Origin of the sequence: Ruegeria haliotis, from assembly GCF_013377785.1 — a bacterium.
GTDB lineage: Bacteria > Pseudomonadota > Alphaproteobacteria > Rhodobacterales > Rhodobacteraceae > Ruegeria > Ruegeria haliotis.
The window spans coordinates 55,036-108,149 of record NZ_JABXWT010000012.1; the positions used below are offsets into that span (position 1 = coordinate 55,036).

The 53,114-nt window shown below is 57.5% G+C and carries 69 protein-coding genes (2 of these 69 only partly in view); 37 read left to right on the forward strand and 32 right to left on the reverse strand.

What is annotated here, in order from left to right; genetic code table 11:
* A protein-coding gene (locus HW561_RS17035) for an aminotransferase-like domain-containing protein (protein ID WP_176866573.1) crosses the window boundary here: on the reverse strand, positions 1-202 show its beginning. The gene continues 998 nt to the left of window position 1, outside the view; the window shows 202 of its 1,200 coding nt (coding positions 1-202); the start codon lies at positions 200-202; its stop codon lies off the left edge, out of view.
* Positions 203-353: 151 nt separating this feature from the next.
* Between HW561_RS17035 and HW561_RS17040 the strand changes: the two genes are divergently transcribed.
* Positions 354-1,121: an FCD domain-containing protein gene (locus HW561_RS17040; RefSeq protein ID WP_176866574.1), complete on the forward strand. Its 768-nt coding sequence runs from the start codon at positions 354-356 to the stop codon at positions 1,119-1,121.
* Between the two features lie 7 nt (positions 1,122-1,128).
* Here HW561_RS17040 and HW561_RS17045 read toward each other — a convergent pair whose 3' ends face one another.
* The 7 genes from HW561_RS17045 to HW561_RS17075 form a co-directional block, all read right to left on the reverse strand.
* Positions 1,129-2,280: a glycosyltransferase gene (locus HW561_RS17045; protein WP_328803300.1), complete on the reverse strand. Its 1,152-nt coding sequence runs from the start codon at positions 2,278-2,280 to the stop codon at positions 1,129-1,131.
* Between the two features lie 196 nt (positions 2,281-2,476).
* Positions 2,477-3,412, reverse strand: coding sequence for a glycosyltransferase family protein (locus tag HW561_RS17050; protein ID WP_176866576.1), 936 nt, complete (start codon positions 3,410-3,412; stop codon positions 2,477-2,479).
* Between the two features lie 128 nt (positions 3,413-3,540).
* Positions 3,541-4,101, reverse strand: a complete 561-nt coding sequence (locus tag HW561_RS17055) for a F0F1 ATP synthase subunit B (RefSeq protein WP_176866577.1) — start codon at positions 4,099-4,101, stop codon at positions 3,541-3,543.
* 5 nt (positions 4,102-4,106) lie between these two features.
* Positions 4,107-4,658 carry a F0F1 ATP synthase subunit B' gene (locus HW561_RS17060; RefSeq protein WP_176866578.1) on the reverse strand — a complete coding sequence of 184 codons (552 nt, stop codon included), beginning with the start codon at positions 4,656-4,658 and terminating at the stop codon, positions 4,107-4,109.
* A gap of 86 nt (positions 4,659-4,744) precedes the next feature.
* Positions 4,745-4,969, reverse strand: coding sequence for a F0F1 ATP synthase subunit C (locus HW561_RS17065; RefSeq protein ID WP_005981269.1), 225 nt, complete (start codon positions 4,967-4,969; stop codon positions 4,745-4,747).
* A gap of 48 nt (positions 4,970-5,017) precedes the next feature.
* Positions 5,018-5,803 carry a F0F1 ATP synthase subunit A gene (locus HW561_RS17070; protein ID WP_176866579.1) on the reverse strand — a complete coding sequence of 262 codons (786 nt, stop codon included), beginning with the start codon at positions 5,801-5,803 and terminating at the stop codon, positions 5,018-5,020.
* A 2-nt stretch (positions 5,804-5,805) separates the two neighbouring features.
* Positions 5,806-6,138: an AtpZ/AtpI family protein gene (locus HW561_RS17075; RefSeq protein WP_176866580.1), complete on the reverse strand. Its 333-nt coding sequence runs from the start codon at positions 6,136-6,138 to the stop codon at positions 5,806-5,808.
* A gap of 231 nt (positions 6,139-6,369) precedes the next feature.
* Here HW561_RS17075 and HW561_RS17080 point away from each other — a divergent pair, with 231 nt between their 5' ends.
* Positions 6,370-6,705, forward strand: coding sequence for an ArsR/SmtB family transcription factor (locus HW561_RS17080; protein WP_176866647.1), 336 nt, complete (start codon positions 6,370-6,372; stop codon positions 6,703-6,705).
* A 6-nt stretch (positions 6,706-6,711) separates the two neighbouring features.
* Here the strand turns inward: HW561_RS17080 and HW561_RS17085 are convergent, their stop codons facing one another.
* The 4 genes from HW561_RS17085 to HW561_RS17100 all read right to left on the reverse strand — a co-directional run bounded on the left by HW561_RS17085 (position 6,712) and on the right by HW561_RS17100 (position 9,395).
* Complete coding sequence (locus HW561_RS17085) at positions 6,712-7,125, reverse strand: universal stress protein (RefSeq protein ID WP_176866581.1); 414 nt, start codon at positions 7,123-7,125, stop codon at positions 6,712-6,714.
* 116 nt (positions 7,126-7,241) lie between these two features.
* Positions 7,242-7,523 carry a hypothetical protein gene (locus tag HW561_RS17090; protein ID WP_176866582.1) on the reverse strand — a complete coding sequence of 94 codons (282 nt, stop codon included), beginning with the start codon at positions 7,521-7,523 and terminating at the stop codon, positions 7,242-7,244.
* An 82-nt stretch (positions 7,524-7,605) separates the two neighbouring features.
* A complete protein-coding gene (locus tag HW561_RS17095; RefSeq protein WP_176866583.1) occupies positions 7,606-8,520 on the reverse strand; it encodes a DMT family transporter in 915 nt (304 codons plus the stop codon).
* Entirely contained in the window at positions 8,517-9,395 is an 879-nt protein-coding gene (locus HW561_RS17100; RefSeq protein ID WP_176866584.1) for a LysR family transcriptional regulator, read from the reverse strand. The genes HW561_RS17095 and HW561_RS17100 overlap by 4 nt, the downstream gene beginning before the upstream one ends.
* A gap of 120 nt (positions 9,396-9,515) precedes the next feature.
* On the opposite strand from HW561_RS17100, the gene HW561_RS17105 reads away from it, so the two are divergent.
* A complete protein-coding gene (locus tag HW561_RS17105) occupies positions 9,516-10,097 on the forward strand; it encodes an FMN-dependent NADH-azoreductase (RefSeq protein WP_176866585.1) in 582 nt (193 codons plus the stop codon).
* Between the two features lie 73 nt (positions 10,098-10,170).
* The gene (locus HW561_RS17110) at positions 10,171-10,908 is read left to right on the forward strand and encodes an aspartate/glutamate racemase family protein (protein WP_176866586.1); all 738 of its coding nucleotides are present in this window, start codon (positions 10,171-10,173) and stop codon (positions 10,906-10,908) included.
* Positions 10,909-10,925: 17 nt separating this feature from the next.
* Here HW561_RS17110 and HW561_RS17115 read toward each other — a convergent pair whose 3' ends face one another.
* Positions 10,926-11,456, reverse strand: a complete 531-nt coding sequence (locus HW561_RS17115) for a prolyl-tRNA synthetase associated domain-containing protein (protein ID WP_176866587.1) — start codon at positions 11,454-11,456, stop codon at positions 10,926-10,928.
* Between the two features lie 88 nt (positions 11,457-11,544).
* Here HW561_RS17115 and HW561_RS17120 point away from each other — a divergent pair, with 88 nt between their 5' ends.
* From HW561_RS17120 to HW561_RS17180, 13 genes are all read left to right on the forward strand, one after another.
* Positions 11,545-12,063: a hypothetical protein gene (locus HW561_RS17120; protein ID WP_176866588.1), complete on the forward strand. Its 519-nt coding sequence runs from the start codon at positions 11,545-11,547 to the stop codon at positions 12,061-12,063.
* Between the two features lie 162 nt (positions 12,064-12,225).
* A complete protein-coding gene (ffh, locus tag HW561_RS17125) occupies positions 12,226-13,734 on the forward strand; it encodes a signal recognition particle protein (protein ID WP_176866589.1) in 1,509 nt (502 codons plus the stop codon).
* On the forward strand, positions 13,731-14,288 hold the full coding sequence (locus HW561_RS17130; RefSeq protein ID WP_176866590.1) for a GNAT family N-acetyltransferase: 558 nt from the start codon (positions 13,731-13,733) through the stop codon (positions 14,286-14,288). Before ffh ends, HW561_RS17130 begins: the two co-directional genes overlap by 4 nt.
* Complete coding sequence (locus HW561_RS17135) at positions 14,285-14,836, forward strand: GNAT family N-acetyltransferase (RefSeq protein ID WP_176866591.1); 552 nt, start codon at positions 14,285-14,287, stop codon at positions 14,834-14,836. The genes HW561_RS17130 and HW561_RS17135 overlap by 4 nt, the downstream gene beginning before the upstream one ends.
* Positions 14,833-15,387, forward strand: a complete 555-nt coding sequence (locus HW561_RS17140) for a GNAT family N-acetyltransferase (protein WP_176866592.1) — start codon at positions 14,833-14,835, stop codon at positions 15,385-15,387. The genes HW561_RS17135 and HW561_RS17140 overlap by 4 nt, the downstream gene beginning before the upstream one ends.
* Entirely contained in the window at positions 15,384-15,680 is a 297-nt protein-coding gene (locus HW561_RS17145) for a chorismate mutase (protein ID WP_176866593.1), read from the forward strand. The genes HW561_RS17140 and HW561_RS17145 overlap by 4 nt, the downstream gene beginning before the upstream one ends.
* A gap of 68 nt (positions 15,681-15,748) precedes the next feature.
* Positions 15,749-16,138 carry a 30S ribosomal protein S16 gene (gene rpsP, locus HW561_RS17150; protein WP_176866594.1) on the forward strand — a complete coding sequence of 130 codons (390 nt, stop codon included), beginning with the start codon at positions 15,749-15,751 and terminating at the stop codon, positions 16,136-16,138.
* Between the two features lie 12 nt (positions 16,139-16,150).
* Positions 16,151-16,786 (forward strand): 5,6-dimethylbenzimidazole synthase, encoded by a 636-nt coding sequence (gene bluB, locus HW561_RS17155; RefSeq protein ID WP_176866595.1) that lies wholly within the window; start codon positions 16,151-16,153, stop codon positions 16,784-16,786.
* Between the two features lie 6 nt (positions 16,787-16,792).
* The gene (locus tag HW561_RS17160) at positions 16,793-16,942 is read left to right on the forward strand and encodes a hypothetical protein (protein WP_176866596.1); all 150 of its coding nucleotides are present in this window, start codon (positions 16,793-16,795) and stop codon (positions 16,940-16,942) included.
* Entirely contained in the window at positions 16,935-17,438 is a 504-nt protein-coding gene (gene rimM, locus HW561_RS17165; protein WP_176866597.1) for a ribosome maturation factor RimM, read from the forward strand. The genes HW561_RS17160 and rimM overlap by 8 nt, the downstream gene beginning before the upstream one ends.
* Complete coding sequence (locus HW561_RS17170; RefSeq protein WP_176866598.1) at positions 17,438-18,247, forward strand: hypothetical protein; 810 nt, start codon at positions 17,438-17,440, stop codon at positions 18,245-18,247. The genes rimM and HW561_RS17170 overlap by 1 nt, the downstream gene beginning before the upstream one ends.
* Positions 18,248-18,249: 2 nt before the next feature.
* The gene (gene trmD, locus HW561_RS17175) at positions 18,250-19,059 is read left to right on the forward strand and encodes a tRNA (guanosine(37)-N1)-methyltransferase TrmD (RefSeq protein WP_176866599.1); all 810 of its coding nucleotides are present in this window, start codon (positions 18,250-18,252) and stop codon (positions 19,057-19,059) included.
* A gap of 120 nt (positions 19,060-19,179) precedes the next feature.
* Complete coding sequence (locus tag HW561_RS17180; RefSeq protein WP_176866600.1) at positions 19,180-19,620, forward strand: hypothetical protein; 441 nt, start codon at positions 19,180-19,182, stop codon at positions 19,618-19,620.
* Here HW561_RS17180 and HW561_RS17185 read toward each other — a convergent pair.
* Complete coding sequence (locus HW561_RS17185) at positions 19,617-20,423, reverse strand: glycoside hydrolase family 25 protein (protein WP_408015396.1); 807 nt, start codon at positions 20,421-20,423, stop codon at positions 19,617-19,619. The genes HW561_RS17180 and HW561_RS17185 overlap by 4 nt on opposite strands.
* A 39-nt stretch (positions 20,424-20,462) precedes the next feature.
* On the opposite strand from HW561_RS17185, the gene HW561_RS17190 reads away from it, so the two are divergent.
* The 4 genes from HW561_RS17190 to rpmE are packed head-to-tail and all read left to right on the forward strand — an operon-like array spanning position 20,463 to position 21,416.
* Positions 20,463-20,636 carry a hypothetical protein gene (locus HW561_RS17190; protein WP_176866602.1) on the forward strand — a complete coding sequence of 58 codons (174 nt, stop codon included), beginning with the start codon at positions 20,463-20,465 and terminating at the stop codon, positions 20,634-20,636.
* A gap of 29 nt (positions 20,637-20,665) precedes the next feature.
* Complete coding sequence (locus HW561_RS17195) at positions 20,666-20,809, forward strand: hypothetical protein (RefSeq protein WP_176866603.1); 144 nt, start codon at positions 20,666-20,668, stop codon at positions 20,807-20,809.
* Positions 20,800-21,183, forward strand: a complete 384-nt coding sequence (gene rplS / locus HW561_RS17200; RefSeq protein ID WP_176866604.1) for a 50S ribosomal protein L19 — start codon at positions 20,800-20,802, stop codon at positions 21,181-21,183. The genes HW561_RS17195 and rplS overlap by 10 nt, the downstream gene beginning before the upstream one ends.
* A gap of 11 nt (positions 21,184-21,194) precedes the next feature.
* Positions 21,195-21,416, forward strand: coding sequence for a 50S ribosomal protein L31 (gene rpmE, locus HW561_RS17205; RefSeq protein ID WP_050605278.1), 222 nt, complete (start codon positions 21,195-21,197; stop codon positions 21,414-21,416).
* An 83-nt stretch (positions 21,417-21,499) separates the two neighbouring features.
* Here the strand turns inward: rpmE and HW561_RS17210 are convergent, their stop codons facing one another.
* Positions 21,500-23,095 (reverse strand): MFS transporter, encoded by a 1,596-nt coding sequence (locus tag HW561_RS17210; RefSeq protein ID WP_176866605.1) that lies wholly within the window; start codon positions 23,093-23,095, stop codon positions 21,500-21,502.
* Positions 23,096-23,273: 178 nt separating this feature from the next.
* On the reverse strand, positions 23,274-24,161 hold the full coding sequence (locus tag HW561_RS17215; protein ID WP_176866606.1) for an AEC family transporter: 888 nt from the start codon (positions 24,159-24,161) through the stop codon (positions 23,274-23,276).
* Positions 24,162-24,379: 218 nt separating this feature from the next.
* On the opposite strand from HW561_RS17215, the gene HW561_RS17220 reads away from it, so the two are divergent.
* Positions 24,380-25,189 carry a division plane positioning ATPase MipZ gene (locus HW561_RS17220; RefSeq protein ID WP_176866607.1) on the forward strand — a complete coding sequence of 270 codons (810 nt, stop codon included), beginning with the start codon at positions 24,380-24,382 and terminating at the stop codon, positions 25,187-25,189.
* On the opposite strand, the gene HW561_RS17225 is transcribed toward HW561_RS17220, so the two are convergent.
* Both HW561_RS17225 and HW561_RS17230 read right to left on the reverse strand, forming a co-directional pair.
* Entirely contained in the window at positions 25,186-26,421 is a 1,236-nt protein-coding gene (locus tag HW561_RS17225; protein WP_176866608.1) for an adenylate/guanylate cyclase domain-containing protein, read from the reverse strand. The genes HW561_RS17220 and HW561_RS17225 overlap by 4 nt on opposite strands.
* Before the next feature lie 60 nt (positions 26,422-26,481).
* Positions 26,482-26,934 carry a MarR family winged helix-turn-helix transcriptional regulator gene (locus HW561_RS17230; RefSeq protein WP_176866609.1) on the reverse strand — a complete coding sequence of 151 codons (453 nt, stop codon included), beginning with the start codon at positions 26,932-26,934 and terminating at the stop codon, positions 26,482-26,484.
* Positions 26,935-26,991: 57 nt separating this feature from the next.
* On the opposite strand from HW561_RS17230, the gene hmgA reads away from it, so the two are divergent.
* The 7 genes from hmgA (at position 26,992) to HW561_RS17265 (ending at position 33,709) form a co-directional block, all read left to right on the forward strand.
* Complete coding sequence (hmgA, locus tag HW561_RS17235; protein WP_176866610.1) at positions 26,992-28,347, forward strand: homogentisate 1,2-dioxygenase; 1,356 nt, start codon at positions 26,992-26,994, stop codon at positions 28,345-28,347.
* 64 nt (positions 28,348-28,411) lie between these two features.
* Positions 28,412-29,668, forward strand: a complete 1,257-nt coding sequence (gene fahA / locus HW561_RS17240; protein ID WP_176866611.1) for a fumarylacetoacetase — start codon at positions 28,412-28,414, stop codon at positions 29,666-29,668.
* Between the two features lie 87 nt (positions 29,669-29,755).
* The gene (locus HW561_RS17245) at positions 29,756-30,706 is read left to right on the forward strand and encodes an MBL fold metallo-hydrolase (RefSeq protein ID WP_176866612.1); all 951 of its coding nucleotides are present in this window, start codon (positions 29,756-29,758) and stop codon (positions 30,704-30,706) included.
* A gap of 111 nt (positions 30,707-30,817) precedes the next feature.
* On the forward strand, positions 30,818-32,428 hold the full coding sequence (locus tag HW561_RS17250; RefSeq protein ID WP_176866613.1) for an FAD-dependent oxidoreductase: 1,611 nt from the start codon (positions 30,818-30,820) through the stop codon (positions 32,426-32,428).
* Between the two features lie 5 nt (positions 32,429-32,433).
* Entirely contained in the window at positions 32,434-32,631 is a 198-nt protein-coding gene (locus HW561_RS17255) for a DUF2783 domain-containing protein (RefSeq protein WP_176866614.1), read from the forward strand.
* Between the two features lie 23 nt (positions 32,632-32,654).
* A complete protein-coding gene (gene maiA, locus HW561_RS17260) occupies positions 32,655-33,293 on the forward strand; it encodes a maleylacetoacetate isomerase (protein ID WP_176866615.1) in 639 nt (212 codons plus the stop codon).
* 86 nt (positions 33,294-33,379) lie between these two features.
* The gene (locus HW561_RS17265; protein ID WP_176866616.1) at positions 33,380-33,709 is read left to right on the forward strand and encodes a DOPA 4,5-dioxygenase family protein; all 330 of its coding nucleotides are present in this window, start codon (positions 33,380-33,382) and stop codon (positions 33,707-33,709) included.
* An 88-nt stretch (positions 33,710-33,797) separates the two neighbouring features.
* On the opposite strand, the gene HW561_RS17270 is transcribed toward HW561_RS17265, so the two are convergent.
* On the reverse strand, positions 33,798-34,562 hold the full coding sequence (locus tag HW561_RS17270) for a class I SAM-dependent methyltransferase (RefSeq protein WP_176866617.1): 765 nt from the start codon (positions 34,560-34,562) through the stop codon (positions 33,798-33,800).
* Positions 34,563-34,677: 115 nt separating this feature from the next.
* Positions 34,678-36,309, reverse strand: a complete 1,632-nt coding sequence (locus HW561_RS17275; RefSeq protein WP_176866618.1) for an acyl-CoA synthetase — start codon at positions 36,307-36,309, stop codon at positions 34,678-34,680.
* 221 nt (positions 36,310-36,530) lie between these two features.
* Here HW561_RS17275 and HW561_RS17280 point away from each other — a divergent pair, with 221 nt between their 5' ends.
* Positions 36,531-37,928 (forward strand): aminotransferase family protein, encoded by a 1,398-nt coding sequence (locus HW561_RS17280; RefSeq protein WP_176866619.1) that lies wholly within the window; start codon positions 36,531-36,533, stop codon positions 37,926-37,928.
* Positions 37,929-38,061: 133 nt separating this feature from the next.
* On the forward strand, positions 38,062-38,523 hold the full coding sequence (locus tag HW561_RS17285) for a hypothetical protein (protein ID WP_176866620.1): 462 nt from the start codon (positions 38,062-38,064) through the stop codon (positions 38,521-38,523).
* 283 nt (positions 38,524-38,806) lie between these two features.
* Here HW561_RS17285 and HW561_RS17290 read toward each other — a convergent pair whose 3' ends face one another.
* The 6 genes from HW561_RS17290 to pyk all read right to left on the reverse strand — a co-directional run bounded on the left by HW561_RS17290 (position 38,807) and on the right by pyk (position 44,133).
* Complete coding sequence (locus tag HW561_RS17290) at positions 38,807-39,367, reverse strand: CHAP domain-containing protein (protein ID WP_235962958.1); 561 nt, start codon at positions 39,365-39,367, stop codon at positions 38,807-38,809.
* 286 nt (positions 39,368-39,653) lie between these two features.
* On the reverse strand, positions 39,654-40,019 hold the full coding sequence (gene rplT, locus HW561_RS17295; protein ID WP_176866621.1) for a 50S ribosomal protein L20: 366 nt from the start codon (positions 40,017-40,019) through the stop codon (positions 39,654-39,656).
* Positions 40,020-40,033: 14 nt separating this feature from the next.
* On the reverse strand, positions 40,034-40,234 hold the full coding sequence (rpmI, locus tag HW561_RS17300; RefSeq protein WP_010443552.1) for a 50S ribosomal protein L35: 201 nt from the start codon (positions 40,232-40,234) through the stop codon (positions 40,034-40,036).
* Between the two features lie 182 nt (positions 40,235-40,416).
* Positions 40,417-41,970 (reverse strand): alanine/glycine:cation symporter family protein, encoded by a 1,554-nt coding sequence (locus HW561_RS17305; protein ID WP_176866622.1) that lies wholly within the window; start codon positions 41,968-41,970, stop codon positions 40,417-40,419.
* Between the two features lie 14 nt (positions 41,971-41,984).
* Positions 41,985-42,422: a universal stress protein gene (locus HW561_RS17310; protein WP_176866623.1), complete on the reverse strand. Its 438-nt coding sequence runs from the start codon at positions 42,420-42,422 to the stop codon at positions 41,985-41,987.
* 265 nt (positions 42,423-42,687) lie between these two features.
* Positions 42,688-44,133 (reverse strand): pyruvate kinase, encoded by a 1,446-nt coding sequence (gene pyk / locus HW561_RS17315; RefSeq protein WP_176866624.1) that lies wholly within the window; start codon positions 44,131-44,133, stop codon positions 42,688-42,690.
* Between the two features lie 118 nt (positions 44,134-44,251).
* On the opposite strand from pyk, the gene HW561_RS17320 reads away from it, so the two are divergent.
* From HW561_RS17320 to HW561_RS17330, 3 genes are all read left to right on the forward strand, one after another.
* Complete coding sequence (locus HW561_RS17320; protein ID WP_176866625.1) at positions 44,252-44,989, forward strand: N-formylglutamate amidohydrolase; 738 nt, start codon at positions 44,252-44,254, stop codon at positions 44,987-44,989.
* 86 nt (positions 44,990-45,075) lie between these two features.
* A complete protein-coding gene (locus HW561_RS17325) occupies positions 45,076-45,315 on the forward strand; it encodes a DUF6868 family protein (RefSeq protein WP_176866626.1) in 240 nt (79 codons plus the stop codon).
* Positions 45,316-45,424: 109 nt separating this feature from the next.
* The gene (locus HW561_RS17330) at positions 45,425-45,739 is read left to right on the forward strand and encodes a DUF1244 domain-containing protein (RefSeq protein WP_176866627.1); all 315 of its coding nucleotides are present in this window, start codon (positions 45,425-45,427) and stop codon (positions 45,737-45,739) included.
* A gap of 59 nt (positions 45,740-45,798) precedes the next feature.
* On the opposite strand, the gene HW561_RS17335 is transcribed toward HW561_RS17330, so the two are convergent.
* The 3 genes from HW561_RS17335 to dgcN all read right to left on the reverse strand — a co-directional run bounded on the left by HW561_RS17335 (position 45,799) and on the right by dgcN (position 48,707).
* Positions 45,799-46,659, reverse strand: coding sequence for a D-amino-acid transaminase (locus HW561_RS17335; protein WP_176866628.1), 861 nt, complete (start codon positions 46,657-46,659; stop codon positions 45,799-45,801).
* A gap of 10 nt (positions 46,660-46,669) precedes the next feature.
* A complete protein-coding gene (gene dgcA, locus HW561_RS17340) occupies positions 46,670-47,635 on the reverse strand; it encodes an N-acetyl-D-Glu racemase DgcA (RefSeq protein ID WP_176866629.1) in 966 nt (321 codons plus the stop codon).
* A 70-nt stretch (positions 47,636-47,705) separates the two neighbouring features.
* The gene (dgcN, locus tag HW561_RS17345) at positions 47,706-48,707 is read right to left on the reverse strand and encodes an N-acetyltransferase DgcN (RefSeq protein ID WP_176866630.1); all 1,002 of its coding nucleotides are present in this window, start codon (positions 48,705-48,707) and stop codon (positions 47,706-47,708) included.
* Positions 48,708-49,003: 296 nt separating this feature from the next.
* Between dgcN and HW561_RS17350 the strand changes: the two genes are divergently transcribed.
* Entirely contained in the window at positions 49,004-49,966 is a 963-nt protein-coding gene (locus HW561_RS17350) for an L-malyl-CoA/beta-methylmalyl-CoA lyase (protein ID WP_176866631.1), read from the forward strand.
* A 77-nt stretch (positions 49,967-50,043) separates the two neighbouring features.
* Here HW561_RS17350 and HW561_RS17355 read toward each other — a convergent pair whose 3' ends face one another.
* Positions 50,044-50,619: a PA14 domain-containing protein gene (locus HW561_RS17355; RefSeq protein WP_176866632.1), complete on the reverse strand. Its 576-nt coding sequence runs from the start codon at positions 50,617-50,619 to the stop codon at positions 50,044-50,046.
* A 121-nt stretch (positions 50,620-50,740) separates the two neighbouring features.
* Complete coding sequence (locus HW561_RS17360) at positions 50,741-51,193, reverse strand: Lrp/AsnC family transcriptional regulator (protein WP_176866633.1); 453 nt, start codon at positions 51,191-51,193, stop codon at positions 50,741-50,743.
* A 73-nt stretch (positions 51,194-51,266) separates the two neighbouring features.
* Here HW561_RS17360 and HW561_RS17365 point away from each other — a divergent pair, with 73 nt between their 5' ends.
* A complete protein-coding gene (locus tag HW561_RS17365) occupies positions 51,267-51,863 on the forward strand; it encodes a LysE family translocator (protein ID WP_176866634.1) in 597 nt (198 codons plus the stop codon).
* Between the two features lie 255 nt (positions 51,864-52,118).
* Complete coding sequence (locus tag HW561_RS17370) at positions 52,119-53,081, forward strand: acetyl-CoA carboxylase carboxyltransferase subunit alpha (RefSeq protein ID WP_176866635.1); 963 nt, start codon at positions 52,119-52,121, stop codon at positions 53,079-53,081.
* A 4-nt stretch (positions 53,082-53,085) separates the two neighbouring features.
* Here the strand turns inward: HW561_RS17370 and HW561_RS17375 are convergent, their stop codons facing one another.
* Positions 53,086-53,114: the 3' end of a lytic murein transglycosylase gene (locus HW561_RS17375; protein WP_176866636.1), read on the reverse strand. 1,111 nt of this gene lie beyond the right edge of the window; only the last 29 of its 1,140 coding nucleotides appear in the window; the start codon falls outside the window, past its right edge; it ends in the stop codon at positions 53,086-53,088.

The following is a 53,114-nucleotide window of genomic DNA, read 5'->3' on the forward strand; positions in this document are numbered from 1 at the left end:
ATTGCAGCGCCTGTGCCTGGCTGTCCGGTCCAAGCGCCGCTTGAAAGGCTTGCGAAAACGCCTGCGCCGGGAACAGGGCCGGATCGGGGATTCCCCCAGCAAAGGAAATAATACCGGGCTGATCGAGCAGTTTCAGCAATTCGCGGATTTCAGATGCCTTCATCCGGGAGGTCCGGGTGGCAAACAAAGGGTGCATGGACATGAGGCTCCTCCGATCTCAGTTCCGTGCAGATTAGGTAGCTGTGCATTAAAGTCAATATTACTGACCTAATGTTTCATCCACCGTGACCCCTGTATTCTTGAACAAGTCCCAAATACATGGTCATATGTTTTGACCAATTTCGGACGCCATCATGCCCTTTCAAAAAGTTCAGACTGAAAAGCTCTCGGTTGCGGTTGTTCAGCAGATCGAGCTGTTGATCCTGCGCGGCATTCTGCGCCCGGGCGAGCGCTTGCCACCCGAGCGTGAGCTGGCCGAGCGGATGGGTGTGTCCCGCCCGTCCCTGCGCGATGCAATTTCCGAGTTGCAGCAACAAGGCCTCCTGACCGCCAAAGCAGGATCCGGGATCTATGTGGCCGAGGTTCTGGGTTCGGCCTTTTCACCGGCGCTGATCCGGTTGTTCGGCAGCCACGACGAGGCAGTGTTCGACTATTTGTCTTTCCGTCGGGATATGGAGGGGCTGACCGCCGAGCGTGCAGCGCGGCTGGGTTCAAACAGCGACCTGAAGGTCATCCAGACGATCTTTGACAAGATGGAGGCCGCACACGACCGGAACGCCGCAGAAGACGAGGCGCAACTGGACGCGCAGTTTCACATGGCGATCATTGAGGCCAGCCACAACGTGGTGATGCTGCACATGATGCGGTCAATGTTCGATCTGCTGCGACAGGGCGTGTTCTATAACCGCCAGATCATGTTCCAGCAGCAAACGACGCGCGAGGCCATCCTAGACCAGCACCGCGCCATCAACACGGCGCTTCAGGCACGCGATCCGGCTGCGGCCCGCGCCGCCGTCGAAGCGCATTTAAACTATGTCGAGCAATGCCTTTGGGACCGGAAGAAGGCCGAACGCAATGAGGCCATCGCCCGGCAAAAATTGATGCACGAGGCCAAAGATTAGTCCAACGTCAACACGCTAATGTAGCGCCAGAACCCACCTCAGTTTTTCCCGCGATCTTTTCATAGAGTGCTTGATATTGGTCTGCGACCGCAGCTTCTGCATAGCTGCCCACCGCATGTTGCCGGGCGGCGCCCGACATAGCTTTCCCGGCATCACTATCGCGGTTCTGCAGGATCGAGATAATGCCTTGCGCGAGGTCCTCTGCCTCGAAGGGCCGCGCCAGATACCCCAGGCGTTGATTAGGAACCAGATCCGACAGCCCACTAGTGTTGAAGCCCACGACCGGAACGCCACAACACATGGCCTCAACACCCGTATATCCCAGCACCTCGCGCCGGGATGGCAATACAAAGACATCTGCAGCCGAGTAAATGCGCTTCAGCAAGCGGTTGTCGCTGACCCGCCCCATGAAATGCAGCGGATAGGGAAACTCGGCGTCGATCTTGTCACTGCCAAATACAACCGCCTGCACATCAGGAACGTCGCAATGCACCCGTCGCATAGCCTCGACGAGATGGGCAAAGCCCTTGTTGGGATCCTTGGTCGCTTGGACCGCGCCAAACAGTACCAACGGTGTGTCCTGGGGCAGCGATAGTTCGGCGCGTGCCTGGACTTTATCGACAGATTCCCAGAAATCAGTGTCGATCGCGTTAGGGATAACGGTGACAGGCCAGTCCCGCATCAATGCGCTTTGCCCTACGCAGTCAGCCAACCAGTTGCTGGGGCAAACGATCTGAAATGGCTGCTTCCAATGGGCGGCTTTGCTCTTCCAGACCCAGCGGTTCAAGTCGAACCCATCGTGTTTGGATGACGCGTAGCCGTCACGCCATCTGTCCAGTTCGCTAACATGCTCGGCCCCGGAGAACGGCCACATGTCATGAAACGTCCAGATCACGGGATGTTTCAGCGCTCCGATCTCGGCAATCGAAATCATATCGGAATTCACCCAATGCAAGTTCAATATTTGCGAGGGTTGGCTGTTCAAATACGCGCCCAGGCCGGACCTTGCAAGGCCAAGCGAAGCCAAGCCATCAACCTGCTTTCTTGCATATGTCTTTCGCAAGTACCTCGCGAATTCGCGCTGACAGAACCGCGTCAGCGTTCTTTTTGGGGTAAATTTTGTGATCCGGTCTTCGTCGGGGCCATCGACGACGGTCATGCACGAGTCCGTCCCGATGGACAGTAAAGCATGATGCAACCGACGGGCAGCGATTGCGGCTCCCCCACCAGAATAGCTGCGGCTAACGTGGTTTATGCGCATAGGAACGAATTTCGTGCGAATGTCCGATGTTCGAACGTCGGAGCCTTTGGATTTTCGTCACCAAGTGACATCCCCCGTTTTCAAATGACGCCAATCACCCAAGAACCTTTTTCTTCAGCCTTCTAATCTTGCGTCTTAAACGGGTCAAACGGTCCGGTCTATAGCTGAAATGCGCCCGCAATGCCTCGAGCGCGACGTTGTCCTCGGCGACATCATTGGGAAATGGCAGGTCATAGTCATAGCAGAGATCTTTTGGCCTCACCTCGTCCACTGGCCCGCAATGGGTTCCTGACCCGTCCAGACCGATATTGTCCGCAAAGGACCTGCAAGGGGACAGGCAAAGGCCATCGCGCATGAAAATTGTCGCGTACCAGAACACCGCCCACGTCCGAATGTCACCGCGTAAATTGCCTAGCACCTGACCCCACAAATCCTCGGTCCCGTTCAGGTTGAAGCGATGAATGTCATCGTCAGAAAACTGCTGAACCAGCTTCTTCGGGTCGCGTTCGAAATGCTGCCAACGGTCGGCCCAGCTGGCCCATCCCCAGCAGCTCATGAAGCGCCAGAAGATCGCGCCACGCCGGTCCAACAAAGCCGGAAGATCTTCGTTGAATCCAGCTATATGCCAGACGCGAGGGTCATCTTGGTATCGGTCCAGCGCGCGGTTCATATAGGTGAGAAACGCAGGCGAGGTTACGATGTCATCTTCGACCACAATAGCCTTGCCGTAAGCCTGCATCGTAGCGGTGACACCGTCCTGAATCGACCGGGCCAACCCGGCATTTGCATCACGCGCGTGCAATTTTACCGAGGCAAAGCCGGTCTGCGCTTCAATCACCTTGCGGGTTTCCGCGACCAAGAGCACTTCCTCTTCCGAGCGCGGCCCATCGAGATAGGCTATCAACTCGGTTTGCGCCGCGAGAGGTGACGCAGCAAGCGCCCGTAAGGTCCGTGCGGTATGATCGGGCCGGTTGAAAGCGAACAGACAGACCGGTGCTGGATCGGCGATCGCGGGTGCAGTGTCAGCCATAGCAACTCTCCGTCAGGTTTCCCGCAGGATATTTCGCAACCGAAGCATCGCCAAGAGCAGTCACAAAAAAGAAACCCGAAAGCGATCAGCCTTCGGGTTACTCTTTGTCGGAACAGCGTTAGAAGCTATCAATGCAGCTTGGTATCCACATCGGTGATCGAAGCATCGATCAGAGAATTCGCCTGTGCTGCGGTCATCTGCTTGGCCAGAATGGCGCTTGCAGCGGAAACCGCAACTGTGACGGCATGATCGCGAACTTCTTTCACAGCCGAAGCTTCGGCCGAAGCAATCTGGTCCTGTGCAGCAGCCAGACGGCGGGCAATCGAGCTTTCAAGGTCAGCTTTGGCCTGATCGGCTGCCAGAACTGCATCTTCCTTCGCAGCAGCGACAATCGCATCGGCCTGACCCTGAACTTCGCGTTGCTTACGCTCGTACGAGGCCAGCAGGCTGCGGGCTTCTTCGTGCAGGGCGCGGGCTTCGTCCAGTTCGGACTTGATGCCTTCGGCACGGTTGTCCAGCGCACCGCCGATCATTCCGGGGACCTTGAAATAGAACAGGACCGCAATGAAGACGATAAAGCCCAGCAACACAACAAAGTCGGTGTTGCCCAGCGAAAAGAACGGGCCGCTTGCAGCCAGCGCAGGGCTGGCGGCACCAACGGTCAGGATAAGGGCAAGAGTGTTCCGCATGTCACTTATCCTTTCGTCTGCGCGTCTACGGCACCGTTGATGGCATCGGCATCCGCCTTGCCGCCCAGTGCAGTAACCAGTTCAGCTGCCGTATCCTTGGCAACCACTTGAATGCTTTCCAGCGCACCGGCACGGATGTCGGCAATCGCCTTTTCCGATTCAGCCGCCTTTGCAGCGATTTCCGCGTCCGCCTTGGCAATCGCTTCATCCAGACCAACCTGGATTTCGGCGCGGGCTTCGGCAGCGATACGCTGTGCCTCAGAACGGGCATCGGCCAGCGCCTTGTTATAGGCCTCTTCAGCCTCGACCGCTTTGGCCTTCAGATCTTCTGCCGCAGCTAGGTCATTTGTAATGGTCCCCTGACGTTCCGCCAGGATTGCCGCGATGCGAGGCAAGGCCACGCGGGACAAGACCAGAAAGATGACGACCAGCGTAATGACCAGCCAGAAAATCTGGTTGGGGAACCAATCGAAGCAGAGCTGCGGCATCCCGATGGCAGAGCCACCGGCATCGACGCACGAGCCAGCTACTTCTTCTGTAAAGGGTTCAGTCGCCATGATGTCCTCCGTCGGAACGTTGTCTTTACAACAGGTGGGCCGCTATGGCTTGGACCCACCTGCGCGTAAGGATCAGGTTCCGCAGATTAGACGGCGAACATCAGCAGCAGCGAGACCAGGAATGCGAAGATCCCCAGGGCTTCTGCAAATGCGATACCGATGAACAGGGTTGCGGTCTGCGAAGCAGCCGCCGAAGGATTGCGCAGGGCGCCGGCCAGGAAGTTGCCTGCTACGTTGCCCACCCCGATTGCGGCTGCGCCGGAACCGATTGCTGCCAGGCCTGCGCCGATGTGTGCGAGATCGCCTTCCATGATGTTTCTCCTTACGAATTGGAAGTTTCGATGTTTGGGTATCGGACCTTAGTGCGAAGGATGCAGCGCATCTTTCAGGTAAACACAGGTCAGAATGGTGAATACGTAGGCCTGGATGAAGGCCACCAGGACCTCGAGGCCGTACATTGCGGTGATCGCCAGAACGGACACGGGTGAGATCACGGCAATCGCGGCAAAGCCTGCGAACACCTTGATAACCGCGTGGCCTGCCATGACGTTACCGGCAAGACGAATGGAGTGGCTGACCGGGCGCACGAAGTACGAGATCAGCTCGATGATTGCCAGGATCGGGCGCAGCGCCAGTGGCGCGCTGGACACCCAGAACAACCCCAAAAATGCGGCACCGTTCTTGACGAAACCCAGGATGGTCACGGTCAGGAACACGGCCAACGCCAGCGGGATGGTCACGGCGAAATGTGATGTGGTGGTGAACGAGGTCGGGATCAGGCCCAGGAAGTTCGCGGTCACGATGAACATGAACAGGGTCATGACATAGGGGAAGTACTTGATGCCTTCCTTGCCGCAGATGTCTTCGAGCATCTTGTAGATAAAGCCATAGGCCAGTTCCGCGATCGACTGCATGCGGGTCGGAACGATGGCGCGCTTGGAGGTGCTGAGGACCAGCAGGCCGATGACAGCGACAATCGACAGGAACAACCACAAGGTCACATTGGTCGGCGTGTACCATGCAATCTCACCACCAAAGAGCGGTTCGACAATGAACTGATCCATCGGGTGAAACACCAAGCTGCTGCTTTCTGCTGCGTGTTCCGCGCCCTCGGCGCCGTGTGCTGCGGTGGTCTCGCTTGCCACGTTCAGTCCCTCTCGTCCTTGTCGGCTGCCTTAGCCGCCGTTTGTTTCTCTTGAGCCTGTTGTGCGCTGCGGAGCATAACCTTTACCCCGGCGACCAGACCCAGCAATGTGAACAGCACCAGAAAGATCGGGAGTGTCCCGAGCAGGCTGTCCAGCCCGTATCCGATGCCAAATCCGATCCCAAGACCGGAAACCATTTCGATAACCATCCGCCAGGCAAGCTCGCCCCCCGAATAGTTGGCGTCTGCGCGGGTCTCGGGCTTTTGAGCCTTTTTCGTCGCCGCGATCTTCGCCTCCAGCTGCGCCATACGCTGCTTTTGGTCATCATCGGTCACGGACGTTTTCCTCGCACAGTCTTGGGCATGGTGCTAAGGGGCCGAGGGCGCAGAGTCAACGGCGTTGATCGCTCCAATCGACGCACCTCAAATCACTGTTTTCATTTAATTTTATTGCCATGGATCGATCTGATGATATGCCGCGCGGCGCCACCCCTGACCCGATCACACTGAATTCGCATATTCAACCAAATGGTTGACCAAACCAGAGCGCTGTGGTTCAGCGGGTTCATGTCCAACGATCTCGACACTGTATTTGCCGCCCTTGCCGACCCCACCCGCCGCGCCATTCTGGCGATGCTGCTGGAGGACGACATGGCAGTGACCGATGTCGCCGAACCATTCGACATGTCGCTGGCGGCGATCTCAAAGCACTTGGTCATCCTGACAAGGGCCGGGCTGATATCTCAGGAAAAGCGCGGGCGCGTGAAATGGTGCAAGCTGGAACCGGACGCAATGCGGTCGGCATCGGTCTGGATGCAAGGATTCGGCCAGTTCGAACCGGTGAACCTGGATGCGTTCGAACGGTTTCTGGAAGTTGAATTGCCCGCGACCAAAGACTCGTAAGACGATTTATCGGACGACAAACACCGACATCTTCGCGTGTTTTGCCAGATATCCTGCGTGGCTTGAGAAAATATAATCCGTTATCCGGGGGGCATGAGTCCCCACCACAATAAGATCTGCACCGATTTCTTCGGCCGCACGCGTGAGATCTCCGTCCACTTCGGCGGCGACATCGACCGAATGGATGTTTCGAAAGGTGACCTGCGCGCCACTAGCGTCGGCCAACTGGTCGGCAAGCGCGCTTATTTCAGTGTTGATCCCGCTGTCGGACTGCGTTGGGTCGCCGGGCTGCGATCCTGTGACACTGACAATTGTGATCTGAGCCCCTTGCCATTTAGCTATCTGTGCAGCGGCATCAGCCGCTTTGCGGATCTCTGGCGGTAGATGCAGATCGACGGGCAACATTATATGCTTGAACATGACGTCCTCCTCTTCCGGTTCCGAAGATACCTAAACGAAAGGTTGGACGCCTTGATCTGCCTCAACGGGACTGATCCACAAGGAATGCTGTTGCATCGCGCATTCAAAAGAAAAGGTTACCCTTCCTGACCTTCTTCCACTCCGGTAATCACGCCGCTGGCGTCGGCACGGCACAGCCATGGAGCGGCGGCACCGGTAACTGAAACCGAAATGACAGAGCCGGTTGGCTCTGTCTGAGTAGAAATCGTGCTGACATCCGCCGGTCGGGCACCAGTTTCCGCGCCAACCAGTGCTTCGCAGCTGGCTTGCAAATCCTCTTTGGCAGATTGACCTTGGCTGACGCCTCCGGTGCAGGCGGTCAGGGCGATCAGCGCCGTCAGCAAGCAAACTGTTTTCATTGTTGCTCAATCTCTTTTCTAGCTAAATCAAAAATCAGATTTCAGGGGACAACGCTGCCACATTCAAATCAGAAGTCAAAGATCAATCAGAGAGCGGGCGGGTTGCCTTCGGCGCGATGTCTTCGCCTTTCAGCAAGAGGAGCAGAGCGACCACAGTCAACACCAGACCAAAGTACACAAGATGCCCCGGGGCCGGTTGACCCAAAGCGATTTGCCACACAATCACCCAACTGGGCGTCAGGTACGTATAGGCCATGACCTTGGCAGACGGCAGGTAGAGCGTCGCATATTGCAACAGAACAAATGTCGCCGCGCTGGCGAAAATCGCCACGTAGAGCAGGCCGATCCAGACGATAGGCGGCAGGTTTGCCCAATCGGTGGCCCAAATGTCAGACCACCCAAAGGCCACCAACAAAACGCACCCGGCCACCAAAGTGCCGAATGTGAACACGACCGGGGGCTCTCCGCGGTTCAGCTTGCGAACCATCGGAGTGTAGATCGCATGTGCGACACATCCCCAGAAAAAGATGGCCTCACCCTGCCCGATTTCAAAAGCCTTGAACGCGACCCAGTCCGCACGAAAGACCACCCACAGCGCCCCGACTGCCCCGATCGTCAAAGCCAATGCCATATGCGGTGTCGTGACCTGCCTCAGCAGAAACCAACCCGCGATGGCCGACATAATCGGTGTCAGCGTAAACACCGCCGCTGCACTGACCGGAGGCGCGGTCTTCAGCCCGTAGAACATCAGAACGAAATAGATCGCGAACACCCCGCCCAGAACCAGATAGCGCCACGGTGCCTGTGCCGCGCTGCGTGGTAAGCCGGTGGTCGCCAGCGCCACCACTCCGATGACGACGCCCGCGATTGCAAAACGCGCCGCGTTGAGCGCGGCTGGCGCAATCTCGTTGGCGATCATCGAGCCGAACGAAAAGCTGCCCGCAACCAGCGCCGAAAAGGTCAGCATGGCCAGATGGCCACGCGCCTGTGGACTCATGGCAGCCAGCCTTTGGATTGTTCCTTAAGGAAAGACAAGAACGCCTGCACTTTGGTCGTGCGATGCAGATCAACATGGGTCACGAGCCACAATTTGCCGGACCATTCAGGTAATGGATCCATTACCTCTACCAGCTCGGGGTGACGCGCGGCCTCCCACCGGACCATGAAGCCGATGCCGGCCCCCGCCAACACTGCTTCACTGCCGGTATATATATTTGAGCAGCGGAAGGTGATGGAGTCAGCCGGGGCATTGGCACGCAGCCAGCGCGAAAACGGTGCGCGGCTGTTTTCATCGTCATTGCCAACAAAGGCGTGATTGGCAAAATCGTCTATGCCCGACGGCTTACCGCGTCGTGCAATGTAATCCTTACTGGCATACAGCCCCATATCCTGCGCCACAAATGGCTGCACGACATTGTCCGGCTGATCTGGCGCCGCCCCGGCCCGGATCGCCACATGCGCTTCGCCATATTCCAGCCGAAACAGGCGGTCACCGGTCAGGTAACGCACGATCAATCCGGGATGGCTTATTTGGAACTCGCTGAGCGTCGGCACAACCAAAGGGGCCAATGAGGCCAACGATGTTACGACAAGCTCACCCGAGACATCATCGCCGCGCCCTTTCATCCGTCCAACCAACTGGTTGAACTGGTCCTCGGTCGCCTGAGCAACGCGCAACAGATCCTCCCCGGCTTCGGTCGGGGTGTAACCGCGTGCGTGGCGCTGGAACAGCTTGATACTCAACCGTGCCTCGATCGCGTCGATATGGCGGATCACCGTCGCATGGTGAACGCCCAGAACTTCGGCCGCGCCGCTTACCGTTCCCATCCGGGCCACTTGATAAGCGGTCCTCACTTCATCCCAATTATCCATGGCAATGCCACCACTGTTCAAATTTCCACAATACCTGTTGATATATCCGAGTTTTGTTCACTAATGCAACGCTCATATTGGAACCAGACCAAGATTTCCCTGATCAAAGGACCGTAAAACATGACCAAAACTATCCTGCATATCGACGCCTCCGCCCGCCGCACCGGATCGGCCACCCGCGACCTGTCCGACCGGATCGTCAGGCATCTGGGTGCCGGACGTATCATCCGCCGCGATCTGGCCACCCCTTTGCCGCTGCTGACCGAAGACTGGATCGCCGCCAACTTCACCCCGGCGGATCAGAGGGACGCAGTTCAGCGTGATCAGTTGACCCTGTCGGATGAACTGGTGCAAGAAATCCAGCATGCCGATACACTTGTCATTGGCCTGCCGATCTACAATTTCTCGGTGCCGGCTGCGTTCAAGGCGTGGATCGATCTGGTCGCCAGGGTGGGTGTGACCTTCGCTTACACCGAAGACGGTCTCAAGGGCCTGCTGGACGGCAAACGCGCGGTGCTGGCGGTGGCGTCCGGCGGCACTGCCGTCGGGTCCGAGGCAGACTTTGCCACCAATTACGCCAAACACGTTCTGAGTTTTATCGGCATCCACGACGTAGATGTGATTGCAGCGGATCAAATGGCAATAGACGCCGAAGAGTCCGTCAAGAACGCCCACAGAGCGGTATCAGAGCTGGCAGCCTGAACAGGCGCTGGCCATTGCGCAAGGAAACGTCCACTCTTAGCCAATCAGGTTCACTGTAGATTGGGCGTTTTCCATGAAAAAAATCGGAATTCTGGGCGGGGTCGGTTGGGCATCAACGGTCGATTACTATCGGGCGATTGCCGAAGGCGCGAGCAGACACTTTGCGGAGCGCGGACATGGCGCGCCCCTTCCGATCCCACCGATGACAATCGAATCCGTCACTCAGGCCAAAACACGCGCCCTACGCGGCGTTGCGGGGGATGAAGACAGCTGGGCTGCGTTTGACGCTGTTTTCCGCAAGGCGCTGTTGACCCTGGAGCGCGCCGGGTGCGATTTCGCAATCATCGCGTCGAACACGCCACATGCAAGGCTGCACGCAATTCGCAAAGGCGTGCAGATGCCGATCCTCAGCATCTTCGACGCCACCGCCCAAACCACATCGAAAACCGGGGCCAGCAAAGCGCTGGTGCTAGGCACAGCGGTCACGATGCAGGCGCGCGATTATGCCAACAGGCTGGACCAAGAGGGTATTGCGGCCAACGAACAACTGCCTGACTCCGAGATCGAAGAAATGCAGGCGATGATCGACACGGATTTCTATGGTGGCGCTTCCGAACAAGCCCGCCCTCGGCTATTGGATTTCTGCAAACGCCACGCCAGCCCCGGAACCGCCATCCTTCTGGCCTGCACCGAGTTGCCTCTGGCATTCCCGGATCATCTGGATGACCCGATTTTCAAATCGGACGGGTATCTTTTTGTGAATCCGTCCGCAGCCCATGTCACGGCGGCGTTGGCAGAAGCCTTGGCCTAGGATTGATCCGATCCGGATCAGGGCAGCCATGTCACGTCGCAGTTGATCCGCTGGAAGAACGACATCAGGTCTTCACGTGCCATTGCCACAGTCCGGTCATTGACCAGCGGGTGCATGTTAATGACATCCGCCTGTTGCGTGGCTGCATCCATGAAGAACCGCACGTTGTTTTCCACACCGTTGATCATCGCCAACGGGCTGACCGCACCGGGTCGAATGCCAAGGTTTTGAAACAGGCGATCTGCCGAGCCAAACGATAGGTTGCCGATCTCAAGCTCGGCGCCCAGCGCCTTGAGATCAATCTCGCGGCTTTGTTCCAGCGTCACCAGATAGTTCCGCTTTTTCTTATCGCGCAAATACAGATTCTTGAGCCGTAGGGTGTTTTCACCCGGCACCATGAATTGGCCTTCGACCCCCTTGGCATCCTCGACGGTGCGCAACGGGACATGAGTGTGCAGGCGATAGGTCAGCCCCCAATCATCCAGCTGCGCCAGCAGCGCATCGGAACTGAGCGGCAATGAGTCCTGAAAAACGGATGACGCGTCCATGGGAACCTCCTATCTGACGCGCTCATCGCCTAACGCGGACAGAATTTCAAGCCGGGACAGGCCTGAAGATCAGTGCTAGCGTGCCGCCATGAAAGTGACGCGCAATACACAAAACCAACTGATCCTGGCCGATACTCCGTGGTTCATTGGCATCATGCTGGTCTTCTTTATCATGGCGTTTGTCGGCCCCGGCATCCTATTGATGAGTACCGGTGCTGAAAACATCTGGTTCGGGTTGATATTTGCCCTTGGCGGTGGCGGGCTGGGATTTGGGGCCTTTTGCGTCTTTGTCCGGCGTGTGCAGGTGATACTGGACCGGCACAAAGATCGCATCCTGATCCGGCGGCAATCGGTTTTTGGATATGAAGCGGTGGAACATGTTCTTTCAAACCTGTCCCATGCCGAGCTTGAAAGCACGGTATCGACAAGCGATGGACGGAGATCGACGCTCTATCGCCCCGTTCTGGTTCTGGACGAAGGCATGAGCGCCGGGCGCCATCCGATTGCCGAGGCGTATTCCAATGGTCGGGGGTCGCATAGGCTGGTTGATGCGATCAATGAATGGTTGCCCGCGCGCAAGGTTGACTCTCACACCCAATCCCCCTAAATCCCCTCCCAACATCCGGAAGCCTCTCGATCTTCCGGTCCCTTGAGTCGTTCAGGGATCGCCCCCCACCAGCGTGTTACGCCCGTGGGGGCGTTTGTGCATTTAACCGGTGCTTCCTATTTGGGGGGTGCTACGTCCAAACCGGCTAAGGGGGCCGCAGGCATGTTTGAAAATCTATCCGAACGCCTCTCTGGTGTCTTCGACCGGCTGACCAAACAAGGTGCGCTATCCGAAGAGGATGTCAAAACCGCCCTGCGCGAAGTGCGTGTGGCGCTGCTTGAGGCTGACGTCTCGCTGCCGGTTGCGCGTGAATTCGTCAAAAAGGTGCAGGATCAGGCCACCGGTCAGGCGGTAACCAAGTCGATCACCCCCGGTCAGCAGGTCGTCAAGATCGTACATGACACGCTGGTTGAGGTGCTGCGTGGCGAAGATGACCCCGGTGCGTTGAAGATCGACAACCCGCCTGCCCCCATCCTGATGGTCGGCCTGCAGGGTTCGGGTAAAACAACAACCACCGGTAAGCTGGCCAAGCGCCTGAAAGAGAAAGAGGGCAAGAAGGTCCTGATGGCCTCGCTGGACGTCTACCGCCCGGCCGCGATGGATCAGTTGGCGGTACTGGGCACACAGGTCGGCGTCGATACCCTGCCGATCGTTCCGGGCCAGAAACCGGTCGATATCGCCAAGCGCGCCAAACAGCAAGCGACGCTGGGTGGCTATGACGTCTACATGCTCGATACTGCGGGCCGTCTGCACATCGACGAAGTGCTGATGAACGAGGTCGAGCAGGTTCGCAACGCAGTCGACCCGCGCGAAACCCTGCTGGTCGTTGATGGTCTGACCGGTCAGGTCGCCGTTGAAGTGGCCGAGGAATTCGAAGCCAAGGTCGGTATCTCGGGCGTGGTTCTGACGCGGATGGATGGTGACGGGCGCGGCGGTGCGGCGTTGTCGATGCGCGCGGTCACCGGCAAACCGATCCGCTTCGTCGGTCTGGGCGAAAAGATGGATGCGCTCGAAACGTTCGAGCCGGACCGGATCGCCGGTCGTATTCTGGGTATGGGCGACATCGTTGCTCTGGTCGAAAAAGCCCAGGAAACGATGGAGATGGAACAGACCGAGCGCATGATGAAGCGCATGGTCAAGGGTCAGTTCAACATGAACGACCTGAAGATGCAGCTGGAACAGATGATCCAGATGGGCGGCATGCAGGGCATGATGGGTATGATGCCCGGCATGGGTAAAATGGCCAAGCAGATGGATCAGGCGGGTTTGGACGACAAGATCCTGCGCCAGCAGATCGCGCTGATCCAGTCGATGACCAAGCGCGAACGTGCTAATCCGCAACTGCTGCAGGCCAGCCGCAAAAAGCGGATCGCGGCGGGTTCAGGGATGGAGGTCAGCGACCTCAACAAACTGCTCAAGATGCACCGGCAGATGTCGGACATGATGAAGAAGATGGGCAAGATGGGCAAAGGCAAGATGCTGAAACAGGCCATGAAAGGCATGTTCGGCAAAGGCGGCCCCTCGCCCGAAGACATGGCCGCAGGCATGGACCCCAAGGCGTTGGAACAGGCGGCGAAGGCGATGGGTGGCAAGATGCCCGGTGGTATGCCCGGCATGGGCGGCGGCATGGGCCTGCCCCCGGGCTTGAGCGGGTTCGGAAAGAAAAAGTGACACCAGCACGCTGCACCCAGCCCCCGTCCGGAAAGGCGGCGATGGCAGCAGCGCAATATCGCGCGGCCCTGCCGGTCATTCAAACCCGGCGGCTGGTTCTTCGTGCGCCCACTTTGGACGACCTTCCTGTATGGACGTCGATCTGTCAGGACAGCTTTGGCGATACCGCGCAAGAAGCATGGACCGAGTTTTCCTACTATACATCCGGCTGGCTTCTGCATGGTCACGGCCTGTTCACGGTTACGCTGAGAGAGGATGATCAGGTCATTGGCTTCGTCATTCTGGGCCTCGAATGGGACGATCAGGAGCCCGAGCTTGGTTATATGTTCAGCACCGAACACCGCATGCAAGGCTACGCAACTGAGGCGTGCACTGCGGTTCGCGACTTCGGATTTGACCTGCTCGGATCGGGGCAGTTCGTAAGCTACGTGTCGGCATCCAATGCCCGCTCAAACGCACTCGCAGCCCGCTTGGGCGCGGCGCGAGACAAAGCTGTCGAACACAGCTTTGGTCCAGATCAGCATGTCTGGCGTTACGGCGAGGTGCAGGCATGACACTCACCCTTGCCATACCGACACTGGAGACAGAACGCCTGATCATGCGGGCGCCCTCCGAGGCTGATCTGGATGCGGATGCTGCGTTCTTCGCCAGCGATGCCGCAAGGTTCGTTGGTGGCCCGCTGCGCCGGGATGAAACATGGCGGGTTGTTGCCTCGCTTCTGGGTCATTGGGCACTGCGCGGCTATGGGTACTGGAGCGTCGATGAAAAGGACACCGGGGCCTATGTCGGACGGATCGGCCTGTGGTTCCCCGAAGGCTGGCCCGAGCCCGAAATCGGCTGGACGCTTCTGAACCATGCCACCGGCAAAGGCTATGCGACCGAGGCCGCGCTGGCCGCGCGCGCGCATGCCTATGATGTACTGGGCTGGGAAACAGCGATCTCGCTGATCGATCTGGACAATCACGCCAGCAAAGCCGTGGCCAAACGCTTGGGCGCGCAGTTCGAATATCACTATGAACACCCAAAGTTTGGCACCACCGAAATCTGGCGGCACCCGGCACCGGGCGATCTGGTGAATGGCGGGATGGAGGCCTACGCATGACCTCCTTCAGCATCCCCAGCGTTGAAACCGAACGCCTGATCCTGCGTGCGCCACATCAAGATGACCTTCCGGCGATGACCGCGTTTTTTGCGACTGATCGTAGTCACATGGTCGGCGGGCCGAAAGATGCTGCAGGCAGTTGGTCCTCGTTAGCAAGCCGATTGGGCCATTGGGCGCTGAACGGATATGGCTTGTGGCATCTGACCGAGAAATCCAGCGGTGATTTCGTCGGCTGGGCTGGCATGATCTATGCACCCGGCTGGCATGAACCCGAACTGGGCTGGGCGCTGATGGCGCAGGCCGAGGGCAAGGGGCTTGGCTTTGAGGCCGCGCAGGCCGCACGCGACTATGCCGCCCGCCATCAAGGCCTGAATGGCGTCATGAGCTATATTGCGCATGCCAACAACCGCTCTCGGGTACTGGCCGAGCGCCTTGGTGCAACGCTGGAGCATGAGAATGCCGAGCTGTTGGGCAAACGCGCTCAGATCTGGCGCCACCCGACAATTGACCTGGCGACCCCCGCTTTGACCACCGAGAGGACCGGCCAATGACCAACCCCGTGACACAAGCTGCCACGCTGTTGAAAGAGCATCGCGAAAGCATTGACCGGCTGGACGCGATCCTTGTCTACACGCTGGGCGAACGGTTCAAGCACACGCAGGCCGTTGGCAAGCTCAAGGCGACACACGACCTTCCCCCGTCCGATCCCTCGCGCGAGGCTGCGCAGATCGCACGGTTAGAAGACCTGGCGAAAGAGGCCGATCTGGACCCCGACTTTGCCAAGGCTTTCCTGAATTTCATCATTCAGGAAGTCATTCGACACCACAAGAAACATCAGAATTAACCGGAAACGATCCCGGCTCAACCAAAAGACACGCCTCTGGCGTGATGCCATTCAAAGGAGATACCACCATGGCTATGAAAATTCGTCTCGCCCGCGGCGGCTCGAAAAAACGTCCCTTCTATCGCATCGTGGCTGCTGACAGCCGCATGCCACGCGACGGCCGTTTCATCGAAAAGCTGGGCACCTACAACCCGCTGCTGCCCAAAGACAGCGAAGAGCGCGTGAAAATGAACGTCGAGCGCGTTCAGTACTGGCTGGACCAGGGCGCACAGCCCACCGACCGGATCGCCCGCATGCTGGAAGCTGCCGGTACCCGTGACAAGGCCGAGCGTAGCAACCCCAACAAGGGTACCCCGGGCAAGAAAGCGCAGGAACGCGTGGAAGAGAAAGCTGCCAAGGCTGCTGCTGCCGCCGAAGCCGCTGCTGCACCGGCTGAAGAAGTCGCGGCAGAAGAATAAGCAGTCGGTCGCGTGCAGGATCAGGCTTTCACCGACGATTTTCGCGCGCAGTTCGATCTGTTGATGCGGCTCCGGCGCGATGTGCGCCGGTTCCGCACCGACGCGATAGATGAGGCGGTGCTGACGCGCTGCCTCGACGCGTTTCGACTGGCCCCCTCGGTGGGGCTGAGCGAACCCTGGCGCGTCATTCGCGTCGAAAGCCCGGCGGCGCGTGCCGCTGCGCTTGAAAATTTCCAAACGGCCAATGATCTGGCCCTTCAAGGGTATTCCGGCGAAAAGGCGCAGCTATACAGTCGCCTGAAACTGTCCGGCATGCAGGAGGCACCGGTACAGCTGGCTGTTTTCTGTGATGATGCCACGGACAAGGGCTTGGGTCTGGGCGCGGTCACAATGCCCGAGATGCGGCGTTACTCCGTAGTCTCGGCCATCACCATGTTTTGGCTGGCATTGCGGGCGCAAGGGCTGGGGTTGGGCTGGGTTTCGATCCTTGACCCCGACCGGATGACCCGCGATCTGAAGGTCTCTGATGATTGGCAGCTGATCGGTTATTTCTGCGTCGGCTGGCCCGAAGAGGAATCGGACACGCCCGAGCTTGAGCGTGTCGGCTGGGAAACCCGTGACGACGCCCTAGCTATCGAAACGCGGTGAGTGGGTATGTTTGGATTGATACGACTTCCCATCCTGCTACTGATCGCTTTTATTGTCGGCGTGTTCTTTGAACGCTCCAACCAGCGCGAGGCCTGTGCCGCGCAGGGCAAATGGCAGGATGGACTATGTGTGACAACGGAAGGGCCAAATGAGTGATCTGATCTGCGTTGGCAGCGTTGCAGGGTCTTATGGTGTGCGCGGTGAGGTGCGGCTGAAAAGCTTCTGCGCCGTTCCCGAGGACATCGAGGCCTATTCCCCACTGACCGACGAGAATGGCAAAGAGCGCTATCCACTCGTACTGACCCGCCCGATCAAAAACGGGTTCGCCGCACGGCTAGGAGGGGTTGAGACCAAGGAACAGGCCGATGCCATCAACGGGCTGCGCCTGTTTGCGCGGCGCGATCAGTTGCCCTCGCTTCCCGATGATGAATTCTACCACACCGATCTGATCGGGCTTGAGGTGTACGACACTGGTGGAGCCCTTCTCGGGACAGTTAAGTCCGTGATGAACCATGGTGCGGCGGATTTGCTGGAACTGCACGGGCCGGGCCTGAAGTCCACTGTGCTGCTGCCTTTCACACTGGAGGCCGTGCCCACTGTTGATCTGGACCAAGGTCGCATCGTCGCTGACCCGCCAGAAGGTCTTATCTGATGCGGCGTGTTCTGCTGCATCTGGGCCTTCACAAAACCGGCACGACTGCAGCGCAATCGTTTTTATATGAAAATCGCGAACTGATCTGGCCACATTTCTCGCTGATTTTGCCCTACAAGACACGCAAAGCCGGGTTGTCCGAAGCGGCAACACGGCATTCGATCTACCGGCTGGATGCCACTCTGAACGCATTCGGCACTCAGATGAACGATCTGTTGAATTCACTGGATTTCGGCACGCGGCGCGGGATGATCCTGAGTGAAGAGAACTTCTCGGGCTTGCGTCCCAGCAGAAACAGTGCCGAAGGGTACGCTGCGGCCCCGGAACTTGCTGCCGCTCTGGTCAACCTGATCCACCACCGTCTGCATGGTGAAGAGGTCGACATCACAGTGTATCTGTCCCTACGGCAGCGGGGGGGATGGTTGCGCAGCCTGTGGGCGCATGATCTGCAACACGCACGCCTGGTTCGGGATTTTGACGATTTTCGCGCCACCCTTGATCACCTGCCCTCGCTGCAGGAAACAGCAAACAGCATTCGGGACAGGCTGCCCCAGGTCTCGGTGCGGACAGAGTGGCTGGAAGACCTGCAAGCGCGCCGCTTTGGTCCGGGCGCGCCGTTTGCGGAATTCCTGAAGCTGCCACGTGACAAGGCCTCTCGGCTTGTTCCTCCTAAGCAATCCAATCACGGCCTGCCTGAGCCTGTGTTGGTCGAATTGTTGGCACTCAACCGGTCCTCGCTGGACGAAACCGCGCTGATCGCGCAAAAGAAGGCGGTTATCCAAAGTGCCCGCGACGAACTGATCGGCTGAACATGTCTGACACGCCAAGTAAATCTCACGGCCGCAAAGCCATCCGCCCGACCCTGAAACCGCGTGAGCTGCTAACGCCCACACCGGATTTGCATGGGGTTTGGAAGGCCAAGATCATCACGTTGTTTCCGGCGGCCTTTCCCGGCGTTCTGGGGGAAAGCCTGACCGGCAAAGCCCTGCAAGAGGGGTTGTGGCAGCTGGAAACCGTGGATCTGCGACAGTTCGGGGTCGGCAAGCACCGCAACGTCGATGACACGCCTGCTGGAGGCGGTGCGGGCATGGTTTTGCGCGCCGATGTGCTGGGTGAGGCCATTGAGCATACGACGGCCGGCCTTCAAGGCAATTGGCCACTGATCTATCTCAGCCCGCGCGGGCGCCGGATGGATCAACGCATGATGCAAAATTTGGCGCGTTGCGATGGCATGACGCTACTGTGTGGCCGCTTCGAAGGTGTGGATGAGCGGGTGCTGGAACATTACGGGGTCCAGGAAGTTTCACTGGGGGATTTTGTCATGACTGGTGGAGAGATTGCGGCACAGGCCTTGATCGACGCCACCGTGCGGTTGATCCCCGGTGTACTGGGCAATCAGGCGTCAACCGAAGAAGAGAGCTTTTCATCCGGCCTGTTGGAACATCCGCAATACACCCGACCAGCAGATTGGAAAGGCCGCCCTATTCCTGAGGTTCTGATGTCCGGCCACCATGGGCGCATTGCCGAATGGCGTCACAAAATGGCCGAGGATATCACCCGTGAACGTCGGCCGGATGTGTGGGAAAACTATACGGATTCTCAAAACGACAATCCCGATTAACTTTCCGGTATGTGGCCCACGTGCTGCAGATTCCAAATTTGGCCGATTGCCATTTGCAGTTGATCAAATCGGCAATTACTCCATTGACGGAGCCTGACGCATAACAGGGCTTTGAGAAATGTGAGACTGTCGAATTATGAAGAAGATTTTCTGTGCGCCTTGATGGCTGTGTCTGCCTGCACCACCAAGCCGCTTGAGACTGCTATCCCCACCCAAGCCGGTCACAATCTGCATTCCGCCAAAGTCGCGGTCGACTCGTGTTCTGTGGAAGCCGACGAAGGCGGCAACGCTGCAGTCATCGGTGGCTATGCAACCAATGTACTTTTGTTCGGCACCCTGATTGGCCCCATTTTAACAGCCCCCGTTCAGGACGAATTGCGCACCCAAGGTGAAATCGATCAGGTTGATCGCTGCTTGACCGAGCGGGGCTTCGAACGCCATGAGCTTACCCAAGGTGAGTCATTCTGGCTGCGCAATGCCTATGGCGAAGAGCGCGTGCGCCGATTGGATCACTTGATCGGTGGCGGCACCATCGAAACCTACGGGACACCGAAGGTCTAAGTGTTCCCCGCTTTCCATTGGGCCCAGATTTCCGGTGTGCCGTTGAAGGTGTTGATATCAACTTTACCCTGCACACCGGGCACCAGCCCGGTGCCCGTGTATTGCCAAAACCGCCAAAGCGCCCGGGGGTAGACCTGACGTGGATGACCTGCGACTGACCTTAGCCAGAATTCGGTCTGTGGCAGGCGCCCGATATCGGTATCCTCGTAGAAGTCCACGGTCGTATAAACGATCGGTCGGCGACCATAGTGACGTTCCAGAATATCAAGGAACTGCTGCGCCTCGGCCCGGATAGCCTTGCCATCGGGTCGTAAGGTGCAGGTCTTGGAATGCGGCGTCCATTCCATGTCCAGTACATGCGGCAGATCTGCGCCTTTGGGCACATTCTGAATGAACCAACGGGCCTGCTCTCGGGCGGTGCGGCAGAAGTAATAATAGTGGTACGCCCCCCATGGCACGCCAGCCGCCTGTGCACCCTGCCTGTGATCGTCAAACAGCGGATCGGCAACGTCGCCACCCTCGGTCGCTTTGAGGAAAGCAAAGCTGATGCCCGAGGCCCGGGCCGTGCGCCAATCGATCGGGCCCTGCCAGCGCGACACGTCAACACCGTGCACCGGATAGTGCCCGGGATGCCGCTTTTCCCAGTCATGAGGGTCGGCATCGCCGAAATCGGGGTAGATCACCGAAGGCGCCGTTCTGTCCACGACTGACGAAGGTTCTATCGCCTGAGGTTGCGGGCCACCACGCCCGCACGCAACAAGCACGGCCCCTGTAACGGCCAGCATGAGTGCAAATCGCATCATCGGTTCCTATTGAAATCTGCTCTTTTTATTGATCTTAGAATGACCGATCCGGACCATAAGGCAACGCCGCATTTCACCAACGGCGGAAACCCACCGCCGTACAAAGCGTTTTATGGCAGTTTTGGCTTGATCCCTGCCCCAAAAGCCCATAAACGACCGAAATCCGGTGCCGCGCTTTGCGACTCCGGTGTTTTGGTTTGCATCATGGCGTGACGTCCCGCTTTCTTCAGTCAGGACGCGACATGGCAGACCAGACCAAAGGAACATTCGACCTGACCCTCTGGCGGGCTGCGCAAGTGGAACCCGATGAAGACCAAGAGCTCTCAGGCCGTGCCCAAACTTCGTGGACCAACCACGAGCAGATAGGAGAAATGCGATGGACCTGATCGCACAGCTTGAGGCGGAACAGATTGCCGCCCTGGGGAAAGACATCCCCGACTTCAAAGCCGGAGACACCATCCGTGTTGGCTATAAGGTGACCGAAGGGTCGCGCACCCGTGTGCAGAACTACGAAGGCGTCTGCATCGCGCGCAACAACGGCAAAGGCATTGCCGGTTCGTTCACCGTTCGCAAAATCTCGTTTGGCGAAGGTGTGGAGCGTGTGTTCCCGCTGTTTTCGACAAACATCGACAGCATCACCGTTGTCCGCCGTGGCCGCGTTCGTCGCGCCAAACTGTACTATCTGCGCTCGCGTCGTGGTAAATCCGCACGTATCGCAGAAGTCACCAACTACAAGCCCAAGGCTGGCGCCGAAGCGTAAGGAACGGAAAGATGAAAAAAGACATCCATCCCGATTATCACGTCATCGACGTCAAAATGACCGATGGCACCGTAGTTCAGATGAAATCCACCTGGGGTGCCGAAGGCGATCAGCTGGCTCTGGAAATCGATCCGTCTGTGCACCCGGCATGGACCGGTGGTTCGTCGCGCCTGATGGACGCGGGCGGTCGTGTATCGAAGTTTAAAAAGAAATACGAAGGTCTGGGTTTCTGATCCCAAACCGATTTGTTTCAAAGAAAGGTCGCCAGCTGGCGGCCTTTTTTGTTGCCTATGACCGGATGCGTTCAGACTTGACGTTATTTTCGGGGCTGGGTCAGCTGGGTCGCGCTGTGCAATGGCGGCACAGGTCCGCGAAGAAGCATCACGGCGATCAGCAATCCGATACAGGCCGCACCCATTGCCATCAGCATTGCACTGTCAAACGCGTTGTCCTGCAAATCACGTAGCGCTTTGGCCAAAGTGGTGCCGGGCTCGGGAATCAGCTCTGCGATCAACTGCTCGACCTGACTGGGTGTACCATGTGTCAGCGCATGGGCCAGATCATCGCGCTGCGTTGATCCTTTGGGCAGCGCATCGATCACCTCGGACAAGCCGGACCGGATTGTTACGGATTGAGCAAGACCACCGACCACAGATCCCATGGTTGCTCCGAAATAGAGGAAGGCGTTGATCACACCGGACCCCTGCCCGACATGCTCTTCGGGCAGCAACCGCAAGCCGAGGCGGGGTAGCAAGGAAAAGCATATTCCGAGCCCGACCCCAACAATCACCAGCTTCCACCAGATTTCAGAATAATCCGTGGCGTTCGTTGTTGTCGCAAGCAGCAAGAACCCACAGGCCATGGCGGCCATTGCCAAAGCAATCGGCCATTGAAAGCTGTAGGGGCCCAAAAAGCGTGGCGCAGTGACGGAGATCGCGAACATGCTGAGGCTTAGCGGCAATATCGCGGCCCCCGCACCGATTGCAGACAAGCCCAAAGCATCTGGAGATTGGACAAAAACATTGAAGTACACAAAAAAGCAGAACAGCGAGAAACCAACCAAGAACATGCCGGTTGCGGCCATAAGGTATCGCGGATGGCGGAAATAGCGCAGTTCGACCAATGGATCTTCGCTGCGCTGCGAGGTGATAACCAACGCGACAGCCGCCACCGCCGCAACGCCAAGCGGCACGAGGGTCAACGCAGTGGTCCAGCCATGGCTTTCCCCATTGCTGAGCGCAAAAGACAGCGGGCCAAGCAGCAAAACGATGGCAATTGCACCCGGATAATCAAACCTGGCCCCGGCAAGACGGGTGTCGGGTACGTATTTTCTTTTGCTGACATGCAGGCCGATGAAAAAGGCAATTGTCAGCAGAACAAGATCTGCCGCGAAAACGCCCCTCCAACTCAGGTAATTGGCAAAGCTTCCGCCTACAATCGGGCCTACGCCGATAGCCAGACCCACGATGGCGCCCCATGCGCCGGTCACTCCGGCCCGTTGATCCTCGGGTGTTGCCGCGGTCAGCAAGGACAACGACGTCCCAAACAGCGCTGCGGCCCCGGCACCTTGCGCACCGCGACCGATCAGCAGCATGGCAGCGTCTTGCGAAACCATCACCAAAGCCGACCCGCAGGCAAAGACGATCATCCCGAAGAAGAACACGCCCATCTTGCCGGTAAGGTCCCCAAGACGGCTCACGATGGTCACGAGGGTGGCACTGACCACCGTATAGATCGCCATCACCCATTGCAGGCCCGATGGCGTCAGATCAAACTCAGCTTTGAGATTTGGCAGAATGGTCGCAACGGCAGTGGTGTTGAACCCCACGACCATCATGCAGATCGCAGTCATCAGCAGCACGACACGCGCGCCACCGGCATCTGAGGGGTCTTCTGAAACTGTGGTCGACATTATCGTGCCCTCATTGCCTGCCCCGGCTTTGGAAGCCAGTAAATCCCTTGGGTAAAACCTTCTGAGGTCTGTGGTCACTCAAGTTAACTTATGGACATTAAAACAAATTTTTGGCGTTCCGCATAGTAGCGCCAAAATGAACACGCCTAATCGAGTTTCCAACTGACCGGGGGCGAGGTCAGATCCAATACGCCAGCGCCACTGGCAGCACGACGATTGTGGTCAAGGTCGAGACCAGAATGAATCCGGCCACATCCGGCCCGTATTCCGGCACATGCTGGTCGATGAACAGGTAGGTCGCCACGGACGAAGGCATCAAGCAGCACAGGATCAATGCCCCGCGTTCAGTGCCGGTAAACCCGAACAGCCAGATCAAGGCACTGGCAATTGCCACGGCCATCACCAGATGCAACGCCGTCAGCAGCACGGCCCGGCCCAGGCTGTTGATCCGCAAAGTGGCCAACGTATGGCCCAGCGTCAGCAGCATCAAAGGGATCGACAAACCACCCATGATGTCAAAGGACCTGGAAATCGGTTGTGGCAGGCTCTGCCCTGTGGCCATCAGGATCAGGGACACGATCACCGCATAGATGATAGGTGACGTTGCCAATTTCTTTGGTGAGAACTCACCAGCCGGTATCCACATGCCGACAGTAAAGATACTGACCAGCACAACGACCACAAACGCCATTGTATAGGCCATGCCCGCATCGCCCAGCGCCAACAAAGTGATCGGCAGGCCGATATTGCCCACATTGCCATGCATCAGCGGCGTGAGGAACGCGCGCACCGGCAGGCGAAGGCCCCGAAGCGCCAGGAACCCCAGAACCCCGAACGCCGCCACCGCCAAGGCGGCGGCAGTCATCATGTCCAGAAAGGTTCCGACAGCCAGTTTGGTGGTCGGCAGGTGCGAGATGATCAGCGTCGGATACCCGACCTTTGAAACGATGCCGCCAATTACTTTGTTGTCGAAGGGCGCGTGGAAAACGGCCAGACAATACCCGATCCCGGCGCAGATCAGTACGGGCAGAACCACGTTCAATACGTTCAGAAACAGGTGATCCAACCCGCATCCTCCTTGCCGAACCCCTGATCAGACAGTGAATCAGGGCCGCAGGTTTGGCAAGCGTTGCGCTGTAACATGCGATCTGGGAAAGGTTTTCCAAATTAGAGCCTGATATTGCCCCTCAGCGGCGCTTGAGGTTCTTTCCTTCCACGCTGACACAACATATAGTGGCCTGTAACAACGTGTGGACAAACACGGCACGACTTGGGAACACAAGCATGGCACATATCATTGTGGTCGGAAACGAAAAGGGCGGCGCAGGCAAATCGACCGTGTCGATGCATGTGGCGACAGCGCTGGCGCGTCTGGGCCACAAGGTCAGCACGCTGGATCTGGACCTGCGGCAGCGCAGTCTGGGGCGCTATTTCGAAAACCGTGGCAACTTTCTGAATGGCGCCGAGGCTACCCTACCCAGCCCGCGCCATCACGACCTGCCCGAGATCGACGCGAGCACGCTGAAGCCCGGCGAAAACATCTATGATCACCGCCTGTCCGTCGCCGTGTCCGAGCTGGAAAGCGACAGTGATTTCATCCTGATCGACTGCCCCGGTTCGCATACCCGACTGAGCCAGGTGGCACATTCACTGGCAGATACACTGATCACGCCGCTGAACGACAGCTTCATCGACTTTGACCTGCTCGCCCGCATCGACTCGAAAGGTGAGAAGATCCTCGGGCCATCTGTCTATTCCGAGATGGTCTGGAACGCGCGGCAGTTGCGGGCGCAGGCCGGGTTGAAACCGATCGACTGGATCGTCGTGCGCAACCGGGTCGGCACCCAGCGCATGGTGAACAAGGAAAAGATGCAGCGCGCCATCGAGATGCTGTCGCAGCGGATCGGGTTCCGTGTCGCCTCGGGCTTTTCCGAGCGGGTCATCTTTCGCGAATTGTTCCCGCGCGGCCTGACCTTGCTGGATCTGAAAGATATCGGGGTCCGGCAGATGAACATCTCGAACATTGCGGCACGGCAGGAATTGCGTGATATGATGAAAGAGTTGAACCTGCCGGGTGTCGAAATCGACTTTTAATCCGTCGGCGTATAGACGGTGAACAGCTCTTTGGGTTCGTGTACTCCACGCAGCATGTACCGGCCCACCGAGATCAGGTCCTGCGCACAGGGTTGCGCGGCACGGGCGACATCGTCGGAAATCAGGATTCTCTGACCGAGTGATCTATGCATCCCGGCAATCCGTGCAGCCTGATTGACGGCGGGGCCGATCACCGTGAAATCCAGACGGGTTTTCGAGCCAATGTTGCCGTACAGGATCTCACCCGAATGCAGGGCAAGCGTAAAGTTTGCCACGGGCAATCCATCGGCCCGCCGTTGAGCGTTGAGGTCGTCCATCCGGGTCTGTAGCTGTGGTACAGCCCCAAGCGCGGCACGGGCATCTGCGTCGATCTCGCCGACATCGAACATGGCCATCAGGCCGTCGCCCATGAATTTCAGAATGTTGCCCCCGTTGTCGTGCACCACACCAACGGCAACGGCGAGATAATCATTCAACATATCGATGATTTCATGCCCCGGCAGATCTTCGGACAGGTTGGTGAACCCTTCGAGGTCAAAGTTCCAGATCACCGCATCAATCTGCTGAAGTGAACCGCGCCGGATTTCACCTGACAACACGCGCCGCCCCGCATCGCGCCCCAGATAGATACGCATCAGGTCCTTCGCCATATTTTGGTTCTTATCTGATTTCAACGCCAATCCCAAATGGGGCAAGACTGCGTTGATTTGCGTCAGATCGTGATCTTCAAATCCATTGGGCGCGTCGCTTGTCCAGGACATCAGCACACCATCACTGACTTTCTGCCCCCCCTCGGGGCGTACATGTCCCGACCGGTCATACGAAATGCCTGTCGCATAATAGTCAGTCGCACCGTTCTCGCGCAGGTCATTGAGCAAGGGAAATCGGCTGGGGTCGTTCTGATCGACCAGTTTTGCACGAATTTCGTCCAGATCCTCGTGCAGCAAGGCGTAAAGTGGACTGCGCTGCCAGATCTCGCTTGGCGTGTCTGTATTTTCGAACTTTTCGGATTCACCACCCCTGTTCTTGTACCAGCTATAGCCTGTTCCGCCATACAGCGGGTGCAAGGTCGATTGCGCCGCGTGAAAGCGCATCAAGGGAATGCCCATGTCGACAAGACGCGTGCAGAACCCGTCCAGTAATTCTTCCTGCCCGGCACCTTCCAGCCCTTTCGCGACCAACCAGTCAATCAAGCTATTCATCGGGGCCGCAAGGGTATCAGAAGGTTTCATTATGGTGTCCGCGTCAATTCAGTGACACATCTGGGCATGATCGGATCGAATTACCAGTACTCAATCCATTCCGGCCAGACGCCGTAGCATGCGACGCAGCAACGCCGCTTCGTCTGCGCTGAACAGACCTGCCAGTCGTGCATCATACTGCTGGGCGATCCCGCGCAACTCCCGATAAACCGTTTGTCCCGCCGGTGTCAGCACCAGCCATTCCACCCGGCGATCACCTTCATCCCGTGAGCGCTTCAGAAAGCGGCGCTGTTCCAGCTTGCGCACGGCCCGGCTGATCTTGGTTTTATGGGTTTTGGCCCGTTCGCCGATATCTTTGGCGGTCATCTCACCAAAGATGCCAAGGTGAAACAGAACCCGCCATTCGGTGCGCAACAGACCATAGCGGTCTTTATAGGCGCGCTGAAACTCGAGCGAGCTTTCCTCGGCGGCCTGATTCAATAGAAACGGCAGGAAATTCTGCAGGTCAAAATCATCATTTTTTCTGAATTTATCGTTTGTCATGCTTGTTAGTTACAAAATCAACTATTATCCGACAAGCAGCAAACGGAGGAACACACGATGAATCGTCCGACGAATCCGCACACTCTGACCCAAGCCAACGCGCCGGTCGGGACACATGCCGGTTACATGCCCGGCTTTGGCAACGATTTCGAAACCGAAGCCCTGCCCGACGCCCTGCCACAAGGGATGAACAGCCCGCAAAAGTGCAACTATGGCCTTTACGGAGAGCAGCTGAGTGGTACGGCGTTTACAGCCAATCCGCCCGAGCGGACCTGGTGCTATCGCATCCGGCCTTCGGTGAAGCATTCGCATCGTTATGAAAAGATCAATCTGCCTCATTGGAAATCAGCGCCTTGCATCGACCCTGATGTGATCAGCCTGGGTCAGTACCGCTGGGACCCGGTGCCCCATTCTGACAGCGGCCAGAACTGGCTGACCGGCATGCGGACGATGACAACCGCCGGAGATGTCAATACGCAGGTCGGCATGGCCAGCCATATCTATCTAGTCACGGAATCGATGGTCGATGACTATTTCTTCTCGGCGGATTCCGAGCTGTTGGTGGTGCCACAAGAAGGCCGCCTGCGCTTTGCGACCGAGTTGGGGATCATCGACCTTGCGCCCAAGGAGATCGCCATCATTCCACGTGGGCTACTTTATCGCGTCGAAGTTCTGGAAGGACCCGCGCGCGGCTTTGTCTGCGAGAATTACGGGCAGAAATTCGAACTCCCGGGCCGTGGTCCTATTGGTGCCAACTGCATGGCCAACCCCCGCGATTTTAAGGCGCCGGTGGCGGCGTTCGAGGATCGCGAGGTGCCCTCGACCGTGACCATCAAATGGTGTGGACAGTTCCATACGACCAAGATCGGCCACAGCCCGTTGGACGTGGTTGCGTGGCACGGTAACTACGCACCTTATAAATACGATCTGCGCACATACTGTCCGGTTGGCGCGATCCTGTTCGATCACCCTGATCCGTCAATCTTTACCGTCCTGACGGCCCCATCAGGCCAGCCGGGCACGGCCAATATCGACTTTGTCCTGTTCCGCGAACGCTGGATGGTAGCCGAGAACACGTTCCGCCCGCCGTGGTACCACAAGAACATCATGTCCGAGCTGATGGGCAACATTTACGGACAGTACGACGCTAAACCTCAGGGCTTCGTCCCCGGCGGCATGAGCCTGCACAACATGATGATCCCACACGGCCCTGACAATGAAGCCTTTGAAAAGGCGTCGAACGCCAATCTGGGGCCGGACAAGCTGGACCAGACCATGTCCTTCATGTTCGAAACCCGCTTCCCGCAACACCTGACGACATTTGCCGCCAACGAAGCACCGTTGCAGGATGACTATATCGATTGCTGGACGTCGCTTGAGAAGAAATTCGACGGCACGCCGGGAAAGAAGTAAGCACTATTGGATAGCCATCGTTTTCAGTAAAAACCTTGGCGCCAGACACAGGTTTGGAGAAAAGATGTCTTTGATGAAGTCCTGGGTCGTCTCGGCCAATGACGCGACCCACCCGTTTCCACTGAACAACCTGCCGTATGGCGTGTTCTCGACCGAAACGACCGAGCCCCGGTGCGGTGTCGCCATTGGCGACATGATTTTCGACGTCACCGCCGCCGAAGCCGATGGACTCATTATACTGTCTGACGAGCCGCTCTTCGACCTGCCTTTCTGGAACCCGCTAATGGACGAGGGCCCCGCCGTTTGGGCGGCGCTTAGGGACCGGCTGATCACTCTGTTGGCTGAAGGGTTCGACCAACAGCACAAAGTCGAAGCGTTGTTGGTGTCACAGGACGGCGCGGAATTGCACATGCCGTTCGCCGTCAGCGAATACACCGATTTCTACGCCGGTCGCCACCATGCCCAGAACGTCGGCACCATGTTCCGTGGACCGGAAAATGCGCTGCCGCCGAACTGGCTGCATATTCCCATTGGCTATAACGGCCGCGCCTCCTCGGTCGTGGTCTCTGGCACGGATATCCGCCGCCCGTGGGGACAATTGAAATCCCCCGATCAGGACCGACCTGCCTTTCTGCCCAGCCGCCGGTTTGATATCGAGCTCGAAATGGGGGCCATCGTCGGAACACCTTCGGACGGCCCGATTACCGTTCAGGAAGCGGATGACCACATCTTTGGTTATGTTCTTCTGAACGACTGGTCCGCGCGCGACATTCAGGCATGGGAGTACCAGCCCCTTGGCCCGTTTCAATCCAAAGCAACTGCGACCTCAATCTCTCCGTGGATCGTGACCAAAGCCGCTTTGGAACCATTTCGCTGCGACACGCCGACGCGTGAGGTCGAGTTGCTGGATCACCTCAAGAACTGCGGTCCGATGCTCTATGATATCGACCTGGCAGTGACGATGGCACCCGAAGGTAAAACCGCCACCATCATTACACAAACCAACTACCGCGAGATGTACTATTCCGCCGCGCAGCAATTAGCCCATCACACCACATCCGGCTGCCCGATGAATACCGGCGACCTGCTTGGCTCGGGCACGATCTCAGGGCCCACCAAACCGGAACGCGGCTCGCTGCTGGAACTCAGCTGGGGCGGCAAAGAACCCCTGACGCTGGACACAGGCGAAACCCGCAGCTTTATCAAGGATGGCGACACCCTGACCCTGACAGGCGCGGCCAAAGGCGAGGGCTACACAATCGGGTTCGGCACTTGCACCGGCACCATCCTGCCCGCAGTCGAGGACCCTTACAAAAGGTAACGCGTTACCTTTCATCTTTTCCCAAATACTCCCGCCGGAGGCATCCAACCTCTACCACTGGCGAAACGACAAAAGGATCGAAACCACATGGCCAAGGCATTCGCGTCTCAGGCAGATATGGCGGAAAAGAAAATCTCGTTCACCGAAGTCGGCGAAGACCTTTACGCGTTCACCGCCGAGGGCGACCCGAACTCGGGTGTCATCATTGGAGATGACAGCGTGATGATCATCGAGGCGCAAGCCACCCCGCGTCTGGCCAACAAGGTGATCGAGTGTGTCCGCGCAGTCACCGACAAGCCGATCACCCATTTGGCGCTGACGCACTACCATGCCGTCCGCGTTCTGGGCGCCAGTGCCTTTGGCGCACAACAGATCCTGATGTCCGATACAGCCCGCGCCATGGTCGTTGAACGGGGGCAGGAAGACTGGGACAGCGAATTTCAGCGCTTTCCCCGCCTGTTCAAAGGGTATGAGAGCATTCCCGGGCTGACTTGGCCGACCACCACATTCAGCGACACGATGTCCGTCTACCTGGGTAATCGCCGCATCGACCTGATGCATCTGGGCCGCGCCCACACAGCGGGCGATATTGTGATCCATGTGCCAGACCAGAACGTGATGTTCACCGGCGACATCGTCGAATACCACTCGGCCTGCTACTGCGGCGACGGTCACTTCAACGACTGGGGCGATACGCTGGATCAGATCAAATGGTTCGACGTGGATGCCATCGCGCCGGGCCGGGGCGATGCTCTGATCGGCAAGAACATGGTGAACGCGGCCATCGAAAACACCCGTGATTTCATCAGCAGCACCTACCGTCCGGCGGCCAAGGTGGCCGCGCGGGGTGGGTCGCTGAAACAAGCCTGGGACGCGGTGCGCGCTGAATGTGACCCCAAATTCGCGGATTATGCGATCTACGAGCACTGCCTGCCCTTCAACGTCGCGCGCGCCTATGACGAAGCGCGCGGCATCGACACCCCCCGCATATGGACCGCCCAGCGCGATCTTGAGATGTGGGAGGCGTTGCAGGGATAAGGAAAAACAGGCGACTTTGATCCAGATCGTTTTGCCGAAAGGGAATCGGTGAAACCATACCGCGAAGCCAACGGCCACTGCCGTAGGCGCATCAGGTTTGGGGGGAAGCCCATGAACAAGATCTTCGACGTTCCACTTTACGCCTTTGACCGCAGCCCGGATCAGGACGCCGTGACGCCAGTTCGGCACAAGGTAATTCTCATCGGCGCGGGGCCAGTCGGACTGGCCGCTGCCATCGATCTGGCACAACAAGGTGTCGAGGTGGTGGTGCTGGATGAAAACGACAAGGTCAGTTTTGGAAGCAGGGCAATCTGTTTCTCCCAGCGCACACTGGACATCGCAAATCGGCTGGGTTGCGGGCAACCGCTGCTCGACAAGGGTGTTCGATGGGATCGGGGCAAAGTCTTCTTCGACAATCGCCAGGTCTATGACTTCAATCTGCAACCCGATGAAGGGGTAGCTAATCCAGCCTTCATAAACCTGCAGCAATACTATCTGGAACAGGTTCTGGTGGAACGCGTGCAGGCCTTGCAGGCCGAAGGCGCACCCATCGAAATACGGGGGCGCAACAAGGTCGGGGCCATTGGCACCCATGACGATCATGTTCGGCTGGAAGTTGAAACCCCGGAAGGGCCCTATACGGTCGAGGCCGATTGGCTGATCGCATGTGACGGCGCCAACTCCTCGGCCCGCAAGATGCTGGGGATTGATTTCGAAGGGCGTATTTTCGAGGATAACTTCCTGATTGCAGATGTGATCATGGAGGCTGACTTTCCGTCGGAACGCTGGTTCTGGTTCGATCCACCTTTCAACCGAGGACAATCAGCGTTGCTGCACAAACAGCCGGACAACGTTTGGCGCATTGACCTGCAATTGGGCTGGGACATCGACAAAGAGCGTGAAAAACGCCCTGAAAACGTGATCCCACGTCTTAAGGCGATGTTGGGTGAAGATGTCGAATTCCAGCTGGAGTGGGTCTCGATCTACACGTTCCAGTGCCGCCGGATGGAAGATTTTCGCCGGGGCCGCGTGTTGTTCGCTGGTGACAGCGCACATCAGGTCAGCCCGTTCGGTGCAAGGGGCGCCAATTCGGGCCTGCAGGACATCGACAATCTGGGCTGGAAGCTCAAGCTGGTGATCGATGGCAAAGCACCGGACAGCCTGTTGGACAGTTATAACGTCGAGCGCGTCCAGGGCGCAGACGAAAACATTCAGTGTTCCAGCCGGTCCACCGATTTTATCACGCCGAAATCCCAGATGTCCCGCCTGTTGCGAGACGCAGTTCTGGATCTCAGTGAGCATTACGAGTTTGCCCGCCCGCTGGTGAATTCCGGCCGGTTGAGCGAACCATGCACCTATGACGGATCCTCGCTGAACTCGGCCGATGCGCTGAACGGGCCCACCCAGACGCGCCCCGGATCGGTCTGCCCGGATGCGCCAATGGGTGACGCGTTTCTGCTGCCAATGCTTGCGGGAAAATATACACTGCTTACGATAGACGCAGATGCCCCGGATATGTTGGTAGAAGACGGAATCGAGGTCACACGACTTGCCCTATCCGTCAAGGATGACCCATCAATGGCCCTCAAAAACCGGTATCTGGGCAAAGCCGATGGCGCGGTCTATCTGATCCGCCCGGATCAGTATGTCGCTGCGCGGCGCGACAGCTATGAAGAAAATGCCTTTCGACAGGCAATCCGCCGGGCCAGTGGTAAGGAGTAAGCAACATGTCTGATCTGATCCTCACACCGAATATCAACGATGCGGACGGTTTTTATGCAGGACTTTTGGCCGCGCATGACGGGCTGGACAAGGCCGAAAGCGATGCGCTTAATGCACGGCTGGTGCTGGTTCTGGCCAATCATGTCGGAGATAACTCCATCCTGACGCAAGCGCTCCAAGCCGCGGCGCTGACCGACAGGTAAATCACATCGCACGGAGGTTCCGAGTGAGCGACGTCGTACTCTATGACTATTGGAGGTCCTCTGCCAGCTACCGGCTACGGATCGCACTGAATTTGGCCGGGATCGCATATCGTGCCGTTGTCGTAGATCTGCTGAATGGTGAGCAAAGAAAAGACACACATCTGTCACGTAACCCGCAAGGGCTGGTACCTGTGTTGGAAATCGATGGGCTGCAACTGACGCAATCTCTGGCCATCCTCGACTATCTGGACCAGACACGACACCTGAACCTGCTGCCCCACGACCCGGCCGCACGTGCCAAAGTGCAGGCGCTGGCCCACTCCATCGCAGTGGACATTCATCCTGTCTGCAACCTGTCGGTTGCCAAATACGCAACCACGCTCAGTGGCAATGACCCGGGAATGCCCGCTGAATGGATGCAGCATTTTATTCAGCCCGGCTTAGAGGCGTTCGAGGCTTTGCTGGGTGGGTTTGAACAGTCACCGTTTTGCACCGGCCCACAGCCCGGTCTGGCCGATATCTGTCTGATACCACAGATCTACAATGCCCGCCGGTGGCAGGTCGATCTGTCGGACATGCCGCGCCTTTTGCAGGTCGAAGCCGCCTGCGCAGGCCACCCCGCTTTTGCGGCCGCACATCCTAATGCACACGCCCCCACATAGTGGCTGCACAGCCTCTGTGTACACGTATGGGTGTCATTGAATGTGGATTGGATCTAGCTTTGCCTCAACAGGCAAAAGAGGTCCAGATGTCAGAGATCACCGGCTACCACGCACATGTCTATTTCGATGCCGACACGCAAGCGACGGCTCAACAGATTTGCGAAGAGGCCGCCCGCCTCTTTCCGGTTCAAATGGGCCGCATGCACGCGCGCAACGTTGGTCCGCATGCGCGCTGGAGTTGCCAGTTGGGCTTTGCCGCAGATGCGTTTGATCGGGTTATCCCCTGGCTGATGCTGAACCGACAGGGGCTGACAATCTTCACCCATCCGGAAACCGGCGACCACCTTACCGATCACCGCGACCATGCATTCTGGATGGGCGAGATGCTGGAACTGGATTTGTCGATCTTTGACTGACGTCTGATCTTTCAGCTTGGGTCCTAAGTTCCAGATGCAAATTGGAGCAGTGATCACATCTGGCACGACGGGCAGGCATCCAAATCAGTCAGCCAGTGTCCTTTTCCACCAATACGCGTCTGGCGCTACCGCGGGCCGCATCCGTCACAACAGTCACGCGGCCCAGATCTTCCAGTTCCTGAATGCCCTGAGCTGCCACACGTGCGCGTAGATCAAGTATGATCTTTCCGTCATCAGACACTCGCGTGCGAAAAAACCTCTCGTATGTATCAATTGGGTAGTGGAAGCCGCAGGAGATGAAGCTCATCGCCAAGTCGATTGACGGTCCATCGCACACATCATCGTATTTCGGGTTTAGACATTCAATGTCGTTTGGGTCTACCCCATTGCCTGTCAAAAACGCTTTGGCGACGCTGAGGTCTGAATACGCTGCCCCCTTTTCATGAAAACCAAAATGCTTCTCATCTGAGATTTCCAAATCAATCAGCGTTATGCGGCAGCGCTGATCTTTCCAAAGAAACAGGTCGAAAATAGCATATCCACACCCGATATCGGCAACAGAAGTCGGCGAAATCTGATCAATCGTGGCCTTGAGCTGCAAGTACTCCAAGAAGATGATCGCTGCCGCCCTGCGGGCCAACTCATCGCCTTGGGCTTCAACGTGAGCCAGGAGAGGCGCAGGATTGCCGACAGACCATGCTCTTATCAATCTGCCGGAACGCGGCACATCATGCAGAATCTCGGACCTTTGCAGGGCGAAATTCAGAATATCGTTCTTGGAAAATGCATCCAGATTCAAAGCTTGGATTTCCGGCCGTTTGACGGCGTCCATCATTTCTTCGACAGAGATCATCGATTGTTCCTGATGCAAAATGTGCTGTGGCGTACCGCGCGCAAAGTCCTTTGCCAGTATATGCAAGTATCGGAACTTGTTCGCAAACAAAGACTGGAGTCCGGCTGTTCGGTGCCTACGCTAGCGCTCGCGCCTGATCGCGCAGCGCGAATTTCTGAACCTTGCCGGTTGATGTTTTGGGCAAAGTACCAAACACCACCGTTTTGGGCGCTTTGAAATGGGCCATGTTGTCCCGGCAAAACGCAATCAGCTCTGCCTCAGTCACGGTGGCATCCGGTTTCAGCTCGACAAAGGCGCAAGGTGTTTCACCCCATTTCTCATCTGGGCGAGCGACTACGGCGGCCTCCATCACGGCGGGGTGTTTGTACAAAATACCCTCAATCTCAACAGAGGAGATATTCTCGCCCCCCGAGATAATGATGTCCTTGGACCGGTCTTTCAGCGCGATATAGCCGTCGGGATGCATCACACCCAGATCGCCGGATGCAAACCAGCCGCCGGTGAATGCTTTGTCCGTGGCCTCGGGGTTCTTCAGATACCCTTTCATCACCACATTGCCCTGCATGAAGATCTCACCCATGGTTTCACCATCGGCCGGTACAGGCTCCAACGTGTCCGGGTCAGCTACCATCAGACCCGACAGTGCCGTGTACCGCACCCCTTGGCGCACCTTCAGCGCGGCGCGCTCATCGGGTTCTTTGATATTCCACTCGTCCTTCCATGCACACACCACTGACGGCCCGTACGTCTCGGTCAGGCCATAGACATGGGTCACTTCAACGCCCATTGCCTCCATCGCTTCGATCACGGCGGCGGGCGGCGGAGCGCCGGCCGTCATCACCTTGATCTGGTGATCGAAATCCTTCAGGTGATCCGGCGCATGGGCCAGCATGTTCAGCACAATCGGCGCGCCACAAAAATGCGTGACCTTTTCATCTCGGAACGCGGCGTAGATCGGTTCGGCCCGCACCGCCCGCAGACAGACCGAGATGCCAGCGTTGGCCGCCATGGCCCAGGGAAAACACCAGCCGTTGCAGTGAAACATCGGCAACGTCCAGAGGTAGACCGAGTGCTTCGGCATGTCCCAATCGAGGATATCCGACTGCGCATTCAGGGCCGCCCCCCGGTGGTGATAGACAACGCCCTTGGGGTTGCCTGTGGTACCGGAGGTGTAATTCAGCGTGATCGCGTCCCATTCATCGCCGGGCAGGGACCAGGCGTAATCCGGATCGCCCTCGGCCAACAGCGCATCATAGGTTAGTCCACCCAGCCTCTCGCCGCCGTCAAAGCTGGGGTCTTCGATATCGACAATCAGAAGATCGGGGCGGTCGACCTGTTTCAACGCTTCTTTGACCACGCTCGAAAATTCGGGATCGACCAGCAGCACTTTGGCCTCGGCATGACCCAGAATGAAGGCGATGACTGGCGCATCCAGACGTGTGTTAATCGCATTCAGCACCGCGCCCGCCATGGGCACGCCAAAATGCGCTTCGTACAGTTCGGGAATGTTGGCGGCAATGATCGACACCGTGTCGCCGAGCCCGATGCCGCGCGCAGACAGAGCGCTCGCCAGGCGGCGGCAGCGGGCATAAGTTTCGGCCCAAACATACCTGCGTTCGCCGTACACGACCGACGGGTAATCCGGGTATACATGCGCCGTGCGTTCGATAAAGCTGAGCGGGGACAGAGGCGTGTAATTTGCACCACATTTGTCCAAATGACGCTTGTAGATGTTTGTGGCTATCATCCGCTGGCCCTTCCAATTTGCACCATGCGTGACTTGAGCATAAAGTTGGACATCTGACAAACCCGTAGAAATACGACGCGCTGGCTTACTGGCGATACGGGATGATACAATCTGGCCCTATCTACTATGGGCTATTCGCGGTGATCTGAAGTATCTGAAACACATGCAGGGATGTGGTGTTTCCATATCCCGTGCACCGCACCTCATTGAAAGGACTTGTCATGGACGGCACGTTCAACGAAAACGATCTCTCCCGTGTGATTGAGGCCGACCGCGCCCATATCTGGCACCATCTGATCCAGCATAAACCTTTTGAAACCAACGACCCGCGTATCATTGTCGAAGGCAAGGGCATGCGCGTCTGGGATCAGAATGGGAAAGAACATCTGGATGCCGTCTCGGGCGGGGTTTGGACTGTCAACGTCGGCTATGGCCGCGAATCCATCGCCAAGGCAGTTTACGACCAACTGATGAAGCTGTGCTATTTCGCCAATTCCGCCGGGTCGATCCCCGGATCGATCTTTGCCGAAAAGCTGATCGACAAGATGCCGGGCATGAGCCGGGTGTATTACACCAACTCAGGATCGGAGGCGAACGAGAAGGCCTTTAAAATGGTCCGGCAGATCGCGCATAAGCGCTATGGTGGCAAGAAGACCAAGATCCTGTATCGCGACCGCGACTATCACGGCTCGACCCTGGCAACGATGTCGGCGGGTGGTCAGGACGAGCGGACCGCGCAATACGGCCCCTTTGCGCCTGATTTCGTGCGTGTGCCGCACTGCATGGAATACCGCAAGCACGAGCTGGGTCACGAGGACCTGTCCGGCGAAGCATTTGGCAAGGCCGCCGCCGATGCCATCGAAGAGGTGATCCTGCGCGAAGGCCCCGAAACCGTTGGTGCGCTGTGCCTCGAACCGGTGACCGCAGGGGGTGGTGTTATCGAAGCGCCCGAAGGTTATTGGGAGCGTGTGCAGGAGATCTGCAAGAAATACGACGTGCTGTTGCATATCGACGAAGTTGTCTGCGGCGTTGGTCGCACCGGCACCTGGTTTGGTTATCAGCAATACGGCATCAAACCGGATTTCGTGACCATGGCCAAGGGCGTTGCCTCGGGCTATGCCGCAATTGCCTGCATGGTGACCACCGAGGAAGTCTTTGACATGTTCAAGGACGATGCCTCGGACCCGATGGGTTATTTCCGCGACATCTCTACCTTTGGTGGCTGCACTGCCGGTCCGGCCGCCGCGATCGAGAACATGCGTATCATCGAAGACGAGAATCTGCTGGGCAACTGCACCGACATGGGTGCACACATGACAGCCAACCTTCAGGCGCTGATGGAAAAGCACAAGGTCATCGGCGACGTGCGCGGCAAGGGCCTGTTCCTGGGCGCCGAGCTGGTCGCAGACCGCTCGACCAAGGAACCGGTGGATGAGAAACTGGCACAGGCGGTTGTGGCCGATTGTATGAACCAGGGCGTCATCATCGGCGTCACCAACCGTTCTATCCCCAGTCGCAACAACACGCTGTGCTTCTCGCCAGCGCTGATCGCCACGGCGGATGACATCGACCAGATCACTGACGCGGTGGATGGTGCGCTGGGGCGTGTATTTGGCTGATACCGCCAACGGCTTTTAACAATCGAGACAACAAAAACCGGCGCCTCCCGCGCCGGTTTTTTTCGGTCAGACACTGGCTTGCCAAAACTCTGAACTTGGATAGCCTGTGATCACCCATTCAGGAGATTTGTTCATGCTATTTAGATATGCTCGCAGCCTTGCCGCTGCCTTTGTTATGGCCATCGCCACCCCTGTCAGCGCCGAGGAAGGCAGCGGTTTCCCCCAGATCGTCGGCACCTGGACCGGCACCTATCTGGTCGCCTTCGCCAAATCCAATCCGAACCACGACAAAGGTCTGCTGCAGACCGAAATGGAGCTGGAGGTCACCAAGCTGGACGGCAACCTAATCACCGCCACGAACCGCTGGCGTCGGATTGGTGACAAGGACTGGATCGTGGAAGAGGCTATGGGCACCTTTAGTTTAGATGACCCGACACGCTTTGTTTTGGCCGAGGCCGGAATTTCGGGCGATGACGTTTCATCGGGGATATTCAACGGGGTCTACGTCGATGATGTGCTTATGGTCACTTATGCCGGTCCGGGTACAGGCGTCGCATTTGCGGCGCAGTTGGTAAAGAAGGACGGGGATAAGTAGACCCTGACGGCGGACTATTTCCACCAGCCACCCGCGCGGTTGGCAGCCTTGGGGCGTGTGTTCAGGTCTGAAACTCAATTCTGGAAGCTTGATGCCTAAGCCCTCACCGGGCCGCTACTTTTTGGGATGACGTCACTTCTTTGGGTTGTCGGCGATGCGGGACGATGCAGCCGTCCAGCTTCCTTGCGCAGACGGCTAGTGTCTGCGCTTCGCGACCGTAGCGAAAATCGCCCGTGGCGCGTTCCATTGGTTCGCCGCAGACACGAAGGGAATTTGGGTTAGGCTACCCGTCAACATTCGGATAAATAAACCCGTTCACCGGGTAGAATTTGCCATACCGGCCTGGCTGGCTTTCTACTCGGACCAGCGTCCAGTCATTGTGTTTGGACACGTCCTTGACGCCCATTTTTAACGATACCTTGTTGCGGTGCCAGTTGGCGTGGTTCACGATAATTTCACGGTCGGTGACAATATCGGACACGACCGCCACATGGCCCAGCGGCATCCCGCTGGTCGCCTGAAACGACATTACCGCGCCGACATCCGGGTCAGTGCCCCGCTTATAGGTATTGCGCGCCTTACCCCACCAGTGCTTGGCGTTGCCGCGAATTTCGATGCCGCTGAGGTTTCGTGCGTAAGGAACGCACCACACCCTTTGCCCACCGGCCTGCTTTTGCGCGACCTCGCGCAGCGCCATTGACTGACGTTCCGGATTGAGATTCGCATGAGTCGAGCTTTGGGCGCAGGCAGAGATTAGACTGAAAAGCCCCAACGCAACTGCAGTTCGGGTGATGCCGGACAGGCGCGGTAAAATCGTATTCGTTCTGCGGGCGTTGTTTTGCAAGAAGCTTCACTGCCAGTTCTGAAGACTCACTGGGTTTTAAAGTGAACTGCTTGGGAATGAAAAGAGGCCTGCCAATCCCCGGCAAGATTTTGCCAGTTTCCTGTACCGCATTTAGGCCAATGGCTGAGTCAAAAGACGCATATCCGCCCATAGTGACGAATACTGCGCTTGAACAAGTAGTCTGCAATGGGCTCCAAGCGGAGGCAATCTATTTCTGTCCAGCTACAATAGAAAAAGGGCCACTCCCTTCGGAACGACCCCTCAATCACTGTCTCTATGCAGAGGATCAGGCGGCCAGCGCAGCCTGAGCCTGGGCGACGATCGCGCCGAACGCTTCCGGTTCGTGCACGGCCAGATCGGCCAGAACTTTACGGTCCACTTCGATACCAGCCAAGGTCAGGCCGTTGATGAAGCGGGAATATGTCAGTGCCTCGTCATGCGAACGCACAGCAGCGTTGATCCGCTGAATCCACAGCGCGCGGAAGTTGCGCTTGCGGTTCTTACGGTCACGGGTTGCATACTGGTTGGCCTTGTCGACGGCCTGACGGGCAACCTTGAAGGTGCTCTTGCGGCGGCCATAGTAACCTTTGGCGGCCTTGATGACCTTCTTGTGACGGGCGTGAGTTACGGTTCCACCTTTAACGCGGGACATGTCTTAATCTCCTCTTATCGGTCGTAGGGCATATAGCCCTTGACGATTTTGGCGTCGGGGGCGGACAGGGTGGTGTTGCCACGGGCATCGCGGATGAATTTCTTGGTCCGCTTGATCATGCCGTGACGTTTGCCGGCCTGGCCAGCAAGGACCTTACCGGTCGCAGTCACCTTAAAGCGCTTTTTGGCGCTCGACTTTGTCTTCATCTTAGGCATTTCCGTCTCCTTTCGGGGTTCGGTACTAAACGCGACTCGGCATGCCACATTGGCCGGTCACGCGATCAGAAGCGCCATTTACGCAAGTTCGGTCATACTGGCAAGGGGGTTTCGATCAGAATCTGCGCTTTTAGCAGGCTGGTCAGGCGCCGGGGCGACATGGGCCGCCCCGGTGGTATGGGTTAGTGGCCGAATTTGCGGATTTCACCGCTTTTCAGCCGCGACGCGTAGGACGCCAGCTCCTGACGCACCACTTTCATCAGGAAGTAGAGCGCGAAGACGTTCACAACCGCCATGGCAAAGATCGCCGCATCTGAGAAGTCGATGACCGGGCCGAGGTTGGCCGCCGCACCGATCACGACAAAGATGCAGAAGATGACTTTGAACACCAGTTCTTTGGTGTGACCTTCGCCGAACAGGTAGGTCCAGGCCTTGAGGCCGTAGTAGGACCAGCTGATCATGGTCGAGAAGGCAAACAGAACCACCGCAATCGCCAGCACGTATGGGAACCAGCTGAAGGCGCTGCCAAAGGCCGCCGAGGTCAGGCTGACACCCGAGTTGCCATCGACAGTGGCAATCGCATTGCCCGCTTCGTTGAGCATGTATTTTCCGGTGTCCGGATCAACAATCAGCTGCTGGGTGATGATAATCACCAGCGCGGTCATGGTACAGATCACGACTGTATCGATGAACGGCTCAAGCAGCGATACGAAGCCCTCGGTGATCGGCTCTTTGGTCCGAACCGCCGAGTGTGCGATGGCCGCAGAACCAACGCCCGCTTCGTTCGAAAACGCCGCACGACGGAAGCCCTGGATCAATGCACCGACCATGCCACCGGCAACGCCCAGGCCGGTGAAGGCACCAGCGAAGATCTGGCCAAAGGCCCAGCCAATCTGATCGGCGTGCATGATGATGATCACCAGCGCCGCGGCCACATACATGACCCCCATAAACGGTACGACCTTCTCGGTCACACGCGCGATGGATTTCAGGCCGCCAACAATCACCATGAAGACGATTACCGCGAAGACCAGACCAGTGATCCAGCCGGGATAGTCCCCGGTAATGCCCGCAATCTGTTGATGCGCCTGATTGGCCTGGAACATATTGCCGCCGCCCAGAGCACCGAGGATACAGAAGATCGAGAACAGGATGGCCAGTATCTTACCGCCCGGCAGGCCCAGTTCATCGAACCCCTTGGACATGTAATACATCGGACCACCGGAAACGGTGCCATCGTCATATTCATTGCGGTATTTCACACCCAGCGTACATTCGGTGAACTTAGACGCCATGCCCAGCAAGCCTGCGACAATCATCCAGAACGTGGCACCCGGCCCGCCGATCCCGACAGCCACCGCCACACCAGCGATGTTACCCAGACCGACCGTACCCGACAGCGCGGTGGCCAGAGCCTGAAAGTGGCTGACCTCACCCGCATCGTTGGGATCAGAGTAGTCGCCTTTAACCAAGCTGATCGCGTGGCTAAAAAACCGGAGCTGCACAAAGGCGAAATAGAGCGTGAACACAGTGGCCGCAATAACCAGCCACCCCACGATCCATGGGAAGCCCGTTCCCGGAAACGGGGCAAAGATAAAACTGACAAATGGCCCCGTCAGATCAGCGAACGCCTGATTGATTTTATCATCGAGGCCAGGAGCCTCTTGCGCGGCTGCCGCGCTGGCCGTGAAAGCCGCAATTGCGGCGGGCAGGCCCAGTTGTTTCAACATTTTCATCTTAATGCCTCCCCTTAATTCACAACAGTGACCGGAACATCGGCGTGCATGACCAGATTCTGCGTCGAGCTGCCGAACAGACGTTTCTTGAACCCGTCTGCCGAAGCCCGGCCCACAACAATCTGTGACCCGCCCTGCTCGACCGTGATGGCGTTCAGCGTTTCCGCGACGTCGCCGTGGCGCACGATGCCATGTGCCTCGAACCCAGCCGTTTTCAAAGCGTCAACCGCGGGTGTGACAATGCGTGTTGTCGCCAGATCAATCTCCTCTTCGCGCCGCTTGTGGCGCAAGGCGTTTTCTTCCGGCGTTTGGAATGTGTAAGGGGACCATTCGATCACGTAGGCAACCAGCAGGTCGCATGTCCCGATGCGCTTGGCCAAGTCTTTGGCGAAGGCAATCGCGCGCTCTCCGGTTTCTGTCCCGTCCAATCCTATGACAATTTTAGTTGTCATCTCGTTCCTCCGTTATTGTTGGTTTACCCGGGACCCGTGCCCCCGGCAGAGCAGCCGGAACTTGGAACTTATATTTTAGACCGCCCTTAGGTTGGTTATCAGGAAATTCCACCTGAAAATGAAATGCATTCTGTCAAATTCATCCTTAGCGGTCAAATTCCAATTAAAATCAACGATCTTTGTAGCCCTAAATTCAAAACAACGGCCGCATCAGATGCGGCCGTTGCCAGGACTTTTTGCAGGTGATTGGGGCTCTGGCCCCGGTTCACTCTGGATCGGTACTGTATATCAGACGCTCATCGCAGGGCGCGACGCGCAGAATGTTGGTCGTGCCGGGCACGTTGAAGGGCACACCTGCTGTCACCACGATCTGATCGGATTCGGTAGCAAACCCTCCGGCGCGTGCCGCTCGCGCTGCATTCACAACGGCGCCTTTAAACCGTTGCAATTCGGGTGTCATCACACAGTTGCAACCCCAACTGAGGCACAGTCTCCGCGCAGTTCCCCGCTGCGACGTCATGGCAATGATCGGAACACCGGGCCGTTCACGGGCGGTCAGCGAGGCAGTGGTTCCGCTTTGTGTAAAACAGCAGATTGCCTTGATGTCCGTCTTTTCAGCAATCTCGCGGGCCGCAGCGACGATACCATCCGCAACGGTTGTCCCCTTTGCCGTACGAGATGCGGCGATGATCTGGGTATAAGTTGGGTCGGCCTCGACCTCGATGGCGACCTTATTCATGGTCTGAACCGCCTCGATCGGATAGGCGCCGGCTGCGGATTCCGCGCTGAGCATGATAGCGTCTGTGCCTTCGTAGATCGCTGTGGCAACATCCGAAACCTCGGCGCGGGTGGGCATCGGGCTTTCAATCATGCTCTCGAGCATCTGGGTTGCCACGATCACTGGCTTGGCTGCGCTGCGGCACCTGCGGACGAGACGTTTCTGGATTGGAGGTACGGCAGACACCGGCAGCTCGACGCCCAGATCGCCACGAGCGACCATGATGCCGTCCGATGCATCAAGGATATCTTCAAACGCCTCAACTGCGGCGGGTTTTTCGATCTTCGACAGGATGGCGGCGCGGCCATCGGCCAGCGAGCGGGCCTCGAAGACGTCTTTGGCGCGTTGAACAAAGCTTAGCGCCAGCCAGTCGACACCCAATTGACAGACAAACTCCAGATCATCGCGATCCTTGTCCGACAGCGCCGCCAACGGCAGCACGACATCCGGCACGTTCACACCCTTGCGGTTTGAGATCGTGCCGCCGACTTCGACCGTGCAATTGGCGAAATCCTGACCGCATTCCTGTACGAGCAGCCGGATTTTACCATCATTGACCAACAGACGCGAGCCGGGCTCAAGCGCGGCAAAAATTTCAGGATGCGGCAGGCAAACGCGAGTTGCGTCCCCGGCAGCTGGATCAAGGTCTAGTCGGAACGCTGCGCCCTCTTCCAGTTCCTCGGCATCATTGGCGAACACGTCCACGCGCAGCTTGGGGCCCTGAAGATCGGCCAAAATCGCAATCGGGCTGTCCAGATCCTTTTCCACCTGCCGAATGATGCGATGGCGTTCGCGGATTTCATCATGGCTGCCGTGGCTCATGTTCAGGCGGAACACATCTGCCCCCGCTTCGTGCAAGGCACGGATGGTATCATAGTCGTTGGACGCAGGTCCCAGCGTCGCCACAATTTTCACATTTCTCAGGCGTCGCATTGGTTTTGCTCTCCTTGATCGCTCAATGTTACCGCAAACACGGTCTGGAACTGCTTATTGCGCAATTCCCTTTCTCAGGCAACTGCCCTACACCTGCGACAAACTAGATGACAGGCACATGACGTATACTCCGTTCTTTATTCACGGCGAGGATCGCCCGTCCCGCTGGCTAATCACATGTGACCACGCGACCAATACCGTCCCTCCGGAAATCAATGGTGGCGACCTTGGCCTGCCGCGCGAGGATATGGAACGTCACATCGCCTATGACGTCGGTGCCTATGAAGTATCAAAGCATCTGGGTGAGATACTCGACGCGCCAGTTATTGCGGCCAACTTCTCGCGTCTGGTGATCGACCCCAACCGGGGTGAGGACGATCCGACCTTGTTGATGAAACTGTATGACGGATCGATCATTCCCGGAAACCGCCACGCCGATGCATCCGAGCGCGAGCGGCGGTTGAACATGTGTTATCGCCCCTATCACGAAGCCATGACCCGCTTGGCGGCCCTGCCCCATGCGGTGATCGTGTCAATGCATTCCTTCACCCGGCAGCTGCGTGGCCGTGACCCGCGTCCCTGGCATGTCGGGGTCCTGCACACCCCGGACGAGCGGTTTGCGAGCCCCCTCATCAATCGCTTGCAAGCCGAGGAAGACCTGTGTGTCGGCGTCAATGAACCTTACACGGGTGTGCTGCCAGGAGATGCGATAGATCGGCATTGTACCGCGTTTGGACGCCCAAACGCCCTGATCGAGCTGCGCAACGATCTGATTGCGGATCATGCCGGACAACGCGAATGGGCGGAACGACTGGCCCGCGTTCTTCAGGATGCACTTGGCGAAAGCGGCTTGTAACACAGAGTCAAGCGGGTCGATTTCGATCCTCACTTTGTTGTGAGATCACACCTTGACCCCCATATAATGAAGGAAAGGAGACGGCGATGACTCAGGAATTTCTGACGACTATCTTCGGCTGGATGACAGTCCTGAACCTTGCTTTTTTGTTGTTTACCACCCTGATGATCGTGGTCCTGCAAGATTGGATCGCGGGCATTCATGGCCGAATGTTTCAAATGGAAAGGGCTGACGTCAAAAGGGCCTATTTCAGGTATCTGGCCAACTATAAAATTCTTACGACCATTTTCTGCCTGATGCCTTGGGTCGCCCTGAAACTGACCTGATGATCGTCACCGCGCTGAGCGACCCGAGAGCCGGGTCTGTTTGTTGAAACGCGGTCTTTGGGTTGTTAGGTCAGTCACAGAACCCACGCCAATCATCCGGAGCCCGACCATGGATCAGCAAACCGAAATCGAACTTCAGGCCGCAGCCTTTCGCCGGTTGCAAAAACACCTGATGGAAGATCGCACCGATGTTCAGAACATCGACATGATGAATCTGACCGGGTTCTGCCGGAATTGCCTGTCGCGCTGGTATCAGGAAGCGGCCAATGAAAAAGGCATCGAGATGGGCAAGGACGAGGCGCGCCAGATCTTTTACGGCATGACCATGGATGAATGGAAGGCCAACTACCAAACGGATGCCGGCCCCGAAAAACAGGCGGCATTCGAGGTCGCATTCGAAGAGAATGTCGGCAAGAAAAGCTAAGGCTCGATCAGTTGCAAAAAAGGCCCGCCAAAATGACGGGCCTTTTTTAGACTACTGCTTTAGATCGCGGCCTTGAGACTTTCGTCCAGATAGATCTCGCGCAGGCGTTTGGCGATTGGACCCGGTGTTCCGTCACCCAATTGCACGCCGTCAATCTCAACCACCGGCATGACAAAAGCGCTGGCCGACGTGGTAAAGGCCTCGTCTGCCTCTTTCGCCTCATCTATGGTGAACAGACGTTCTTCGACTTCCATCTGCGCCTCGGCTGCCATGCGCAGCACGGCTTTGCGGGTGATACCATGCAGGATGTCGGTGGACAGCGGGCGCGTGACGATCTTGCCGCTTTTGACGAAATAAGCGTTGTTGCTGGTGCCCTCTGTCACATAGCCGTCTTCGATCATCCAAGCGTCATCTGCGCCGGCATTCTTGGCCATCATCTTGCCCATCGACGGGTAGAGCAGTTGGACAGTCTTGATGTCGCGACGGCCCCAGCGGATATCCTCGATCGAGATGACCTTGGCACCCTTGCGGGCGGCCGGACTGTCCGCCAGACCCGGTTTATTTTGGGTAAACAGAACGATGGTGGGCCTGATGTCATCAGACGGAAAGACAAAATTCCGGTCCCCGTCACTGCCGCGCGTCACCTGAAGGTAAATCAAGCCTTCCTCGATGCCATTCAGTTCGACCAGCTTGCGATGAATTTCCAGCAATTCTTCTTTGCTGCACGGCGCGGCCATGTCCAATTCATCCAGAGACCGCTTCAGCCGAACCGCGTGACCTTCGAAATCGATCAACTTGCCATCCAGCACGCTGGTTACTTCGTAGACGGCGTCCGCCATCAGGAAGCCACGGTCGAAGATCGAGACCTTCGCCTCGGTCTCGGGCAGGTATTGTCCATTCACATATACGGTGCGGGTCATGTTCGTCTCCTCAGCCCCAGAGCGCCGCTTCGGGCGGGTATACTCCGGCATCATCAAAAGTCAGCGGGTTGTCGCGGTCTTCGGCCAACAGAAGCGGGCCGTCAAGGTCCGTCACCATCGCACCCTGCGCCACCAGTGTCGCAGGTGCCATCGCCAGCGAACTGCCAACCATGCACCCGACCATGACGTCATATCCTTCGGCCAAAGCAGCCTTGCGCAGCTCCAACGCTTCGGTCAGACCGCCGGTCTTGTCCAGCTTGATGTTCACCACATCATACTTGCCTTTCAGGGCAGGCAGGCTTGTGCGGTCATGGCAGGACTCGTCAGCGCAAACCGGCACAGGGCGGTCCATCCCGATCAGCGCATCGTCATCGCCAGTGGGCAGAGGTTGCTCGACCAGTGCAACACCAAGTCGCACCAGATGCGGGGCCAGATCGGCATACACGTCTGCCGACCAACCTTCGTTGGCGTCCACGATGATTTTTGCATCAGGGGCGCCCACCCGAACGGCCTCAAGCCGCGGCATGTCGTCAGGCGTTCCCAGCTTGATCTTCAGTAGCGGGCGATGGGCATTTTGAGCGGCCTGCGCTTGCATTGCCTCGGATGTATCAAGTGACAGAGTGTACGCGGTAATTTCTGGCCCCGGCGCGGGCAGGCCCGCCAGTTCCCAGACACGTTTTCCCGCACGCTTTGCTTCCAGATCCCACAGGGCGCAATCTACAGCATTACGCGCAGCCCCTGCTGGCAACAGATCCTTCAGGCTGTCGCGGCTGAAATCCGAGGGTAACCCGGCGATCTCGGCTTCAACCGAGGCCAGCGTTTCACCGTATCTGGCATAGGGCACGCATTCGCCCCAACCCTGATGGGCACCGTCGGAGATGCGAACGGTCAGAACTTCGGCCTGCGTTCGCGACCCGCGTGAAATGGTGAACACTTGCGCCAGCCGGAACACATCCCGCGAAACGTCTATCTGCATGCCTGTTCCCTCGTTTGTCTGTTCCGGCACCGCGCAGCCAGAATTGCCGCTGCACGGTGCCTGATCGTCCTTACATCGCCGCCAGGGCCTCGACCAGCTTGTCCGAGCCAAAACGGAACGGATCGGTGGCTGGCAGGCCCATTTCGGCCTCAAGCTTGGCCAGGTAGGCGCCGGCGTCGTCCTCGCTCATGTGCTGCGTGTTCACCGAGATGCCAATCACCTGACAATCCGGGTTTGCGACCAGCGCCAAACTCAGTGCCGTGTCGCGCAGGGTTTCCAGCGATGGCAACTGATAGGTCGGTAGACCACGCATATGTTCGCGCGTCGGCTCATGGCACAGGATCAGCGCGTCAGGCTGACCCCCATGAATCAGCGCCATGGTCACACCAGAATACGAAACGTGGAACAGCGACCCCTGCCCTTCGATCAGATCCCAATGGTCATCGTCATTGTCCGGCGTCAGCCATTCAACCGAACCTGCCATGAAATCAGCGATCACCGCGTCCAGTGGCACACCGTCACCGGTGATCAGGATACCGGTCTGGCCGGTCGCCCGGAAAGTCGACTTCATGTCGCGCTTGCGCATTTCGGCGTCCATCGCCAAGGCCGTATACATTTTGCCGACCGAACAGTCGGTTCCGACGGCGAGGCACCGCTTGCCTTTGCGCTTGATGCCATTTGCGATCGGGTAATCGACCTCCGGCACACGCACATCGTGCAGGCTACGCCCGGTCGCTTCGGCCACGGCAACCAGATCTGGCTCATCTCGCAGAAGGTTGTGCAGGCCCGACGCCAGATCAAAGCCTTCCTCCAGCGCCATCACCAGAACCTTTTTCCATTCCTGGCTGATCACGCCGCCCCGGTTGGCCACGCCGATCACCAAAGTCTTGGCCCCGGCTTCACGTGCCTCAGTCAGCGACATATCAGTCAAACCCAAGTCAGCCCTGCAGCCTTCCATCCGGTATTGACCCACGGCATTTTCCGGGCGCCAGTCCTTGATGCCAACAGCCACTTTGGCCGCCAATTGGTCGGGCGCATCGCCCAAAAACAGCAGATACGGTGTCTCGATCATTGCGGTGCACTCCTTTGATTCCGGCATACGCTAGAGAACCGTCACAACGAGCGTTTCGCATTCTAATCCTGCAACCAATGGCTGCGCGCAAAATTCTTGCAAGATTTTACAATATTGCGCAAATACCTTCGAAGTTTTTAAACTGATTAAACTTTAGTCACTCATCACTGGGCTAAACAGCTGTGTATTCTGCACTGGCATTGCCGCAGCTGCACAATGGCGCTTGTGTAAACGCACGCAATTTAATACCCCAATGAGCAAAGAAATCGTAATTTCATTACTCACACGAGGTCCAGATGAGTTTCCGCATCCAACCTGCCGCTCCGGCCCGCCCAAATCGTTGTCAGCTGTTTGGCCCCGGCTCAAACACAAAACTGTTTCCAAAGATGGCGGCATCGGCCGCGGACGTGATCAATCTGGATCTTGAGGACTCGGTCGCTCCGTCAGACAAAGATGCCGCCCGCGCCAACGTGATCGAGGCTCTGAACACCGTAGACTGGGGTAGCAAATACATATCCGTGCGTATTAACGGGCTGGATACCCCTTACTGGTACCGCGATGTGGTCGATGTCTTGGAACAGGCCGGAGACCGGTTGGATCAGATCATGATCCCAAAGGTCGGATGTGCAGAGGATGTCTATGCCGTTGACGCGCTGGTAACGGCCATCGAACGCGCCAAAGGGCGGAGCAAACCGATTTCCTTCGAGGTCATCATCGAATCCGCCGCTGGTATCGCCCATGTCGAGGAAATCGCTGCAGCATCACCCCGATTGCAGGCGATGAGCCTGGGCGCGGCCGATTTCGCAGCCTCGATGGGTATGCAGACAACCGGCATCGGCGGCACGCAGGAAAACTACTACATGCTGCGCGAAGGCGAAAAGCACTGGTCGGACCCATGGCATTGGGCGCAGACCGCCATCGTGGCGGCCTGCCGCACACATGGCGTGCTGCCGGTGGACGGGCCGTTTGGCGACTTCTCAGATGACGAGGGTTACATTGCGCAGGCCAAGCGTTCGGCGACTTTGGGTATGGTAGGCAAATGGGCCATCCACCCCAAGCAGATCGCACTGGCCAATCAAGTCTTCACCCCGTCAGACGAGGCCGTATCCGAAGCGCGCGAAATTCTGGCCGCTATGGAGCAGGCCAAGGCCAATGGCGAAGGCGCGACCGTCTACAAAGGCCGCTTGGTCGATATCGCGTCGATCAAACAAGCCGAAGTCATCGTCGCGCAGGCCGAATTGATTGCCGCAAACGGCTGACGCCCACGGTGAAACAGAACATAGAAAAGGCGCCGACCCGGCGCCTTTTTTTGTAATCCTAACCACTCAGCCCGGTGTCAGCGACCAAAGACATCGTTAGGTGTCCAGGTGAGTTTTTCCCCCTGCTTGCCCCATTTCATCATCAGGCAAGAGGTTCCCAGTTTCTGAAAATAGCTAATCTTGATCGGATACCATCCCGCCTGAGGCACCTCAACTTCCGTCAATTGATTGGCCTCACACCCCTGAATACCACTGACATAGCCGATCTTCTGGCCACCAACGTAGGCTTCGATCCCGTCATTCGACCACGTTTCCAGCTCGTAAATCCCCGAGGAATCGAAACGAATGTAGCCGGTGATCTCAGCCGCGACATTGTAGGCCTCGTTGAATGTCAGAACCGGTTCACCCTTGTTTGTGTCCCGATAGTCCAACCCGCGCAAGGGCTGCCCGGGCTGAGCCTTGGACATGACTTGCTTGGCATGGCTGAGATCCCGGATTTTCCGCTGCGTGCCGTTCCACGCATATTTCACATCCAGTCCGGCCTTAGGGCTGGGTTGCGGGCTGGCTGGTTGCAATTTCAGCGGTGCAGAAAACGCCGCCCCTGCGACAATCATCATGGCAACTGCCAACGCCCCTGTTCGAAGGAATTTCATCGTCATCTCCCTGTGTGCGCGCCCGATTAGCTAGGTTTATTCCCGTGGCGGCGTCATTGAGATGACATTAGGACGTGATTTTTTACCCTGCAAGAGCGTGAAACTTCACAATTTCAAACTTTCAGGCCCGTAAATCCTTGGGTGACCCCATAACCACATATGAGGTGATTGACGTCACATGGGGCAGAGTTCCCAGCACTTCCGTATGGAATAACTTGTAAGATGGCAGATCCGCGCATTCGACGCGCAGCAGGTATTCGATGGTTCCGGTGACGTTGTGGCATTCGACCACTTCGGACACCTGCTGCAGGGCGCGTTCAAACCCTTCCTGTGCGGCTTTGGTATGCTCTCCAAGCCCGACGCCAATGTATGCGACCAGACCCACGCCCAACGCAGCAGGGTTCAACACCGCGCGATAGCTGGTGATCACATCGGCACGCTCCAACTCCTGCACACGGCGAAGGCAGGCCGAGGGGGACAGGCCGACACGCTCTGCCAATTCCAGATTGCTGATGCGCCCATCCCGAGAGAGTTCGCGCAATATCTGGCGGTTTATTTGATCTATCTTTATCATTAATTGTGAAAATATCATTTGTGCGCGCGAAAACGCAATTTCATTTGCCGCTTTATCGTCAATTATCCGCGATATGACTTATGACATCCTTCTGGCCCTGATCGCCTTTGCTTTTGTGTCCTCGATTACGCCGGGACCGAACAATTTGATGCTGATGGCTTCGGGCGCCAACTTTGGATTTCGCCGTACAATTCCTCATATGCTTGGAATTGGCCTGGGGTTTACTTTCATGGTTCTTTTGGTCGGCACCGGTTTGGTGCAAATTTTCGACCGATATCCACTTAGCTACTCGGTCCTCAAAGGCGGATCGGTGGTCTACCTGCTGTACCTCGCATGGAAGATCGCGCATGCCGCCCCAGCGCAGGGAGAGGCGACGTCGGGCACTCCGATGACCTTTTTGCAGGCCGCGGCATTTCAGTGGGTGAACCCAAAGGCGTGGGCCATGGCTTTGACAGCCACCACGGCTTACGCGCCAGAACAGACGTTCAACGCAATCGTGGTCGTTGCCGTGGTGTTTGGGGCAATCAACCTGCCTTCGGTCAGCACATGGACCGTACTTGGCCAACAGATGGCCCGCGTCCTGACCAATCCGCGCCGATTGCTGGTGTTCAACTGGACTATGGCCGGGCTGCTTGTCGCTTCACTTTACCCGATTCTTTGGCCAAACTGAGCGTCCACATCACCCAACGCGGCCGATCCGATTGTTGAAATGTGTCTTACCTCAGGCCTTACCAGGCTGGAATTGATGAGCCATCCGGCCTCAGCGATCTTCAATTGTTAATCAGTCCACGGCAATAAAGCCGACAAACCGGACGACTGGGATGAAGTGCTTTAGGCATCTCTGTCCGATACTCTTGCCCCATCTAGTTGCATCTGAGGCAAGCCAACGGCATATAGCTAGGAAATTTCACGCAAGTGAGGCGTCATGACTCAGTATCTGGACTTCGAAAAACCCCTGGCCGAGATCGAAGGCAAGGCCGAAGAACTGCGCGCATTGGCCCGCGCCAACGAAGAAATGGACGTGGCCGAAGAAGCCGCCGCACTGGATGCCAAGGCTGCCAAGCTACTGGACGAGCTATATGCCGATCTGACCCCATGGCGGAAATGTCAGGTGGCGCGGCACCCCGAACGGCCTCACTGCAATGATTATGTCGATGCCCTGTTCACGGAATTCACACCTCTGGCCGGTGATCGGAATTTTGCCGACGATCTGGCCGTCATTGGCGGGTTGGCCCGATTCAATGATCAGCCGGTGATGGTGATCGGACACGAAAAGGGCTCGGACACCAAGTCGCGGATCGAACGGAACTTTGGCATGGCCCGACCTGAAGGGTATCGCAAGGCCGTACGTCTGATGGAAATGGCGAGCCGGTTTGGACTGCCGGTGATTACGCTGATCGACACCGCCGGGGCCTATCCCGGCAAAGGGGCCGAAGAACGTGGTCAATCCGAGGCCATCGCACGGTCAACCGAAATGTGCCTGAAGATCGGTGTGCCGCTGGTGTCCGTCATCATCGGCGAAGGCGGGTCAGGCGGCGCGGTGGCATTTGCCACAGCGAACCGCGTCGCGATGCTGGAACACTCGGTTTATTCGGTCATCTCGCCCGAAGGCTGTGCCTCGATCCTGTGGAAAGATGCCGAGAAGATGCGCGAAGCAGCCGAAGCACTGCGCCTGACAGCTCAGGACTTGCACAAGCTGGGTGTTTGCGACCGGATTATCACCGAACCCAAGGGCGGCGCTCATCGTGATCGCACTGCTGCGGTCGAGTCCGTACGTGCGACGATCGCAGACATGCTGGAAGAGCTGAGTGATAAAGATCCGGCGGCCCTGATCAAGGACCGCCGCCAGAAATTTCTGGATATCGGCTCAAAAGGGCTGGCGGCCTGATCCGTCAGCCACCCAGCCGGCGCAACAACTCTA

What these genes read in the sequence shown, in the direction of transcription:
- HW561_RS17310 (WP_176866623.1), bottom strand. Translation starts at nt 42,422, where the DNA reads ATGACAACTAAAATTGTCATAGGATTGGACGGGACAGAAACCGGAGAG.
- HW561_RS17265 (WP_176866616.1), top strand. Translation starts at nt 33,380, where the DNA reads ATGTCAGAGATCACCGGCTACCACGCACATGTCTATTTCGATGCCGAC.
- HW561_RS17255 (WP_176866614.1), top strand. Translation starts at nt 32,434, where the DNA reads ATGTCTGATCTGATCCTCACACCGAATATCAACGATGCGGACGGTTTT.
- HW561_RS17045 (WP_328803300.1), bottom strand. Translation starts at nt 2,280, where the DNA reads ATGACCGTCGTCGATGGCCCCGACGAAGACCGGATCACAAAATTTACC.
- HW561_RS17055 (WP_176866577.1), bottom strand. Translation starts at nt 4,101, where the DNA reads ATGCGGAACACTCTTGCCCTTATCCTGACCGTTGGTGCCGCCAGCCCT.
- HW561_RS17325 (WP_176866626.1), top strand. Translation starts at nt 45,076, where the DNA reads ATGACTCAGGAATTTCTGACGACTATCTTCGGCTGGATGACAGTCCTG.
- HW561_RS17335 (WP_176866628.1), bottom strand. Translation starts at nt 46,659, where the DNA reads ATGACCCGCACCGTATATGTGAATGGACAATACCTGCCCGAGACCGAG.
- HW561_RS17110 (WP_176866586.1), top strand. Translation starts at nt 10,171, where the DNA reads ATGAAAAAAATCGGAATTCTGGGCGGGGTCGGTTGGGCATCAACGGTC.
- HW561_RS17170 (WP_176866598.1), top strand. Translation starts at nt 17,438, where the DNA reads ATGCGGCGTGTTCTGCTGCATCTGGGCCTTCACAAAACCGGCACGACT.
- HW561_RS17350 (WP_176866631.1), top strand. Translation starts at nt 49,004, where the DNA reads ATGAGTTTCCGCATCCAACCTGCCGCTCCGGCCCGCCCAAATCGTTGT.
- rplT (WP_176866621.1), bottom strand. Translation starts at nt 40,019, where the DNA reads ATGTCCCGCGTTAAAGGTGGAACCGTAACTCACGCCCGTCACAAGAAG.
- HW561_RS17115 (WP_176866587.1), bottom strand. Translation starts at nt 11,456, where the DNA reads ATGGACGCGTCATCCGTTTTTCAGGACTCATTGCCGCTCAGTTCCGAT.
- HW561_RS17250 (WP_176866613.1), top strand. Translation starts at nt 30,818, where the DNA reads ATGAACAAGATCTTCGACGTTCCACTTTACGCCTTTGACCGCAGCCCG.
- HW561_RS17355 (WP_176866632.1), bottom strand. Translation starts at nt 50,619, where the DNA reads ATGAAATTCCTTCGAACAGGGGCGTTGGCAGTTGCCATGATGATTGTC.
- fahA (WP_176866611.1), top strand. Translation starts at nt 28,412, where the DNA reads ATGTCTTTGATGAAGTCCTGGGTCGTCTCGGCCAATGACGCGACCCAC.
- rpmI (WP_010443552.1), bottom strand. Translation starts at nt 40,234, where the DNA reads ATGCCTAAGATGAAGACAAAGTCGAGCGCCAAAAAGCGCTTTAAGGTG.
- HW561_RS17280 (WP_176866619.1), top strand. Translation starts at nt 36,531, where the DNA reads ATGGACGGCACGTTCAACGAAAACGATCTCTCCCGTGTGATTGAGGCC.
- HW561_RS17305 (WP_176866622.1), bottom strand. Translation starts at nt 41,970, where the DNA reads ATGAAAATGTTGAAACAACTGGGCCTGCCCGCCGCAATTGCGGCTTTC.
- HW561_RS17095 (WP_176866583.1), bottom strand. Translation starts at nt 8,520, where the DNA reads ATGAGTCCACAGGCGCGTGGCCATCTGGCCATGCTGACCTTTTCGGCG.
- HW561_RS17140 (WP_176866592.1), top strand. Translation starts at nt 14,833, where the DNA reads ATGACCTCCTTCAGCATCCCCAGCGTTGAAACCGAACGCCTGATCCTG.
- HW561_RS17085 (WP_176866581.1), bottom strand. Translation starts at nt 7,125, where the DNA reads ATGTTCAAGCATATAATGTTGCCCGTCGATCTGCATCTACCGCCAGAG.
- HW561_RS17090 (WP_176866582.1), bottom strand. Translation starts at nt 7,523, where the DNA reads ATGAAAACAGTTTGCTTGCTGACGGCGCTGATCGCCCTGACCGCCTGC.
- HW561_RS17285 (WP_176866620.1), top strand. Translation starts at nt 38,062, where the DNA reads ATGCTATTTAGATATGCTCGCAGCCTTGCCGCTGCCTTTGTTATGGCC.
- HW561_RS17120 (WP_176866588.1), top strand. Translation starts at nt 11,545, where the DNA reads ATGAAAGTGACGCGCAATACACAAAACCAACTGATCCTGGCCGATACT.
- dgcN (WP_176866630.1), bottom strand. Translation starts at nt 48,707, where the DNA reads ATGATCGAGACACCGTATCTGCTGTTTTTGGGCGATGCGCCCGACCAA.
- rpmE (WP_050605278.1), top strand. Translation starts at nt 21,195, where the DNA reads ATGAAAAAAGACATCCATCCCGATTATCACGTCATCGACGTCAAAATG.
- HW561_RS17060 (WP_176866578.1), bottom strand. Translation starts at nt 4,658, where the DNA reads ATGGCGACTGAACCCTTTACAGAAGAAGTAGCTGGCTCGTGCGTCGAT.
- HW561_RS17190 (WP_176866602.1), top strand. Translation starts at nt 20,463, where the DNA reads ATGACCGATCCGGACCATAAGGCAACGCCGCATTTCACCAACGGCGGA.
- HW561_RS17230 (WP_176866609.1), bottom strand. Translation starts at nt 26,934, where the DNA reads ATGACAAACGATAAATTCAGAAAAAATGATGATTTTGACCTGCAGAAT.
- ffh (WP_176866589.1), top strand. Translation starts at nt 12,226, where the DNA reads ATGTTTGAAAATCTATCCGAACGCCTCTCTGGTGTCTTCGACCGGCTG.
- HW561_RS17360 (WP_176866633.1), bottom strand. Translation starts at nt 51,193, where the DNA reads ATGATAAAGATAGATCAAATAAACCGCCAGATATTGCGCGAACTCTCT.
- HW561_RS17105 (WP_176866585.1), top strand. Translation starts at nt 9,516, where the DNA reads ATGACCAAAACTATCCTGCATATCGACGCCTCCGCCCGCCGCACCGGA.
- HW561_RS17330 (WP_176866627.1), top strand. Translation starts at nt 45,425, where the DNA reads ATGGATCAGCAAACCGAAATCGAACTTCAGGCCGCAGCCTTTCGCCGG.
- hmgA (WP_176866610.1), top strand. Translation starts at nt 26,992, where the DNA reads ATGAATCGTCCGACGAATCCGCACACTCTGACCCAAGCCAACGCGCCG.
- HW561_RS17135 (WP_176866591.1), top strand. Translation starts at nt 14,285, where the DNA reads ATGACACTCACCCTTGCCATACCGACACTGGAGACAGAACGCCTGATC.
- rpsP (WP_176866594.1), top strand. Translation starts at nt 15,749, where the DNA reads ATGGCTATGAAAATTCGTCTCGCCCGCGGCGGCTCGAAAAAACGTCCC.
- HW561_RS17100 (WP_176866584.1), bottom strand. Translation starts at nt 9,395, where the DNA reads ATGGATAATTGGGATGAAGTGAGGACCGCTTATCAAGTGGCCCGGATG.
- HW561_RS17245 (WP_176866612.1), top strand. Translation starts at nt 29,756, where the DNA reads ATGGCCAAGGCATTCGCGTCTCAGGCAGATATGGCGGAAAAGAAAATC.
- rimM (WP_176866597.1), top strand. Translation starts at nt 16,935, where the DNA reads ATGAGTGATCTGATCTGCGTTGGCAGCGTTGCAGGGTCTTATGGTGTG.
- HW561_RS17320 (WP_176866625.1), top strand. Translation starts at nt 44,252, where the DNA reads ATGACGTATACTCCGTTCTTTATTCACGGCGAGGATCGCCCGTCCCGC.
- HW561_RS17370 (WP_176866635.1), top strand. Translation starts at nt 52,119, where the DNA reads ATGACTCAGTATCTGGACTTCGAAAAACCCCTGGCCGAGATCGAAGGC.
- HW561_RS17050 (WP_176866576.1), bottom strand. Translation starts at nt 3,412, where the DNA reads ATGGCTGACACTGCACCCGCGATCGCCGATCCAGCACCGGTCTGTCTG.
- dgcA (WP_176866629.1), bottom strand. Translation starts at nt 47,635, where the DNA reads ATGCAGATAGACGTTTCGCGGGATGTGTTCCGGCTGGCGCAAGTGTTC.
- HW561_RS17185 (WP_408015396.1), bottom strand. Translation starts at nt 20,423, where the DNA reads ATGATGCGATTTGCACTCATGCTGGCCGTTACAGGGGCCGTGCTTGTT.
- rplS (WP_176866604.1), top strand. Translation starts at nt 20,800, where the DNA reads ATGGACCTGATCGCACAGCTTGAGGCGGAACAGATTGCCGCCCTGGGG.
- HW561_RS17365 (WP_176866634.1), top strand. Translation starts at nt 51,267, where the DNA reads ATGACTTATGACATCCTTCTGGCCCTGATCGCCTTTGCTTTTGTGTCC.
- pyk (WP_176866624.1), bottom strand. Translation starts at nt 44,133, where the DNA reads ATGCGACGCCTGAGAAATGTGAAAATTGTGGCGACGCTGGGACCTGCG.
- HW561_RS17160 (WP_176866596.1), top strand. Translation starts at nt 16,793, where the DNA reads ATGTTTGGATTGATACGACTTCCCATCCTGCTACTGATCGCTTTTATT.
- HW561_RS17080 (WP_176866647.1), top strand. Translation starts at nt 6,370, where the DNA reads ATGTCCAACGATCTCGACACTGTATTTGCCGCCCTTGCCGACCCCACC.
- trmD (WP_176866599.1), top strand. Translation starts at nt 18,250, where the DNA reads ATGTCTGACACGCCAAGTAAATCTCACGGCCGCAAAGCCATCCGCCCG.
- HW561_RS17145 (WP_176866593.1), top strand. Translation starts at nt 15,384, where the DNA reads ATGACCAACCCCGTGACACAAGCTGCCACGCTGTTGAAAGAGCATCGC.
- HW561_RS17270 (WP_176866617.1), bottom strand. Translation starts at nt 34,562, where the DNA reads ATGATCTCTGTCGAAGAAATGATGGACGCCGTCAAACGGCCGGAAATC.
- HW561_RS17210 (WP_176866605.1), bottom strand. Translation starts at nt 23,095, where the DNA reads ATGTCGACCACAGTTTCAGAAGACCCCTCAGATGCCGGTGGCGCGCGT.
- HW561_RS17275 (WP_176866618.1), bottom strand. Translation starts at nt 36,309, where the DNA reads ATGATAGCCACAAACATCTACAAGCGTCATTTGGACAAATGTGGTGCA.
- HW561_RS17195 (WP_176866603.1), top strand. Translation starts at nt 20,666, where the DNA reads ATGGCAGACCAGACCAAAGGAACATTCGACCTGACCCTCTGGCGGGCT.
- HW561_RS17040 (WP_176866574.1), top strand. Translation starts at nt 354, where the DNA reads ATGCCCTTTCAAAAAGTTCAGACTGAAAAGCTCTCGGTTGCGGTTGTT.
- HW561_RS17225 (WP_176866608.1), bottom strand. Translation starts at nt 26,421, where the DNA reads ATGAAACCTTCTGATACCCTTGCGGCCCCGATGAATAGCTTGATTGAC.
- HW561_RS17220 (WP_176866607.1), top strand. Translation starts at nt 24,380, where the DNA reads ATGGCACATATCATTGTGGTCGGAAACGAAAAGGGCGGCGCAGGCAAA.
- HW561_RS17065 (WP_005981269.1), bottom strand. Translation starts at nt 4,969, where the DNA reads ATGGAAGGCGATCTCGCACACATCGGCGCAGGCCTGGCAGCAATCGGT.